This is a genomic window from Streptomyces sp. NPDC048417 (assembly GCF_040651615.1).
Taxonomy (GTDB): Bacteria; Actinomycetota; Actinomycetes; order Streptomycetales; family Streptomycetaceae; genus Streptomyces.
In genome coordinates this window covers 345209-402879 of sequence record NZ_JBEZKI010000004.1, presented here as the reverse complement: position 1 = coordinate 402879, position 57671 = coordinate 345209, and the positions used below count along the sequence as shown (strand labels likewise).

Here is a 57671-nt window from a genome sequence, read left to right as displayed (position 1 = left end):
GGCCCCGCACGCCCATGTCCCGCAGCGCGTGAACCGGTTGCTCACCGCCCCGGACCGCCTCCCCGCCCGGCACCGGCTGCGGCTGACCGCGACCGCCGCCCTGGTCCCCGTGATCCCGGTGCTGGTGGCGCTCGTGCCGGGACTGCGCGCGCTCGGGTAAAGCCGTATCCATCAGGGAATTGCCCTTCGGGCAATGATTCGGCAAAGATCACGTCATGCGCCCCCCGCCCAGCGACCGTCCTGCCCCGCTTCTCGCGACCGCCGTCCTCGCCCTCTCCTCGGCGCTGCTGCTCGCCCTCGTCGCCGGCGAGTGGCCTCCCCTGGTCGCCCTGGACAAGGACGTCGCCGACGCCACCCATCGCTGGGCCGTCGCGGACCACGGCACCACCCATGTGCTGCGCGTCCTGACGGACTGGGTCTGGGACCCGCTGACCATGCGGCTGGTGTGCGCGGGGGCCGCGGTCTGGCTGGTGTGGCGGCACTCGGCGTGGTGGACCGCCCTGTGGCTGGCCCTGACCTGCGCGCTCGGCACGGTCGCCCAGCAGTCGCTGAAGGCCGCCGTCGGCCGCCCGCGCCCACAGTGGGCCGACCCGGTCGACTCCGCCCACTACGCGGCCTTCCCCTCCGGGCACACCATGACGGCCACCGTGGTCTGCGGCCTGCTGCTGTGGCTGCTGCACCGCTGCGGCGCCGGCCGCGCACTGTGGCGTACGGCCCTGATCGCGGCCGGGGTCTCGGTCGTCGGCGTCGGCCTGACCCGGGTGTGGCTCGGCGTGCACTGGCCCTCGGACGTCCTGGGCGGCTGGCTGCTCGGGGCTCTGGTGGTGGCGCTCGCGGTGGTGGCGTACGAGTGGGAGCGCGAGGGCCGGGGACATCCTCACTAGTGGACGATCTCGTTCAGGACCGGACGTCGGGCCGCGGTGCCTACGATCACGTGGCGGCCTCGGGAGACGCCCGCGCAGCCGCCGAAGGAGGGGTACTTTGTCCAGCATTTCCAGACGATCCCTGCTCGGATACTCGGGAACGGCCGCCGCCGGCGCGGTGGTCGGCACAGCGGCACCGGCACAGCAGGCGGAGGCGGCGGACACCACGACCTCGCAGTTCGGTGAGGGGACACTCTTCAGCGGAACCACCAGCCTCGGTGACGCCGACTACTACCTGGAGATCAAGTTCAGCGTCAGCACGGCCGAGGCGCCGTCGGCGAACCAGATCAGTTCCCTGGAGATCGCCGATCTGCTCAACGAGTTCGCCGCCACGCGAGGCTGGCCGCCCGTCACGTTCTGGGGCACACCGCCGCCGGCCAAGCTGAACTGACCTGCCACGACGGCGGCCATACGCCGGACAGCACCCGGGATAGGGTCCTCCGTATGGCTGCCGTGCTCTTCGACTTCTCCGGGACCCTCTTCCGTATCGAGTCCACCGAATCCTGGCTGCGGGCGGTGCTCGCCGAGTCCGAAGCGGGGCTCTCCGAGGCGGAGTTGACCGCCGCCGCGCGGGCGCTCGAGGTGGCCGGAGCACAGCCCGGCGGGGCGAACCCGGTGGAACTGCCCGAGGAGCTGGCCGGGGTGTGGGCGGTACGCGACGAGAGCGCGGAGCAGCACCGGGCCGCCTACACCGGGCTGTCCCGCCGGGTGCCGCTGCCGGACCCGGCGCTGCACGACGCGCTGTACGAACGGCACATGACCCCGGACGCCTGGACGCCGTACCCGGACGCCGCCGAGGTGCTGCGGACGCTGCGCGCGCACGGGATCGGGGTCGGTGTGGTCAGCAACATCGGCTGGGACCTGCGCCCGGTCTTCCGCGCCCACGGGCTCGACGCGTATGTGGACGCGTACGTCCTGTCGTACGAGCACGGTGTCCAAAAGCCCGACCCACGGCTCTTCACGGTCGCCCTGGAGGCGCTCGGGGCCGCGCCCTCCGAGACGCTGATGGTCGGGGACAGCAGGCCCGCCGACGGCGGGGCGGCGGCACTGGGCTGTCGGGTGCACTTCGTGGACCATCTGCCGGTGACCCGACGGCCGGACGCGCTGCTGCCGGTGCTCGGCCTGGCAGGCCCGGCCACGCCCACGCAGGCCTGACCCGTTCGCGCCGTCCGTCCGAGACGCTCCCCCGTGTCGCCCCGGACGAACGGCAGCCCTGAACAGGCCCCGCACAGAGCGGTGCCCACTGCGTCGATTATAGTTGGCTGGCAGCCAGTCAACGCAGGAGTTCCAGGATGTCCCCTCGCAGCGCCTCGGTCAATGAAGAGTTGCGGAGGCGTTCTCGGGAGCGGCTTCTGCAGGCCGCGGTCGAGCTGGTCGACGAGCACGGTTTCGAGGCCACCACCCTCGGTGCCATCGCCGATCGGGCCGGGTCGGCGCGCGGACTGGTGTCGTACTACTTCCCCGGCAAGCGCCAGCTGGTCCAGTCCGCCGTGCACCGGCTGATGCACCGCACACTGGAGGAGGGGCTGGAGCGCGAGCCTCGCACGGACGACGGCCGGGAGCGGCTGGCCCGTGCCATCGACGCCATCCTGGGTCTCACGCGCGACCGGCCGGTGCTGATGCGCCAGCACATGGCCGGCCTGCTCCAGGCGGAGGGCTTCGTGCAGTGCCCGGAGCAGCGCCGGCTGTCGGAGCTGCTGGGCGACACCGTCGCCCGCTACGGCTCGCAGAACGTCCCGGCCGACTACCCGATGCTGCGCGCCCTGCTCATGGGGGCGGTGTACGCGGCGCTGGTGCCGGGGGTGCCGATGCCGATCCCGGTGCTGCGGGCGGAGCTGTTCGAGCGCTACGGGCTGGACTGGGAGCTGGGCGTGCCCCCGGAGTCCGCGCCCGCGGCGGAGCCGCAGGACCTGTCCCGGTTCTTCGCCACGGAGGACCGGACCGGGTCCGAGTGACCGGCCTGGTCAGCGGCGCGCATGCCGCGGTGTCAGAAAGCCCGCGTCGCGCGCCTGCGCGATGAGCCGGAGCGACCGCCGGCGGCCGTGCCCGGTCGCCCACATCACGGCGAGGACGGGGTCGACGCCTTTCTCCTGCGCGGCCCGGTACTCCTGGGCGACCAGCCACCGCCCCTCGATACCCCGCGGCCAGGCGGGCCGGGCGCGCCGCGGACCGACGGCGCCCGCCGCACCTTCCACGCCCACCGCGCCTTCCGCGACTTCCGCGCCGTCTTCGAGATCCTCCCCGGCGGGCCCCTCGTCCGCGTACGACTCCATCCCGCACGCCCTGAACAGCGGTTCCTCGATCCAGTCGGCGAGCACCGTCAGATCGGCCAGCGACAGTGCGGGCCGCGCCTTGACGTCCTCGATCGACACCCGCCCCCCGGCCACCACGGCGAGCGCGTCGACCTGGGCGCCGTCCCCGAAGGCCAGCCTGACCTGCAACCACGACGTGGCCCCCGTGTGCTCCTGCACCTCCCAGGCGGGCGACACCGACACCGTGCCGTCCTCCGCACGCCGATCAGACAGATTAAGAAAGGATGCTTCTAGCACACACGAAACGTAACCGCATGATCACACTCCATACGACCGGACACGCGTCCGCTTCACCCCAGCGGCCCCTGTCGAGGCGGCCACGCCGGTGGGATGCTGGAGGCACCAGCCCCTCGGGCAAGGAGTCCCCCGTGTTGCGTGTCGCCGTCGTCGGCTCCGGGCCGAGCGGGTGCTACACCGCCCAGAACCTGGTCCAGCTCGACCCCACGGTGGTCGTGGACGTCCTGGACCGGCTGCCGTGCCCGTACGGACTGGTGCGGTACGGAGTCGCCCCTGACCACGAGAAGATCAAGTCGCTGCAGGGCAATCTGCGCACGGTCCTCGAACACGAGCGGGTGCGGTTCCTCGGCGGGGTCCGGATCGGCGGCGGTCCGGGCGAACTCCCGGTGGCGCGGCTGCGCGAGCTGTACCACGCGGTGGTGTACTGCGTGGGCGCCGCCGGCGACCGGCGGCTCGGCATCCCGGGCGAGGAGTTGCCGGGCAGCTGGTCGGCGACCGAGTTCGTGTCCTGGTACAGCGCGCATCCGGACGCCATCGACGCCGGTTTCGTGCGCGACGCCCGCTCGGCGGTGGTCATCGGCGTCGGCAATGTCGCGGTGGACGTGGCCCGGATGCTGGCCCGGGGCATGGCGGAGCTGAGCCCGACCGACATGCCGCAGGCGGCGCTGACCGCACTGGCGGCGAGCCGGATAAGAGAGGTCCACGTGGTGGGCCGACGCGGCCCGTCGCAGGCCCGCTTCACCACCAAGGAACTGCGCGAGCTGGGCGCCCTGCCGGACACCGAAATCCGCGTCGATCCGCACGAGTTGGCACTCGACCCGGCCTACGCCGACCCGTCCGCGCTGCCCGCCGCGCAGCGCCGCAACGTGGAGGTGCTGCGGGGCTGGGACGCGGCCGGCACCCGGGGTGCGGAGCGCCGTATCTGGGTGCGGTTCTTCCTGCGCCCGGTCGAACTGCTCGCGGACGGCGGGCGGGTGAGCGCGGTGCGCTTCGAGCGGACGGAGCCGGACGAGCACGGCGGGGTGCGGGGCACTGGGCGGTACGAGACCGTCGACGCGCAGTTGGTGCTGCGTTCGGTGGGCTATCGCGGAGTACAGCTGGCCGGTCTCCCGTTCGACCCGGCCACCGGTACCGTGCCGCACGCGGCGGGCCGGGTCCTGCACGATCCGGCCGGCGCGCCGGGCACTTACGTGGCCGGCTGGATCAAACGCGGCCCGACCGGCGTCATCGGCACCAACCGGCCCGACGCCAAGGAGACGGTGACCTCTCTCCTGGCGGACGCGCCCGTGCTGCTCGGCAGGGCGGTGCCGGAGGATCCGGTCACGGCGCTGCGCGCGCTGGGCATCGAGCCGGTCGCGTGGTCGGGCTGGCAGGCGATCGAGCGGGCCGAGGCGGCGCTCGGCGCCCGGCTCGGCCGCGGCGTGGTCAAGCTGGCGGACTGGGACACGCTGCTGACGGCGGCGCGGTCGGGGGCGTAGCGGAGTCGACCGCGGCCAGGTGGGCAGGACACGTATCGGCAACACCGCGGAAATCAACAAACTGTTCAATCCGCTTACGGTCTGGTCCTGACCGGATGTCGTCCCCGCCGCCGCTCTGGAGTGCCCGTGTCCACCACCGCCGCCCCCGTCCCCTCCCCCGTCCATCCCGTCGACGAGGTCCCACCCGTACGGCAGCTGGCCGCCTTCGGCCTGCAGCATGTGCTCGCGATGTACGCGGGCGCCGTCGCCGTCCCGCTGATCGTGGGCGGTGCGATGAAGCTCTCGCCCTCCGACCTGGCATATCTGATCACCGCCGACCTGCTGGTGTGCGGGATCGCGACGCTCATCCAGTGCGTCGGCTTCTGGCGCTTCGGCGTCCGGCTGCCGATCATGCAGGGCTGCACGTTCGCGGCTGTGTCGCCGATGGTCCTCATCGGCACGACGGGCGGCGGACTGCCCGCGATCTACGGCTCGGTGATCGTCGCGGGTCTGGCGATCATGCTGCTGGCCCCGGTCTTCGGAAAGCTGCTGCGCTTCTTCCCGCCGCTGGTCACCGGTACGGTGATCCTGATCATCGGGGTCTCGCTGCTGCCGGTCGCGGGCAACTGGGCGGCGGGCGGCGCCGGTGCGAAGGACTTCGGGGAGCCGAAGAACCTGGCGCTGGCGGCCTTCGTGCTCGCGGTGGTGATAGGCGTGCAGCGGTTCGCCCCCGCCTACCTCGCCCGGATCTCGGTCCTCATCGGCATCGCGGTGGGCCTGGCCGTGGCGGTGCCCTTCGGGTTCACGGACTTCAGCGGGGTCGGCGACGCGAACTGGCTGGGCATCAGCACGCCGTTCCACTTCGGGACGCCGACGTTCAAGGCGTCCGCGATCGTCTCCATGCTGGTGGTGGCCCTGGTCACCATGACGGAGACGACGGGTGACCTGATCGCGGTGGGCGAGATGACCGGCCGCAAGGTCGAGCCGGGCTCCCTCTCCGACGGTCTGCGCGCCGACGGCCTCTCGACCGTCCTGGGCGGTGTCTTCAACACGTTCCCGTACACGGCGTTCGCCCAGAACGTGGGTCTGGTCGGCATGACCCGGGTGCGCAGCCGCTGGGTGGTCGCGGCGGCCGGCGGCATCCTGGTCCTGCTCGGCCTGCTGCCCAAGCTGGGCGCGGTGGTCGCGGCCGTACCGGCTCCGGTGCTCGGCGGCGCGGGCCTGGTGATGTTCGGGACAGTCGCGGCGAGCGGCCTGCGCACGCTCGCGACCATCGACTTCAAGGGCAACAACAACCTGACCGTGGTGGCCGTCTCGGTGGCGATCGGGGTGCTGCCGGTGGGGGTGCCGACGGTCTACGCGAAGTTCCCCGACTGGTTCCAGACGGTGATGAACAGCGGTATCAGCGCGGGCTGTCTGACGGCGATCGTCCTCAACCTGCTCTTCAACCACCTTCCGGTGAGGGCGGGTTCGGGCTCGCAGGCGGTGAAGGCGGCGTAAGGGATCGTCCGAGTCCGGGCCGATCGCTCACCGGCGCCGCGGACGGCCTCCCCGTCCGCGGCGCCGGTCGTGAGCGCCGCGCGGCCCGCGCCCGTCGATCCCTCGCGGGCCGCCGTACCTGTCGGGCTCGGTCAGCCCAGCTCGATCTTGGAGGCGTTCTCGGCCAGCCAGGCGTCGAAGCTCCTGAGCTCCGGGTTGATCTCGCGCAGCCTGTCCAGGTCCCGGGCTCCGGTGAACTCCCGGTCGAAGTCCCCGTAGTACTGGAACATGTTGGCGATCTCGTCGGCGGCCGGAACGTCGAGGGCGCGGAAGACGTCGTACGGCACGGACTGGAAGCGCACCGGCTCACCGATCACGGCCCCCAGTTTCTCCGCGTACTGCGCACCGGTCAGGTGGTCCCCGGCCAGGCTGACGGTCTTGCCGATGAACTGCTCGCCACCCTTGAGGAGAGCGTGTGCAGTGCGGCCGATGTCCGCCACATCCACCCCGGACAGGAGCTTGCCGTCCTCGAACGGCATGGTCACCGTGAGCACGCCGTCCTCACCGCGCTTGGGGAGGAAGACGTTCAGGAAGCCCTGGAAGAAGAAGGCGGTGTTCAGGAAGGTCACCGGGACGCCGGCCTCCGTGAACAGCCGATTGCCTTCACCCTTGGCGTCGAAGTGCGGCACGTTGTACTCGCCCTGGAGGACCGGCATCCGGTCGTCGTCCAGCGGCAGCAGCTCGCGGGTGTCCTCCAGGGTCGACCAGATCACATGCCGCAGGCCCGCCGCTTCGGCCGCCCGGACCAGGACACCGATCTCCTCCGTCTCCTTCGCCGCCAAGCCGTGCGCCCAGAAGTTCGTGACGAGGAAGGCGCCGTAGGCGCCCTCGAAGGCCTTGTGCACGGTCGGCTCGTCATGGAAGTCCGCCCGGACCACCTCGGCACCGAGCGCTGCGAGCTCCCGGGCGGCGGGCGAGGCGGGGTCCCGGGTGATCGCGCGCACCGCGAACTCCGCATCCTGGTCGGCGAGGATCGCCCGCGCGACACCGCCGCCCTGCGAGCCCGTGGCACCGGTCACGGCGATGATCTTCTGTGCACTCATGACATCAGTCCCTCTCCGAGAGGAAAGCATCTGGTTGATGCGTCAACGATCCGATTCTAGTCGAGGTACGGGTTGACGCATCAACTACATCGACGGGATTCGGCCACCTTCACTCGACGGCGGGACGCTCGATCAGGTCGGGTCCTCGTCCAGCTTCTCCACCACCCGGTCGGAGAGCTGAGCCAGCATCCGCAACTCCGCCGGCGTGACATGGTCGAGGAACAGTTCGCGCACCGCGTCCACATGCCGCGGCGCGGCCGCCTCGATCGCCGCGCGCCCCTCCTCCGTGATCACCACAAAGGCGCCGCGGCCGTCCTCGGCGCACTCGTCCCGAACCACCAGGCCGCGCTTCACCATGCGGGCGATGTGATGGGACATCCGGCTCTTCTCCCATTCCAGCGCCCGGGCGAGGTCCAGGATCCTCCGTCGCCCGTCCGGCGTGTCCGTCAGCTCGACCAGCACTCCGAAGTCCGCGGCCGACACATTCGACTCCGTCTGCATCAGGCGCGACAACTGGCCCCGCAGCCTGTCGTTCAGCCGGAGGAAGCTCCGCCACGCGTGCTGCTCGTCCGCCGTCAACCAACGCGTCCTCTCGCCCATGAGGCCGAGTGTAGGCGTGGTTGACATTTCATCGAAACCTTGCCCCGACGAGCTCGTCCCACGACTGACACCTCACATATGGTTGATTGGTCATCCAAATCGGGCAGGCATCGTCGCACTGCAAGCGGCATGGCGGGTTCCCACGCGCGGTGACGACGGTGTTCGGCAGGGCGGGGGCAGGAAGACGGCCGCCCGGGGGCAGCCCCCGACAGCCGTGCTTCCCCAGGCCAGGTGTCCACGTTGCTCACGGGGAAGCAACGCCCGCACACTTTGGTTGTCGTATCAACTACTATGCCATACGGACAGTCGGCGGGACATGCCGTGCGCCGTGCCACCGGCACGACACCCGCTGAACCGACCACTCACGAAGGAGTCCACTCATGTCTGATCTCGTCTTCGGCCTGGACACGTTCGGCGACGTGCCGGAAGACGACTCCGGGAAGCCGGTCTCCGACGCCCGCGCCATCCGGCAGGTCCTCGACGAGGCCGTACTCGCCGAGGAGACCGGCGTCGACGTCATCGCCCTCGGGGAACACCACCGCCCGGAGTTCGCGATCTCGACCCCGGAGACCGTCCTCGCCGGCATCGCGACCCGCACCAACCGCATCCGTCTGTCCTCCGGAGTGACCGTGCTGAGCTCCGACGACCCGGTCCGGGTGTTCCAGCGGTTCGCGACCGTGGACGCCCTCTCGAACGGCCGGGCCGAGGTCATCCTGGGCCGCGGCTCCTTCACCGAGTCGTTCCCGCTCTTCGGCTACGACCTCGCCGACTACGACGTGCTGTTCGAGGAGAAGATCGAGCTCTTCGCCAAGCTGCTGGAGGAGAAGCCGGTCACCTGGGGCGGCACCAAGCGGGCACCGCGCAAGGACGCCGACGTCTTCCCCAAGACCGAGTCCGGGCACCTGAGCACCTGGGTCGGTGTCGGAGGTTCGCCCCAGTCGGTCGTCCGCACCGCCCGCTACGGTTTCCCGCTGATGATCGCCATCATCGGCGGCGCCCCGGAACGCTTCGCGCCGTACATCGACCTCTACCAGCGCGCCACCGAGCAGTTCGGCACGACCGCTCACCCAGTCGGCATGCACTCGCCCGGCTTCATCGCCGACACGGACGAGGAGGCCAAAGAAGCGCACTGGCGGCACTACAAGGTCATCCGGGACCGTATCGGCAAACAGCGGGGCTGGCCGCCGGTCCGCAAGGAGGAGTACGAGGCCGAGATCGAGCGCGGCTCCCTCTACATCGGTTCGCCGGAGACGGTCGCCCGCAAGATGGCCCGCGCGATCGAAGCGCTCGGTGTCGGCCGTTTCGACCTCATCTACACCAACGGCGCGCAATCGATCAGCGCTCGCCTGCGCGCCGTCGAGTTGTACGGCACCAAGGTCATCCCCATGGTCCGCGACCTCCTCGCGGGCTGACACCAGGAACGGAGAAGAGATGTCCGCCACCGCCGTCCGCACCGTCGGCATCCTGGGTGCGGGAAAGGTCGGCACCGTGCTGGCCCGCCTGGCCCTGGCCGCCGGTTACCGCGTGTTCGTCGCGGGATCGGGCGACCCCGCCAAAATCGCCCTCACCGTCGAAGTCCTCACCCCCGGCGCGGTCCCGGTGACCGCGGCCGAGGCCGCGGCACAGGCGGATGTCGTCATCCTGGCCCTTCCGCTCGGCAAGTACCGCGGTGTGCCCGCCGACGCCCTGCGCGGCAAACTCGTCATCGACGCGATGAACTACTGGTGGGAGGTCGACGGCAGCCGCGAGGACCTCACCGACCCGCTCACCTCGTCGAGCGAGATCGTGCAGTTGTATCTGCCCGAAGCACGCGTGGTGAAGGCGTTCAACCACATGGGCTACCACGACCTGGAGGACGGGGCCCTGCCCGAGGGAACCCCGGGTCGCAAGGCGATCGCGATCGCCGGCGACGATCCGGACGGCCTCGCCACCGTGGCCGGCCTCGTCGACGCGTTCGGATTCACCCCCGTCATCGCAGGCCCGCTCGCCGAAGGAGTACGACTCGAACCGGGCACCGAGCCCTTCGGCGCCGACGTCGGCGCCGAAGAACTGCGCGCGATGCTCGACCGCTTCTCGGAGTCGGAGCGAGGACGGGCCGTGATCAGCGCGCGGACCGCGGCTTCGGCACGGGCTGAGGACGCGGCCTGACCACCGGCCGCGGTGACGAGGAGAGCACTGGTCGTCGGGGCTGGGCGGGCCCTGGTGGCGCGCCTCGGCAGCGGTGCCGGACGCCCGTGAATCGTCAGCCGCGGAGGAACAGTGCCGCCGGCACCGCCTCCGCCAGGACTCCGTACCCGGTCGGGTCGAGGTGCAGCCAGTCCCCCACCTGGAGATCGGCCCGCAGACGGCTCGGATCGGCCGGGTCCCGTACGACCCGGTCGAAGTCGATCACCGCGTCGAAGTGGCCGCGTCCGCGGATCCAGGCGTTGACCCGCTGCCGGGCCGCCTCGCGCACGCCCGCTCCGTCGTCGTACGCGTTGCCGCCGAAGGGCAGCAGGGTGGCGCCGTAGACCCGGATGCCCTGGGCGTGGGCGCGGACGACGATCTGCCGGTAGGCGGCGATCAGATCGTCGGCCACGGCGCGCTGTGCGTCCGGGGTGGCGGCGGCGGTGCCGATGTCGTTGACGCCCTCGAAGAGGATCAGCCAGGAGACTCCGCTGCGCGAGGACACGTCCCGGTCGAGGCGGGCCAGGACATTGAGGCCGAGACCGTCGTTGAGCACACGGTTGCCGCCGGCCGCCTGGTTGAGGACCGCGATGTCCGAGGTGGCGGAGCGGGCCTGGAGGCGGTCGAAGAACTGGTCGGGCCAGCGGTCGTTGGCGTTGGTCGTCGACCCCCGGCCGTCGGTGAGCGAGTCACCGAGCACCGCCACCGCCCGGGTCGCGGCCGGCGCCGCCACCTCGACGTCGCTCAGCAGATACCAGTGGTCGGCCGAGGCGGCGCCGCTCAGGTCCGTGTCCCGGGTGTGGTCGCCGTTGACGAGGTACGACGTGGTGCGCGAACCCGGGTGCGAGGTGAGCGCCAGATCGGGCTGGCCCTGCGCGGTGTAGGCGGTGACGGAGAGGTTGGATCCGGAGGCCAGCTCGAAGTCGACGGGATCGGATACGACCTGGGCGCCGACGGGGACGACGGTCGCGGTACGGCCCGAGAACGTCACCGGGTGGAGGCTGCCGGGCACGATCGCGCTGACCCCCGCCCGGCCGTCCCGCGGCAGCGCCACGGTCACCGAGGTGAGGGGGAGCCGGGTGTCGCCGTAGGCGTTGGAGAAGCGCAGCCGCAGCCGATGGCCACCGGTGGTGACGCGGACGGTCTGGCGCAGAGTGGTGTCGGCCAGCACCGACCTCTCCCCCGTGAACGGCGCGGGTGGCAGGTTGCCGGCCTCGGTGAGCTGGGGCATTCCGGTCCAGGTGTTCACCCAGTGGCTGCCCCGGTCCGTGTGCGCGGTGACCTGCCGGGGGCTGCGGACCAGCGCGGTGACGGCCGTGGCGGTCACGACCAGGGCGAGGGCGAGGACGCAGGCGCTGAGGAGCGTGGCGAGCGGCGTTCTGCCGGGCTGCGGCTTCACGGGGGCCTTCCTGACGAGGGGCGGCTGCGAGGCCGTCGTCAACTGACCGTGCAGGTGGTGCCGTTGAGGGTGTACGCGGTGGGAGCCGCGCTGTTGCCGGTGTGACCGGCCTGGTAGCCGATGCTCACGCTCGCGTTCGGCGCGATCGTGGCGTTGTACGACACGTTGGTCGCCGTCACCGCCCCGGACGCGGGGCTGTAGGTGGCGTTCCAGCCGTTGGTGATGGTCTGGCCGGTGGGGAGGGTGAAACCGAGCTGCCAGCCGTTGGCCGTCGTCGTACCGGTGTTGGTGAGGGTCACGGAGGCGGTGAGGCCGGTGTTCCAGGCGTTGGTGGTGACCGTCACCCGGCAGGCTCCGGCGGGCGGTTGGGGTGCGGTGCCGCCGCTGTCGAGTCCGAAGAAGGTGAGGGCGCGGGCGGCCATGCCGTAGGCGTAGAGGTTGTGGCCGACGCCCTGGAGGCTGATCGCCTCGACGGGGGCCTGGTCACCGGTGGCGCCGTAGCGGGTGCGGGTCCAGCCGCCGGCGGGACTGTCCGTGGCCGCCGGCGTCTGGCTCACGCCCAGGACGTTGGTCCACTGTTTGATCTCCTCGCCGAAGTTCGCGTAGGAGAGGGTGGTGTCCTCGGTGCCGTGCCAGAGCTGCATCCGTGGCCGGGGTCCGGTGTAGCCGGGGTACGCGGCGCGCACCAGGTCGCCCCATTCCTGCGGGGTGTGGCTGATGGTGCCGCCGGAGCAGGCGCTGTTCCACTCGGAGCCGTCGGTGGTCGCGAAGCAGGCGAACGGGACGCCGGAGAAGGCGGCGCCCGCCGCGAACACGTCCGGATAGTCTCCGAGCAGGATGTTGGTCATCATCGCGCCGGAGGAGATGCCGGTGGCGAAGACCTTGCCGGTGTCGGCGGCGTAGTGGGCGCTCACCCAGTCGACCATCGACCTGATGCCGACGGGATCGCTGCCGCCGCCGTGCTTCAGGGCCTGGGGCGAGGAGACGTCGAAGCACTTGCTGGCGCGGGTCACCGACGGGTACACGACGACGAAGCCGTAACTCTCGGCGAGTGAGGCCCATTCGGTCCCGGAGTACATGGCGGAGGCGGAACCGCCGCACCAGTGCACGGCGACCACGACGGCCGGGTACGCGGTCACGCTGTTCGGCACGTACACGTACATCTGCAGGTTGCTGGGGTTCTCGCCGAAGCCGGTGACCTCGGTGAGGGTGGCCGTGGGGACGGCGGCGGTGCGGGCCGAGGCGGCGGGCGCGAGGGCGGCCGTCAGCGCGAGCAGCGGCAGCACCAGCAGTGCGCTCAGCAGGGCGAGGAGGGCCGGACGCGGCCTGGTGCGCGGTGCGTCGAGGGTGGCGCCGGGGGTGGGGGGCACGTCGTTGTCCCTTTCTGATCGCGGCTCGGTGCGGCGTCGTGCGGGGATCCCCCGGCATCGTGGCATGGACATGGCCGCCATGGAAGCGCTCCCACGCGACTATGGGAGTCGAGGGCCGGTCAGGAACGGATATCGCGCGAAGCGTTGACTAGAAAGCGCTTGCATCCTACGTTCCGTTCAGCACCGTGACCATCGAGCCCGCGAGCGGGTTCATTCGGGCAGGTGTCTGTATTTGTAGTTCTGCCGGATGGACATCATTCATGTATACGTCCACCCGCCGAACCCCCAGGAAGACCCCCCACTCGACAGAAGGCATACGGGACATGACTTCACGAGCACGAACCAGTGCACGGGCACTGGCGGGCGGGCTGGCCGCTTTCGGACTCTCGCTTGGCATGATCATGACCGACGGAGCCCGAGCGAACGCGGCCACCTGGCCCACCGCGAGCGGCAGCCAGGCCGTCACCGCGACCATCAAGCTGTCGGGCACGAAGGACTACGGGATGCTGCGCCTGTACGGCAGCGGCGACCTGGGCAGCGGCGGCCAGAGCGAGGACCAGGACCCGATCCTCGACCTGGCGGCCGGCACGGTCCTGAAGAACGTCATCATCGGCGCGCCCGCCGCGGACGGTATCCACTGCGAGGGCGGTTGCACCCTGCAGAACGTGTGGTGGGAGGACGTCGGCGAGGACGCGGCGACCTTCCGCGGCTCCTCCTCGTCCAACGTCTACACCGTCTCCGGCGGCGGCGCGAAGGAGGCCAGCGACAAGGTCTTCCAGTTCAACGGTGCCGGGACGCTCAACGTGTCGGGCTTCGCCGTGCAGAACTTCGGCAAGCTGGTCCGCTCGTGCGGCAACTGCTCCACACAGTACAAGCGCACGATCAACCTCAACACCATCGAGGCGACGTACACGGGCAGCGCGCTCGTCGGGATCAACACCAACTACGGCGACAGCGCGACCCTGAAGAACATCACGATCGTCGGGGACAGCGGCAAGAAGATCGTGCCGTGCCAGAAGTACATCGGCAACAACACGGGCGCGGAGCCGCCCACGAACGGAAGCGGGCCGGACGGGACGTACTGCAGGTACGCGAGTTCGGACATCACCTACAAGTGAGCCCGAGCGGTGGGGTCGTCGCCCATTACCGGGCGGCGGCTCCACCGCACAGGGTTCGTGCCTGCTCCGGGGCGGAGACCCTCGCCGGCGCGCGGGCCGAACGAGGGGACCTGGAGAGGGACCGAGAGCGCCGATGTCCCGGGCGTCATCACACATCTGGACAACGCCGTGGAGCAGGCCGCCGCCCGGCAGAAGTCGGGGTGAGCCCCGGCGGGGCACACAGACGGGTCGGCCCCGCGCACCGGATCGACCCGACACGCTGCGCGCCCTGCCGGACGAAGAACCGTCAGCCGGCCGGCTCCCCCAGTTCCGCCCGGTAGGCCGCGTAGGCGGTGCGCAGTTCGTCGCCCGGCCAGTCGGCGGGCAGGAGTTCCGGCGGCAGGACCGGGTCGGTCAGCAGGTGGCGTACGGCCGCCGCGAAGAGCGTGAAGCGGTCGGGTGGGCGGGGGGATTCGGCCGCGTGGGCCAGCAGGGCGCGGGCGGTGGTGGCCCAGGTGGTCAACGGCCAGAGGTGGGCGGCCAGTTCGGGGGCGGGACGGGACGGGCGGGCCGTGCAGGGCTCGGCGATCTCCAGCACGTCGTCGGGGACGGGTCTGGCGAGGTTCGCCGGGCGGAGCCAGACGCCCTCGCGGAGTTCGGCCAGGCGCAGGGAGGTCAGGCGGGTGCGCAGGTCCGCGCGTTGGGCGGGGCCGCGGCCCGTGGTCGTGATGATCAGCATCTCCCAGTCGCCGTGCCACGCGCGCGTGCGGGGCCGTACCGCCTCGTCCTGGCGGCGCTGGCGGGCCAGGAGCCGGTCGCTGAGGCCGTAGACGGCGTCGTCGGTGCGGCGCAGGTCGCCGGCCGCCGTCATCCGGCTGAGCGCGGCCCGGAGCGCGGAGCCGCCGACCCCGAACGGCTCCACGAGGCGGATCAGGTCCTTCACCGGCAGCTGCGGCGGATGCGTGCCCAGCAACACGCTCAGCACGACCGACCGGGCGGACAGCGGCCGCAGGTCGACGTCGGCGGGCTCGGCGGACACGTTCATGCGCATGGTCACGTACTGTACGTGCGGCTTGGTATTGCAACATTGCTACAGCCGCACGAAGAGTGCAACATGAGGGTATGGACTCGACCGCCACGCTTTTGCAGCCGCAGTACGCCACTCACGACGTCACCAATCAAGCGCCGCCGCTCGCCCCGTACGACGCCTCCGACGACCCGGCCCTCCTCGAGGGGCTGCGCCGGGAGGGCGCCGAGTGGGCCGAGGAGGGGATCCTGCGGCTCGGAGCGCGGGCCGGGAGCGTGGAGGCGCAGGAGTGGGGCGAGCTGGCCAACCGGCACGAGCCGGAGCTGCGCAGCCACGACCGGTACGGCAACCGGATCGACGAGGTCGACTTCCACCCCAGCTGGCACCACCTGATGCGGACGGCGGTGGCCGAGGGGCTGGCGGGGGCGGCCTGGGCGGACGACCGGCCCGGCGCCCATGTCGCGCGGACGGCCGGCGGGCTGGTGTGGGGGCACACCGAATCCGGCCACGGCTGCCCCACCTCGATGACCTATGCGGCCGTCCCGGCGCTGCGCGCCACCCCGGAGCTGGCCAAGGTGTACGAACCGCTGCTGACCAGCCGGGAGTACGACCCGGAGCTGCGCGTGCCGACCGAGAAGCCGGGGCTGCTCGCCGGGATGGGGATGACCGAGAAGCAGGGCGGTTCGGACGTACGGACCAACACCACGGCGGCCACGCCCACCGCCGAGCCGGGCGTCTACACCCTGCGCGGGCACAAGTGGTTCACGTCGGCGCCGATGTGCGACGTCTTCCTGGTGCTGGCGCAGGCACCGGGCGGCCTTTCGTGCTTCCTCGTGCCGCGCGTGCTGCCGGACGGCAGCCGTAACGCGTTTCGCATCCAGCGGCTCAAGGACAAGCTCGGCAACCGGTCGAACGCGTCCTCCGAGCCGGAGTTCGACGGAACGGTGGCCTGGCTCGTCGGGGCCGAGGGGCGGGGTGTGAAGACCATCATCGAGATGGTCAACTGCACCCGGCTGGACTGTGTGATGAACTCGGCGACCCTGATGCGCAAGACGCTCGTGGAGGCCGGTCACCATGTGCGCCACCGCAGCGCGTTCGGCGCGCGGCTCGTCGACCAGCCGCTGATGCGCAACGTTCTGGCCGACCTGGCGCTGGAGTCGGAGGCCGCGACCACGCTCACGCTGCGGCTGGCCGGAGCCGCCGACCGCGCGGTGCGCGGGGACGAACAGGAGCGGGCCTTCCGGCGGATCGCGACCGCCGTCGGCAAGTACTGGGTCACCAAGCGCGGCCCGGCCTTCACGGCCGAGGCCCTGGAGTGCCTGGGCGGCAACGGCTACGTCGAGGACTCCGGTATGCCCCGCCACTACCGCGAGGCGCCTCTGCTGTCGATCTGGGAGGGCTCCGGCAACGTCAACGCGCTCGACGTACTGCGGGCGCTCGCCCGTGAACCCGGCGCCGCCGAGGCCCTGTTCGGGGAATTCGCCCACGCGCGCGGGGCGGACGCCCGGCTGGACGCCACCGTGACCCGCCTGAAGACCGAATGGGCGGAAACCGATCAGGTGGGTGCCCGTAGGCTGGTCGAGCGGATGGCGCTCGCCCTCCAGGCCTCCCTGCTGGTCCGGTACGCCCCGACCGCCGTCGCGGACGCCTTCTGCGCGACCCGGCTCGGCGGCGACTGGGGGCACGCGTTCGGCACGCTGCCCGCCGGGGCCGGGCTCGACGCGATCCTGGAACGGGCGCTGCCTGGCGGGAACTGATCCCTCCACGGGGCGTCGTCGGCCGGTGACCGTCGACGGTTCGCACACAGTCGTCGTCCGATTCCGCATTGTTGTCAGTGTCGTGGTGCAGACTCCTGATCAGGTGGTACTCGCCCGGGGAGGACAACGTGTTCACGGGGATCGACAAGGTCGACTGGACCTCGCTGCGGCACGCGTACGGCAGCGCGGAGGACGTGCCCGGTCTGCTGCGCGGACTGGCCTCGGCGGACGCGGCCGAACGGGAGGTCGCGCTCGACGGGATGTACGGCTCGGTGCACCACCAGGGGAACGTGTACGACTCGACGCTCGCCTGCGTCCCGTTCCTCTTCGCGCTCGCTTCCCGCGCGGAGGTACCGGACCGGGGCGCCATAGTCGAACTGCTGGTCAGCATCGGGGCGGAGAGCGCCGGTCCGCCCGCCCAGGCCGCGGTGCGCGCGGGTGCCGAGGCCTTCGTGCCGCTGGCCGACGACCCGTGCCCCGGGGTGCGGCGGGCGGCCACGGGGGCGCTGGTGCGTTTCCTCGACGAACCCGCGCGGGTGCTGGAGCTGCTGCGCCGGCGGCTCACGGTGGAGCGCGACGAGCAGGTGCTGCCGACCCTGGCCGCGGCCCTCGGCCTGTTCGTACGGCGCCATCCCGCCGACGCGGCCGGGGCGGTGGAGCTGCTGGCCGCGCAGAGCGGACCGCCGCACTCCCCGGGGATGCGGCTCGCCGCACTCGGTCAGCTGGCCCTCGGCGCGCCGGAGCGGCTGCCCGCCGACCTGGTGCCGGCGGCGGTCCGGTTGCTCCGGGAGCGGTCCGAGCGGCGCGCCATGGGTCCCGACCGGGTGGCCCCGGACACGCTCGTCGGCCGGATACGGCGGCTGCGGCCGTCGGACGAGGAGGGCGCGTATCTGCTGCGCACCCTCCACCGCGCGCTGGACGACCGGGTGGCCGACCGGATCGCCCTGCTCGTGGGCCAGTTGAGCAGTCCGGACGCGATGGACCGGTGCAACGCGGTGCGGATGTCGGCCGGGCTGTTCCGGGAGTGGCGGGCGGACTTCAGCGCGCCCGTCTCGCTGATCGGCGCCCAACTGGGGCAGCTGGAGGACCAGTTGCGCGACGCGGCCGTCTCGGTGCTCGCGGAGCTGTTCGGACTGGCCGCACCCGCCGCCGAGGAGATGCACGCGCTGGTGACCGCGCGGCCCGACCTGTGGGTGCACACCTGGGAGCGCGGCAGACCCTCGCTGGGCGGCCCGCTCAAGGGGCTGGCCAGAAGCGGTGACCCGCGCGCGGTCCAGCCCCTGGGGCAGTTGCTGGCGGGCCCGGTGATGCCCGCCGGCCTGGGCTTCGAGGTGGTCCATCTGGGCCCGGCTGCGGCTCCGCTCGCCCCCGCGCTGCGGCACCGGCTCGGCCAGGTCCCGCTGGACTCCCCCGGGGCCGCCGAGCTGGCCGCTCCGCTGCTGGCGGCGCTCACCGCCCTGAAGGACCCGGCGGCGGTGCCGGAGGTGCTGCGGCTGCTGCGCGGCGCACCGGACGGGCTCGGGGCGCGGGAGGCCCTCGTCGGGCAGGCGGTGCGGGCGCTCGACGCCCTGGGTACGGCGGCACGGGCGGCGGCGCCGGTCCTGCGCGGGCTCCTCGACACCCGGCACGCGGCGCCGGCGGCGGGGGCCCTGTGGGCGGCGGAGGGCGACGTGGATGCCGTACTCCCCACGCTGCTGAGGGAGTTGACGCACGGTCGCGGCCGCAGTGCCCGGACGGCGGCCGAGCGGCTGGGGCGGCTCGGGCCCGCCGCCCGGGACGCGCTGCCCGGGCTCCGCGCACTGGCCGGATCCGGCCGGGTGTGGGAACGGACCGCGGCGGCGCAGGCGTGCTGGCGGATCGACGGGGATCCGGATCCCGTGCTGCCGGTGCTGCGGGCCGCCTGGTCGGAGAATCCGTACGCCCGCGGCGCGATCGCCGAGTGCCTGGCCGCGATGGGCCCGGCGGCCGCACCGCTGCGCGACCTGCTCACGGCCGAACTCGCCACCGCCCGGCGGCACACGGCACGGCCGGGCGGGTACGGCAGCCACGACATCGCCCAGGACGAGCGGCTGCTCGCCAACTGCCGGAGGGCGCTGGCGAGTCAGTGACCTCGGGAAGCCGTGGTGCTGCGACCGGAGAGGTTCACCGGCTCGCGACGCCCGGCACGGCACTCCCCCGGCCTTCGGCCGGGAGGTGCCCCCACGCCGCGTTGTATCAGCACCCGAGGACATCCAGTACGCGGGCGATGCTCCGCCCTGCGATGCACCGCACCGGACGCCGCGAGCCTCCGGCAGACCTTTCCGGTCACAGCACTAGCCGGTCGTCCGGCCCCACTGCGGCCCGAGCCGCGACCACTCCGCGTCCCAGCGGTCCATACGGCGCCGCTCCAGCCGGCCGCGCACCACGAGCCCGGCGACGAAGGGGACGGCGGCGGTGCTCAGCCCGACCAGACCGCCGATCAGCGCGGAGCGGAAGTGGGCCTCGGACGCGGTGGCGGGTCGGGTGACGAGATGCCCCTGGGGGTCCGTCCAGACGGTGACCGGAGCGCCTGCCCTGCTGCCGGCCGCGACCCGGGCCTGGCCGGTGTGCGCGGAGCCGTCGGCGACGGTCCAGCCCACCCTCGCCCAGACCCGTTCGCGGCCGGCGGACTCGGACTTCGGCCCCGACTCTCCTGGGGCCTTGTCCATGACATGGGCCACGACCGGGTGCCATTCGGCGCGCTCGCGGGCCAGACCGTCCTCGACCGACCGGCCCGCCGCGAGCCCGCCGAGCACCCCGGCCAGCAAGGTGAACAGCCAGGCGCCGAGCAGCACCCAGGCCTCCACCGTGTCGGCGCGACGCTTCAGCGGGTTGCGCCGCCAGCGCCACAACCAGACCTTCGGACCACGGAACGCCTTCAAAGGCATCCTCCTCACGCGCGCACGGACAGCCCGGACCGCCCTCCCATACGGGAGAGGCCGCCCCGTTGCTCACGGCGAACCTCCAAGTCGACGGTCGCACGACTGACCCCGCTCGCGCAGGCGTCTTCCGGAACGAGTCCCGTCACCCTGTTCGACCGGGCCGACACCACCGCTCCGACCTGCGCACACGAACGGTCCACAGGCCGCTGTCAGTGGTGGGTTGCAGACTGGTCGATATCCGAGGGACGGCTGCACGGTCGCCGACCCGGATAACGTTGTCGGCCGGTCACGACGCGGCGTTGAGCAGGTCGAGGGCGCTCTGCTGACGGGCGGCGTCCACCTGGTCGAGCGGGCCGTACCAGCGCAGCCCGTACTGGTCGAGGGCGTTGCGGTCGCTCCCGTGGGCGCGGTCCGCCTGGCGTTTGAGGTAGGCGGTGTACGGGTGGTCCGGGAGCACGGAGTTGAGCTTGGCGAGGCCGCGGACGTGGGCGCCCTTGAAGGAAGGGCCGTCGCCTCCGCAGTCGCCGCTCTCGCACGGATCGCGCAGGATGCCGTCGGAGGTGTGGAGCGGGGAGGTCGTGGTGGCGGCGTCGGCGATCTGCCGTGCGCTGGTGAGCAGTCCGCCGTCGCCGGTGGCCTGGTACAGCTCGGCCAGGGCGCCGAGGAGGACGCCCTGGTTGTACGACCAGACGGCCTGGCCGTTGTTGCCGCAGGTGGACAGGTCGATGCCGTCGTTGACCAGGTGCGAGCCGTTGATCATGCCGCTGCCCTGGAACCAGGTCCAGCCGGCCCGGGCCCGGCCGAGGTACGTCGTGTCGCCCGGGACGCGGTTGTGCAGGGCGGCGTTGAGCTGGATGTAGAGGGAGTTGGCGATCGCGTTCTTGTAGGTCTTCGCCGTGCTCCACCACACTCCGCCGCCGCAGGTGCCGTCCCAGTAGGCGGCCATGTGGTCGGCGTCCGCGCGGGCGGTGTTCAGATAGCGGCTGTCGCCGGTCAGGTCGTACGCGGCCACCCAGGCCAGGCCCCACCAGCCGGTGTCATCGATGTAGTCGTTGCGAAACTGCCCGCCCTGCGCGTTGATGTTCAGGTCGTAGGTGCGGGCGACGGCGTACCGGTAACTGTCCATGCCCGTCACGCGGATGTTGTCGATGACCGCGGTCAGGGCGTTCGCGGAGTTCCACCAGCCGGTGGTGTCGAACAGGCCGGTTCCGTAGTCGTAGAAGGTCATCAGGCCGGTGGCCGCCGCGGTACGCGGCTCGCCCGCGTTCCAGGTGGTGCGGGCCCAGGGAGTGCAGGCGATCTCGGCACGGTCCCCGGCCTTGCCGCAGGCGCGCAGGGCGCCGACGCCGAGGTTGTTCCAGTCGTCGACGTTGTACATGAGGGTGCGCCAGCCGCGCCGGCCCGTGGGCACGCTGGTGTCGCCGAGTCTGCTGCCCGAACTCCAGGTGCGGCCGCCGTCGAAGGAGCGGTCGAGCCACACCTCGTCGCCCGGGCTGCCGTTGTCGATGGACGCCCAGCCCATGGCGTCGGCGTCGTCGAAGTGCAGGACGACGGACCGTGAGTAGATGCTCGCCGTGACCGGTGTGCGGTCGCCCGGGGAGAGGGCGGGGTCACGGGTGTCGCAGTACTTGTTGCAGATGTTGACGGCGGCGGACGCCGGGGGTGCGAGGGGGACGAGGACGGCGAGCAGTGCCGGGGCGAGTGCGGCCGCGGCTCGGGGAAGACGGCGGCTACTTGGTCTCTGTTGGGGGGTCATGGGACCTGCCTGCTCTGGCGATGGATGTGAGAGCGCTCTCAGAAGGTAGGAAAGAGCCGCGGGTCCGTCAACGTCGCGTGCGGGTGAGGACGTTGGATCCCCCCGGGCGCTAGCGGACCCCCGCCAGGACTTCCGCGGCGGCCACTCCGGAGGCGGCGGTGGCGCCGTGGGTGAAGATCTGGGCGGCCGCGGGGACAGGGGCGCCCGGCAGGCCCATCTCCACGACGATCGCGTCGGGACGAGCGGCGACGATCTCGGCGAGGGCGCGCGCCATCCACTCGTGCCGGGAGGCGTCCCTGACGACCACGACCAGTGGGCGGCCCGCGGCGGGTGTCAGGGCATGCGTCTTGAGGGTGGCGGTATGTGACCGCAGGTCCTCGTGGCGCACCCGGACGGACGTCGTTCCGGGCAGTCGCTCGAGCAGCGGGGCAGCCACGCCCCAGGGGGTCTCCTTGCCGATGGCCAGGTTGGTGGTGGGCACCAGCTCCACCACGTGCGGTGCGGCGGACAGGGGCACCGTGTCCTGCACGGCTCCGGTCAGCCGGATGGCCCGGCGGGCGGCCGCGAAGCCGATGCGGCTGCCGTTCGTGTCGGCGGGACCGGCCGGACTCAGGCCTGCCGACCAGGCCGCGAACTCCCGCACGCGACCGCTCGCCTCGGCGAGCCGCGCCTCGGTGAGGTCCCCGGAGGCGACGGCGTCGACCAGGGCGTCGGCGAGCAGGCCGGCGGTGGCCTCCTCGGCGTTCTCGCCGCCGACACAGACGGCGTCGGCTCCGGCGGCGACGGCTCGCACCGTGGCCCCGCCGATGCCGTAGCGGTCGGCGACGGCACCCATCTCGATGGCGTCGGTGACGACCATGCCGTCGAACCCGAGCTCCTGACGGAGCAGTCCGTCCAGGATGCGCCGACTGAGCGTGGCGGGCAGCTCGGTGTCGTAGGCGGGGACCAGCAGGTGACCGGTCATCACCGCGCGCACACCGGCGTCCAGGGCGGCGCGGAACGGCGGCAGGGCCTGGGCGGCGATCTGTTCGCGGTCGGCACCGTAGGTGGGCAGGCCGTGGTGGGAGTCGACGGCTACGTCGCCGTGGCCGGGGAAGTGCTTGGCGCAGGCGGCGACCCCGGCCGACTGGAGCCCCCGGATCCACGCGCCGGTGTGACGGGACACCACCTTCGGGTCGACGCCGAAGGACCGGACCCCGATGATCGGGTTGTCGGGGTTGGAGTTGACGTCGGCGCTGGGCGCGTAGTCGAGGCTGATGCCGGCGGCGCGCAGCTGACGGCCCAGGTCGGCGGCGACGGCCTCGGTGAGGTCGGTGTCGTCGACGGTGCCGAGGGCGAAGTTGCCGGGCCGGGTGGAGCCGGTCGCGGACTCGATCCGGGTGACGTCGCCGGCTTCCTCGTCGATCGCGATGACCAACTCGGGGTTCTCCGCGCGTAGCCGAGCGGTCAGCCGGGCGACCTGGTCGATCGAGACGATGTTCCGGGCGAAGAGCACGACCGAGGCCAGCCCGTCACCGATGTCGCGCAGCACCCAGTCCGGCGCGTCGGTGCCCACGAACCCCGGCTGCAGAACGGAGAGCGCAAGTCGTCGCAAGTCCTTGCCGTGTGTGCTGGAGACCATCGAGCGTGCCCTTCTGTTGGTACAGACCAATGAGTCTCCGCTCAGGCTAACCATCCGTGTCAAGGGGGTCCGATTTCCGCCTTCTTGACGAAAACACGCCCTCAACTGCCATGTTTGACATGACGAGTTGGTCTAGTCCAAGTTAGGGCTGCGCGAGTTCGAACCGGGGCTGGTGTGTCACGTGGGGCAGTGATCCTGCGGGAACGGCCACCGCCCTCGCGCCACGCATCTGGCGACCCGGTCGGGGTCGCCGCCACCTGAGATCGAGGTCTGGAGCACCGCATGCCCACGACTGACCGTTATCTCCATCGAGCCCCGTCGAACCTCCCCTACTTCAGTTCGGACGGCGAGACCTATCTCGCCCAGACACCCCTGCGGGACCTGCAGAAGACCCGCCCCCTCCGCGTCCTCTCCGAGGAGGACTTCGCCTTCTGGCAGACCTACGGATACGTCGTGGTGAAGGAGGCGATCCCCGCCTCGTCGGCCCGCCGACTGCTGGACTTCGCCTGGGAGTTCCAGGGTCTCGACCCCGATCGTCCGGAGACCTGGTACGAGGACCGCGCCTACCGCTCGGACCTGGACCGGGAACTGCACATCTACGGCTTCGTCGAGGCCTACCACCACCAGCTCCTGTGGGACAGCCGCCAGACGCAGCGCGTCTACGACGCGTTCGTCGACGTGTGGGACTGCGAAGAGCTGTGGGTCACGCTCGACCGGCTCAACCTGAACCCGCCGAACATCAAGAACCGCGACCGGGCGCTGATCCCGAGCACACAGGAGGGGTTCGACATCGAGCTCCACTGGGATGTCGACACCACCCTCGGCGTGCTGCCGCAGCGGGTCCAGGGGATCATCGCCCTCACCGACACCCGGCCGGAACTCGGCGGATTCCAGTGCTGCCCCGAACTGTTCAAGCGGTTCGACCAGTGGAAGGCGTTCCAGTCCGACGACCGCGACCCGATCCGGCCCAGGATCGACCGTACGGAGTTCCCCGTGGTCCGGCCGGAGCTCGGGGCCGGCGATCTGCTGATCTTCAACGGCCTGCTGGCGCACGGCGTGGCGCCCAACACCTCCGACGGCGCGGTGCGGGCGGCCCAGTACCTCTCGATGATGCCGGCGCTGGAGTCCCACCAGACGCTCAGGCGCTCCCGGGTCGAGTCATGGCGCACGCTCGGTACGCCGGACTGGAACGGGACACTCCTCGGCGACGCCACCCGACACGAGTCCCTGCGGTACGGCAGGGCCGACCTCACCGACCTGGGGTCGAAGTTGCTGGGCCGCACGTCCTGGAGCGGAGCGGACACCCACGAGCCGGTCGAGCCGGTCGCAGGAGAGATACCGGCCGGAGAAGAGACATGCGCCGAATCTGTCTGACCCTGCCCACCAACCGACCGTGCTCCGCGACGATCGCCGCCGTCGCCGAGGAAGCGGCCTACGCGGCCGAGCACTTCGACACCGAGGTGCACCTGCTGATCCTGGACTCCTGCACGGCACCGGTCCGTGCGGAACACGCCGAGGCCGTACGCCGCATCCCGGGCGATCCGCGGATCGTCGTACACCATCTCGACGAGGACCGGCAGCGGGACTTTCTCCGGCGGGTGATCGACCGGGCCGCGGTCATGAAACCCGATCTGCTGCTGGACCTGATGCTCCCGGCCGGCGTCTCCTACGGAGCCTGCACCAACCGCGCGTTCCTCATCGCCGCCGCGCTCGGCTGCGAGTCCGTCCACCGCAGGGACTCCGACAGCCGCTACCAGGCCGTGGACGGAGACAACGTTTTCCCGGTCCATCACGAACTCCTCTCGCTCGGCAGGCGCGCGGCCGACGCCGCGCCCGAAGTCACCGAGAACGCCCTGGCCGTCGACCACATGAGCAAGCGGGTCGCGATGGTGGGCAGCTCGTTCGTGGGCGAACTGTCCGTGGACATCGGCGAGATACTCCGGATCGACCCCGCCGTCTACCACGACGTGGTCGGTCTGTGGGCGCCTGCCCACTGGTCCGACGAGCAGCGGGGACAACTCGTCGACGAGTCCTTCCGAGGCGCGGGCTCGGACGCGTTCACCGCGGATCACTCCATGCTGGCCCTGGTCGATCCCATGCGCGTGGACATGTGCAACATCAGCTTCCACGGAGTACACGAGCGTGTGCCGTTGCCGCCCGCGACCGACACGATCGGCAGCGACTACTTCCTGATCCACCTGGTGCACGACGCCGCGCTGCCGGGCGTCCTGCACAACCGGAACATCGTCAACTTCTACACCGGTGAGCGCAGGACCGACTCCGGCCTGATCGCGTACCAGCTGCGCTTCGTCAAGTTCCTGCTGTCCATGCTCTACTTCAACTTCATCTACGACGAGATGGCCCGCGCAGGTGGGCGGCTGCTCGACGACCAGGGGCAGGTGCGCGCGTCCGTCGTGGCCCGGCTGGCGCGGGAGAGCGCCCGGCTCGACCCGGGCGAGAACGTCCGGAGGCTGGACGTCCTCGACTCGGCCTACCGGAAACTGGGCGGTCGATACGCCGAGTTCGCCGACCTCCTGTGGCAGCGTCGCGAACGGCTCCTCGACGAAGCCCGCGGCGACATCGAGGACTTCGCCCTGCTGACGGAGGCGTGGGACCCGCTGGTGCGTGCGGCGAGGCTCACCTCCGTACCTGCGACGCCCGGGCAGCAGCGGTGAGACCACCCGTGATCACCGTACTGGAGGGCTCCACCGAGGACCGCATCGTCTTCGACCTGACCGGCATCGAGGACGGCTACGACCGGCTGCGGCGTGAACTGCCCGGCGTCGACCTCCGTTTCGCCATGAAGGCCTGCCCGGTGGACGAGGTGCTCGGGTGCCTCGCCGGGAAGGGCGCCGGAATCGACGCGGCAAGCCCCCGCGAACTGGAGCAGGCGCTGCGCGTGGGCGTGCCGGTCGGCCGGATGCACTACGGCAACACCGTCAAGTCGGACCGGGACATCGCCGACGCCCACCGGCTCGGGGTCCGGGACTTCGCCACCGACAGCCTGGAGGACATGGCGGCGATCGCGGTCCACGCTCCGGAAGCCCGGGTGTTCGCCAGGCTCGCGACCGGCGGCGAAGGGGCGCTGTGGGGACTCAGCGACAAGTTCGGCTGCACACCCGCGGACGCGGTGCGGATCCTGGCGGCGGCACGGGAGAAGGGGCTGACCCCTTCCGGGCTGTCCGTGCACGTCGGCTCCCAGCAGATGACGGCCGACGCCTGGCACAGTGCCGTCGAGCGCCTGGCGGACGTCCTGACCGCCCTCGGCCGGCGCGGGATCCTGCTGGACCATGTCAACCTCGGCGGCGGTCTGCCGGCCCTCGGATACCTCGACCGGTACGGCACTCCGCTGGACCCCCCGCTGGACAAGATCTTCGCTGTGATCCGCGAGGGCATGCGCCACCTCAGGAAAGTCCACGGCGAACACCTCGCGTTCGTCATGGAGCCGGGCCGCCACCTCGTCGCCGACCACGGGGTCATCCGGGCCCACGTGGCCAGGCTGTCCAAGCGGCGGCGGCCCGACGGCGAGCCCCAGTACTGGCTCTACCTGAGCTGCGGCAAGTTCAACGGCCTGTACGAGATGGACGCGTTGCAGTACCGGCTCGTCTTCCCCACGCATCGTGACGCCGAGTCCGTCCCGGCCGTCGTCGCGGGTCCCACCTGCGACAGCGACGACGCCTACCCCCATGAGCACGGTCTCGTGCAGGTCCCCGCGGATCTGAAGTCGGGCGATCCGGTCTGGGTGCTGTCCAGCGGCGCCTACGCGATCAGCTACACGACCCAGGGGTTCAACGGCTTCGACCCGCTCCCCTACGTCTGTACGGGCGGGGGGCGACCATGACCGGCGACCACGTACACATACGCCCCATCACCGACGCCGACTGGGACACCATCGTCGCGCTGGAGTCCCGCGCCTACACGGCCCTCGGCCTGTCGGAGGGGCGGGCGGCGCTGCGGTCCCGGGCGGAGGCCTCGCCGGACACCTGTTTCGTCCTGGACGTCGGCTCACGGTCGGCCGGATACCTGCTGGCACTGCCGTATCCGTCCTTCGGATATCCCGACCTCGCACGGACGGAGGCGCCTGCTCTCCCCGCGCGCTCCGCGCGCAATCTGCACCTGCACGACCTCGTGGTCACCGAGCGTCTGCGCGGCAGGGGACTGGGCCAGCGTCTCCTGAACCACCTGACCCTGACCGCCCGTTCGCGCGGGTTCGAGCGGATCTCGCTGATCGCCGTCGGCCGCAGCGAGCCGTTCTGGTCGGCGCGCGGATTCACCCCGCACCCGGGGATCTCCCCGGGCGGTTACGGCGCGAACGCCGTCTACATGTCCCGTCTCCATGCCCGAGGCGACGGCCGAGTCGACCAAGCGAGTTGATCTCCGTGTTCCGTGTCCATGATCCATTCCATCGCGCCCAGTTGGCCATCGCCGCGCTGTTCTGTTCGCTCGGTTTCCAGTACGCGACCTGGGCCTCGCGGATCCCCGCCCTCAAGGCGGACCTCGGTCTGACCGCGGCCGAGGTGGGGGTGCTGCTGATGGCCGCGGGCATAGGTGCCGTGGCGTCGTTCCCGCTGGTGCCGGTGCTCACGAGAAGGCTGGGCTCGGCGCGGCTGGCGCTGCTGTCGGCCCTCTGTCTGACCGTGCTGCTCCTCGCGCTGGCCGCGGCGCCGGACTATCCCGTCGCCCTGCTGGTGATGGTGGCCGACGGGGTGTTCGTGGGCTGCCTGAACGTGGCCATGAACGCGCAGGGAGCGGCCCTGGAGACCCGGTACGAGCGCAACGCCATGGCCAGACTGCACGCGACGTTCAGCGCCGGCTCCCTGCTCGCGGCCCTCCTGGCCTCCGGCATGAACGCGGCGACCTCGTCGGTGGCGGTGCACTTCGGTGTGGCCGCCGTGCTGCTCGTGCTGCTGGCCGCCGTGGCGCGCCCCGGTCTGCTCGACGAAGACGCGTCCGCCGCGTCCGCCTCCGACGCGTCCGCCTCAGACGCCTCAGCCGCCTCCGCCCACGAGAAGGCCGCCAAGGAGAGGAAGCGCGGCGGCACCTGGAGCCTGCCGTCCCGCATGACGCTCTGGATGTGCTGCGCCATGGCGTTCGGCACCGTGACCGAGGGCGCCATGAACGACTGGTCCGCCCTCTACCTGAGGGAAATCGCCCACGCCTCCGCGGAGTTGGCACCGGCGGGCATCGCCGTGGTGTCGGGCATGATGGTGGTGGCCCGCCTCTTCGCCGACGGCTGGCGCACCCGCTGGGGCGACGGGCGGGTCGTCCTGTCGGGCAGCGCGCTGGCCGCCGCCGGGCTGGTCTTCGCCCTGGTGGGCGGGGGCGTGACGGCGGCCCTCATCGGGTTCGCCTGCGTGGGGCTGGGCTGTGCGGCCGTGACCCCGTGTGTCTATGTGGCCGCGGCGAAACAGGGCTCGGAGGCGCTGGCCCTGGTCGCCGCGACGGGAACGACGGGCCTGCTGGCCGGGCCACCGCTCATCGGGTTCGTGGCGAACTCGAGCAGCCTGGTGTGGGGACTGGCGGTCGTCGCGGCAGCGGCGCTCGTGGTCACGCTGGCCAGTACGCAGATCCGCTGGACGCCGGCCGTCGGCCTGCCGGCAGCAGCTGACCAGGGGCTGACCGGCGGCAGCTGACCGGCGACAGCTGACCGGCGACAGCGTCATCGGGCACCGTCTTCCGGGCCTGCTCGGCTGCCCCGTCCACGGGCACCACGAGCCGGTCGCCCGCGTGGCGAGGTTCGGCATGCACGCGCACCGGCAGAGGGAGTGGGCGACATCGGCGGCCGGGGCGGCCCCGGGGACCACCGGCAACAGCCGTGGGCGGGGTTTCCCCGCTCGGTCACTGGGCCACTGCGGGCCGCAGGCCCGCCCGGTGCTTTCGGGCCGCGCTCATCAGCATGTCGAGTGTGTCCCGGGTACGTACGAGGTCGGTGATGTGCTCGGAGAGCCGGTCCCGTTCCCGTGCCATCCGCTCCAGCGCGGCATCGGAGTTCTCCTCGCTGGGCGAGTCCACGCACGGCAGCAGGTCGGCGATGGTACGGCTGGACAGACCCGCGGCGTACAACCGCTGGATGAACGCCACCCGCTCGACCTCCTCCTCCCGGTAGTGCCGCTGCCCACTGGCACTGCGGGAACTGGTGAGCAGCCCCTGGTCCTCGTAGTAACGCAGGGATCTGATGCTGACTCCCGTGCGCGACGCGAGTTCCCCGATGCGCATACCGCCCCCTCCGTGACCTGTGACACAGGCCTTGCCTCTGACATCGATGTGAGGTTTTAGCGTAACTGCCGTGCCCGAGAGCCGGGCACGGTGGATCGCGATGGAGTCCTGACGTGACGACCCTTTTCGACAGCTATCGGCTCGGCGACATGGCGCTGCCCAACCGGGTGGTGATGGCCCCGATGACGCGGGTCCGGGCCGCCGCCGGCGGACTGGCCACGCCGTCGATGGCGACGTACTACGCCCAGCGGGCGACGGCCGGGCTGATCGTGACCGAGGGGGTGCAGCCGAGTGTGGTCGGGCAGTCGAATCCGGGTACGCCAGGACTGCACAGCGAGGCGCACGTCGCCTCGTGGCGCCCCGTGACGGCCGCCGTACACGCCAACGGTGGCCGGATCTTCGCCCAGATCATGCACAGCGGCCGGGTCTCACATCCCGACACGACGGGAACGCGGCCGGTCGGTCCCTCGGCGGTCCCCGCCGTCGGCGAGGTGTTCACCCCGACGGGGCCCCGGCCCGCGCCGACGCCCCGCGCCCTGGACACCGCCGAAGTGCCCTCGCACGCCCGGTCGTACGCCGAGGCGGCCCGGTACGCCGTCGACGCCGGATTCGACGGCGTGGAACTGCACGGCGCCAACGGCTACCTGATCTCGCAGTTCCTCTCCTCCAACGCCAACCTCCGCACGGACCGTTACGGCGGTTCGGTGGCCAACCGGATCCGGTTCGCCGTCGAAGCCGTGGCCGCCACCGTCGAGGCGGTCGGCGGGGCCAGGACCGGCATCCGTCTCTCCCCGGGCGGAACCTTCTGGGGCGTGGCGGAAGCCGATGTCCCCGAGCTCTACACCGCGCTCCTGACCGAGCTGGCCCGCCTCGACGTGGCCTACGTCCACCTGACGGCCACCGCCCCCGAAGACGTACTCGTCGGCCTGCGCCGTACCTGGCCGGGCACTCTCGTCATGAACCCGGTGCTTCCCATGGGCCCCAAGCAGGCCGGCCGGGCCGACGCCGACCACTGGCTCGGGCTGGGCGCCGAACTCATCAGCTTCGGCCGCGGCTTCATCGCCAACCCCGACCTGGTCGAGCGCCTGCGCACCGGTGTCCCGATCGCTCCCGTCGACGAGACCACGTACTACCAGGGGGGTGACGCCGGATACCTGACCTACCCGGCGTATCAGGTCACGGCCTGATGTCTCCCGCTCGTCGGCGGGCGCCGTGCCCGTCGGCAGCACGCACGTCATCGGCCTGCCGGCCGTCAGAACGAACGCGGGGCAGGCGTCGGGACATCACCCGCGACGCGCGTACCGCAACCGCCCTCCGAGCCGTCGCACGCGCCACGGCTCACGGCAGACGCCACTCCACGGGCTGACCCCCTTGCCGCACCAGCAGGTCGTTGGCCCGGCTGAAGGGGCGCGAGCCGAAGAACCCGCGGTCCGCCGACATCGGCGAGGGATGAGCGGACTCGATCGCCGGCAGGTCCCCGAGCAACGGCCGCAGATTGCGCGCGTCACGTCCCCAGAGGATGGACACCAGCGGCTTGCCACGCGCCGCCAGCGCCCGGATGGCCTGCTCGGTGACCTCCTCCCAGCCCTTGCCTCGGTGCGCCGCCGGACTGCGCGGGGCGGTGGTGAGCGCCCTGTTCAGCAGGAGCACCCCCTGCTGGGTCCAAGGGGTGAGGTCGCCGTTGGACGGCCTGGGCAGCCCCAGGTCGGTGTTCAGCTCCCGGAAGATGTTCTCCAGGCTGCCCGGCAACGAACGCACCTCGGGTGAGACCGCGAAACTCAGTCCGATGGCCATTCCCGGCGTGGGATACGGATCCTGGCCGACGATCAGGACACGAACGTCGTCGAAGGGCTGCTGGAAGGCCCGCAGGACATTCGCTCCGGACGGCAGGTAGGTCCGTCCGGCCGCTATCTCGGCCCGCAGGAAGTCCCCCATCGCGGCGATACGTTCGGCCGCAGGTTCAAGAGCCTTCGCCCAGCCTGCTTCAACAAGTTCATGCAAGGGTCGTGGTGCCACAGCGCGTCACCCTACTGGCACACACCGGGGTTCCGCACAGTCAGGGAAGCCCGCACGCACGGACGCCGCCCGCGGCGCTACTCTTCGTCCTCGTCAAGGTCATCGAGCCGGTCCAGCGGACCGCGCCGTCGGTCAGCGGGGAGGAGGGGAGCCCGTTGCGTCCAGCGACCGAACCGCCGCGCCATGGTCGTCGCGCCTTACCGGCCGCTCGTCGCCGACGTCCGGATCCGGAGACTCCCGCACCCGACATCCTCCGGGAGCCGAACATCGACCAAGGCCTGCCCCGGCCCTCCGACGGCGGCCTCACCCCCCGGACCCGGCAGAGCTTCCTGCGTCCGCGACGCCCGCAACCTCCGTCCGTTCCGCGGCCGGTTGCCGACGGTGACGTCCGCGCGGCCCTCGCCCATGCCTGCGGACCGGCGTCCGCCATGAGGTGTCCGCGATGAGCGGACGGGGCGGCGAGTCGCACGGCCTGGAGGATCTCGCCGCCGACCCCCGCGACTCCGGGGGCTCCAGGGGCCTCGGGTCCGGGTTTCTCGCCGTCGACTCCGGTGGCTCCGGGCTGCGGGCCGTCGTAGGCGTGCCGGGGCGGGAGCCGTCGGTGCCGCGGGAGTCCCGGGAGCCGGTGCGCACAGGGGCGCGGGGCATCGACCCCGGGCATCTGCTGGAGCAACTCCTGCCCATGGCACGGGCGCTGATCGGCGAATACGGGCTGGCCGGGGTGCCGACGGTCGTCGTCGGCGCCGCCGGGCTGGCCAGCCTCGGCGACGCCCTGCGGGCCGAACTGCCGGACGCGCTGGCCCGCGAGCTCGGCGTGCGGACGGTCGCCCTGGCCGCCGACGCCGTGACGGCATACGTCGGCGCCCTGGGCCCGCGCCCGGGCGCGGTGATCGCCGCCGGTACGGGGCTGATCGCGATCGGCACCGATCTGACGGGGTGGCGGCGGGCGGACGGCTGGGGGCATCTGCTGGGTGACTGCGGCGGTGGCGCCTGGATCGGCCGGGCGGGCCTGGAGGCGGCACTGCGCGCCTTCGACGGACGCGACGGCGGCTCGGCCGCGCTGCTGGCGTGCGCCGAGGAGCGGTTCGGGCCGCCGGCCGGGCTGCCCGGGCAGCTCTATCCACGCGCCGACCGGCCCGCCGTACTGGCCTCCTTCGCCCCGCAGGTCGCGGACTGCGCCGCACACGACCCGGTCGCGGCCGGGATCCTGCGCGCGGCGGCCCGGCACATGGCCGAGTCGGCCGTCGCCGTCTGCCCCACGGCCGGTGAGCCCCGAGTCGCCCTCACCGGCGGCCTGTCCAAGCTGGGCGACCCGCTTCTGGGACCGCTGGCCGAGGAGTTGTCCACTCGGCTGCCGCGGGCACGGCAGGTCCCGGCGGAGGGCGATCCGCTGCACGGAGCGGTACGCGTCGCGAGTGACCTGGCCGTCGGGCGGCTCACTCTGCCGAGTGATGAAAAGCTGCTCTCCGTAGTACATACAAAAGGCGATTGATCCCATTGGGACACAAAGTGTCCGACAGGTGACGGGATCACCTCCGAATCATGTGTAACTCATCAGACAAAACCGGACGGATACCGCTCACCTGCACCCTCCCCGAACAGGGGAGCCCAATAAGCCAGTAACATGCGTCGCCATGAGCTCCCCCACTGGGCCCGCGTCCGGCCTGCCAGTACGAATGCCGCGACCTCGCCAGCCCGGGCGGCACCGCCGACCCGAGCCGCTGGTGGCTCCCGAGGACGCGCCCGCGCTCGTCCTCGCCGTGCCGGGTACGCCCAGCGCGGCCACGCGCGGCCTCGCCGAGGAGGTCGTGAGCATCGCCCGCTCCGAGCTGCCCGGCCTGGACGCCCGGATCGGGTACCTCGACGGGGACGACGCGGAGTTCCCCACCCTCCAGTCGGTCCTCGCCCGTGCCGCCGAGGAGCGCGCCGTCCGCTACGAGCAGGCCGTCGCCGCCGGCGTCGAGGGCGTCAAGATGCCCGACGGCCCGGTCGCGGTCGTCGTGCCGCTGCTGGCCGGCCCGGACAGCGCGCTGCTGCGCCAGGTCCGCCAGGCCGTCATGGAGAGCCGGGTCGCCGCCGACCTGACCGACGTCCTCGGCCCGCACCCGCTGCTCGCCGAGGCGCTGCACGTGCGTCTCTCGGAGGCCGGTCTGGCCCGCGCCGACCGTGCCCGTCTGTTCACCGTGGCGACCGCCGCCGACGGCATCATCCTCGCCTCCGTGGGCGGCGAGGAGGCCGTGCAGGCCGCCGGGATCACCGGCATGCTGCTCGCCGCGCGCCTGGCCGTGCCGGTGATGGCCGCGGCGCTGGACCAGGAGGGTTCGATCTCCTCCGTCGCGGAGCAGCTGCGGGGCTCGGGGTCGCAGCAGCTGGCGCTGGCGCCGTATCTGATCGGTCCCGAGATCGACGGGGGCCTGCTGACGGCGGCCGCCGAGGAGGCGGGGTGCGCCACGGCCGATCCGCTGGGGCCGTATCCGGCGATCGGCAAGCTGGCGCTGGCCAAGTACACGACCGCGCTCGGGATCGCTCCCCAGCAGGCCCAGGGTGCGCCGGTCCGCTGAGGTCGGCGTGTGTGCCTTGACGGGTCCCTTCTCGGAAGGGGCCCGTCGGCCGTTTTCGGGGTGGTGCGGAGGTTCTTCGACCGGCCGTCCGGTGGGGGCCAGGCGCGCCCCCGCGGCGGAGCCGCACATTGGCACAGCCCCGCGCCCCGCACGGGACGCTTCCGTACGGGGCGCCGCCTGGTCGGGCTCAGTCGAAGACGACGCAGGACGCTGCCGGGATCTCCACCGAGCCGTCGTAGCGCGGTACGCCCGTCTCCTGGTCGACGGTGAACCAGGTGATGTCCCCGGAGCGTTCGTTCGCCGAGTACAGGAAGCCCTCGGACTCCGCGAGGGCCCGGGGCCAGTGGCCTCCGCACGGGACGGTGGCCGTCAGGTGCAGTTGGTCCCCGTCGACCGCGAACGTCGTCAGGACGTCCTCGCCCCGGGTCGCCGTCCAGACGAAGCGGCCGTCGGGTGACACGACGATGCCGGACGGGTAGGCGTCGCCGGCCGGGGCGCCGGGCAGTACCGGGGTCTCGGCCAGTGGCTTCAGGGCGCCGGTGTCGGCGTCCCAGCGGCAGACCGTGACGGTCGGGGTGAGTTCGTTGACCACGTAGGCGTACCGGCCGCCGGGGTGGAAGGCCAGGTGGCGGGGGCCGGAGCCGGGGCGCAGCGCGAACTCGCGGCGGACGGCGAGGGTGCCCTCGTTCAGCGTGCAGACCCGTACCGAGTCGGTGCCGAGGTCGACGCTGACCGCCCAGCGGCCGGTGGGGTCCGGCTGCACCTGGTGGGCGTGCGGGCCGCGCTGACGACGCTCGTGCGGGCCCGAGCCGCTGTGCCGCAGCACCCCGGAGGCGGTGCCGGCGAGGGTGCCGTCGGGGCGGACGGGGACGGCGCTGATGCTGCCGGAGCCGTAGTTGGCGGTCAGGACGTGACCGTCGAAGACGCTGAGGTGGGTGGGGCCACTGGCGTCGACCGGGACCGGAGGTCCGGCGAGGCGCGGCTTGTCGTCGTGAACGTGGTAGGCGGCCACCGCGCCGTCGGCGGTCTCGCTGACCGCGTACAGGGTGCGCCCGCCGGGGGCGAGCGCGAGATACGACGGGTCGGGTACGCCGTCGACGCTCTCCAGAAGGGCGAGGGCGCCGCTGTGCGGCTGGACCGCCGCCGTGACGACCCCGGGTCCGCCCGCCGCCGTGAACGACCCGATGAACGCCCTCCGTCGCCTGCCGCCGTCTGTCACCGGTGTCCCCTCTCGATACGAGCCGGTACGAGTCAGGCCAGCACGAGTCAGTGCGAGTCAGTACGAGCCGGTCCGGGGCCGACGGTAGCAGTTTGCGGTCTAGACCAAGACGTCCGGGGCGGCGCGTCTCAGGCGCCGACCAGGGGTGAGCCCGAGGGGGTGCGCAGCGGTTCGGCGAGTTCGGCGAGGGCGCGCTCCAGCCCGTGCAGATGGGCGAGGGCGGGCTCGGCGGGCGGTTCGGCGGGGCCGGCGATGTGTACGGAGCCCCGGGTGAGCGCCTCCACGGCCGCCTCGACGCGCCAGCAGGCGGCGGCCAGCCGGGCGTCGTGGGAGGCCTCGGGGTCGGCTGCGACGGCGACCAGGCCGCGGATCTCCCGGGCGCAGTCGTCCAGCAGGGCGAGGACCCGGCGGGCGCGGCGCTTGCGGCCGGGCATCGGGGTGAGCGGGTGGACGAGGGGGGCGACCGAGAGCCGTACCCGGCCGATCAGCTGCTCCAGTTCGGCCACCCGGGGTGCCGGGTCGGCGGTGGTGGATCCGGCGAGCCGGGCGGCGGCCTCGGCCGTGCAGGCGTGGACGCCGCGCAGGGCGCGCTGGATCCAGGCGTCGGTGGTGAGGTGGGTGGTGACCGGCAGCACGAACAGCACGGCGAGTCCGGCGCCGAGCGCGCCCACCGCGGTCTCGGTGAGCCGGAGCGCCAGCAGGCCGGGGGTGAGGACGCCGAGGAGGCCGTAGAGCAGTTCCGCGAGCAGGGTCACCCAGAGCATCATCCAGGTGTAGGAGACGGCTGCCGAGTAGAAGATGCCGAAGACGGCGGCCGCGACCAGGACGGCGGTGGGGACGGGAGCGCCGTGCACGGGGACGGCGACGAGCAGGCCGAGCGCGATGCCGATGACCGTGCCGAGGACCCGGCGGAAGCCCCGGACCAGGGTCTCGCCGCGCGAGGCGGTGTTGACGAAGACCCACCAGGTGGCGCCGACCGCCCAGTACCAGCGCTGGCCCGACACTGCCTGGCCGACGACGAGCGCGAAACCCCCGCCCGCGGTCGCCTGGACCGCCTGCCGGGTGGTCACCCGGGCCAGGCCGGTGCCGGCGGCGGGGGCGGGTACCGGCGCCGGGGGCAGATGGCGCTCGTAGCACCACAGGCCGAAGCGGACGGCGGCCGCGCCGAGCACGGAGAGCAGTACGGCCGCGTACAGCTCGGGCAGCTGTCCGGGCGTGGCGTGCAGGAACTGGGCGACGAAGTAGGTCATGAAGGCGAACACGCCGAGGCTGTGGCCGCGCGGCCCCCAGCGGCGCGCGTAGACGCCCGCGCCGACCACGGCCAGGAAGACCAGGTCCCGTGCGACGGGTATGTCGTGCAGCTCGGCCGCGGCGGCGAGGACGGGAAGGCCCGCGGCGGGCAGCAGCGCGGTGGTGACGGCCTGCCCGCGTACGGTGGCGTCGGCGACGGTGAACAGGGCGAGCAGCGCGGTGAGCCCGCCGGTGACGGCGCCCGCGAGGGAGTGCCCGGCCAGCCCGCAGAGTACGACGGCGAGGCCGATGCCCAGCACGGCCCGCGCGGCGAAGCGCAGCCGCACCCGCCCCGGGTCCGGAGCCGTGAACACCCTCTTCAGCACTGCTTCCCCTCCCATGGGACGGCACAGACGGACGGCCCGGACGGACCGGCCGGACGGACGGCCCAGTTGGACGACACAGAAATGGCGCCGCGGGGATCCGCAGCGCCATCGACACCCCCATGAGACCATCGCCGTGCGACTGGCTCAAGTCCCTGCGATTTCACTGAGCCATTGGCCCACTCCTCCCGCTCGGCGCTGTCCGCGGGGAACGCCAATGGCCCAGCTCGGCGGGGAACGGCCGTGAGCCATTGGTACAGTCGCCCACCATGACCGTGGACGAACTCGACACCCGCATCCTGCGGCTGCTGCTGGAGCAGCCGCGCACCAGCGTGCGGGAGTACGCCCGGATCCTCGGTGTCGCCCGGGGCACCCTGCAGGCCCGCCTGGACCGGCTGGAGCGGGACGGCGTGATCACCGGCGGCGGCCCCTCCCTCTCCCCCGCCGCACTCGGCCACCCGGTGCTGGCCTTCGTGCACATCGAGGTCACTCAGGGCCATCTCGACGACGTGGGGGACGCCCTCGCCGCCGTGCCGGAGATCGTGGAGGCGTTCTCGATCACGGGCGGCGGGGATCTGCTGACCCGGGTGGTGGCGCGGGACAACGCGCACCTGGAGGACGTGATCCAGAAGCTGATCAGCCTGCCGGGCGTGGTACGCACCCGCACGGAGGTGGCCCTGCGCGAACGCGTCCCGCACCGACTGCTGCCACTGGTGGAGTCGATCGGCCGGACCGCACGCGCGTAACGGCATCCGCGGCCCGAACTCCTCATACCTGTCAGTACCGTTGACGCTTCCGCGCCTCTTCTCTATCTTCTGGAATCTTCTGGACGGATTTCCGAACATCGTTCGAAATATCAAACATCCTATGAGGTGCACATGGCGCAGCCCCTCTCCCGAAGGACCCTCCTCCAGGTGACGGCTCTGGTCGCCGCGGCCGGCGGGACCGGCGTCGCGGTCGGTGGTCGGGCGGCCGCGGCGCAAGCGACCTGGACGGTACGGCCGTTCGGGCTGGCGGATGTGGCGCTGGAGCCCGGGCTGTTCGCAAAGAAGCGGGCGTTGATGCTCGATCACGCGCGGGGCTATGACGTGAACCGGCTGGTGCAGGTGTTCCGGGCCAACGCGGGGCTGGACACGGGCGGTGCGGTCGCCCCCGGTGGCTGGGAGGGGCTGGACGGGGAGGCCAACGGCAATCTGCGCGGGCACTACACCGGCCATTTCCTGACCATGCTGGCCCAGGCGTACGCGAGCACCGGTGAGGAGGTGTTCGGGACGAAGATCCGCACCATGGTGGGGGCGTTGGGCGAGGTGCGCGAGGCCCTGCGGCACGAGCCCTCCGCGCTGAGCGTGGCCGGGGTGCTCGGTGGGACCGCCGTGGCCAACCAGCGCGGGTCCTACCAGTACGTCGAGTTGCCGGCCGGTGCGCTCGGGAACGCCTCCGCCGTCACCCTGTCCGCCTGGGTGAGACCCGCCCACGAGGACGCCTGGGCCCGGGTGCTGGACTTCGGCAACGACACCACCCGGTACCTCTACCTCGCCGCCCGCAACGCGAACGGGCTGCCCCGGTTCGCGATCACCACCGGCGGGGCGGGCGCCGAGCAGGGGATCGACGGCACCGCCGCGCTGCCTCTCGACCGGTGGAGCCACCTCGCGGTGACGATCGCCGACGGCACCGGCACGCTGTACGTCAACGGCACGGCCGTGGCCCGCAACACGGCCATGTCCCTCACCCCGGCCGCCCTCGGCACCCTCGCCGACCACTGGCTCGGCCGCTCCCACTACCCCGCCGACCCCGTCTTCGCGGGTGCCTTCGGCGGCTTCGACGTGTGGTCACGGGCGTTGAGCGCCGACGAGATAGCCGGGTTGCAGAGCGCACGGACGAGCGGTGACCTGGTCTCGTACGCCTTCGGCGAGACGTCGGGTGCGGTGTTCGCGGACGCCTCGGGACGCGGCCTCGACGCCGCCCTGCGCCGGACCTGGGGCGGGCCCAGCCACCCCGGGTTCCTCGCGGCCTACCCGGAGACGCAGTTCATCCTGCTGGAGTCGATGACCGGCAGCGACTACACGAAGGTGTGGGCGCCGTACTACACCGCGCACAAGATCCTGCGCGGCCTGCTGGAGGCGTACACCGCGACCGGTGACGACCAGGCGCTCGATCTCGCGTCCGGCATGGGCGACTGGATGTACGCACGGCTGTCCGTGCTGCCCGCCGCCACGCTCCAGCGGATGTGGGGGATCTTCTCCAGCGGCGAGTTCGGCGGGATCGTCGAGGCGATCTGTGACCTGCACGAGTTCACCGGCAGGGCCGAACACCTCGCGCTGGCCCGGCTGTTCGACCTGGACAGCCTCATCGACGCCTGCGCCGCGAACACCGACACGCTGAACGGCCTGCACGCCAACCAGCACATCCCGATCTTCACCGGCCTGGTCCGGCTGTACGACGCCACCGGCGAGGAGCGTTACCTGGCCGCCGCGAAGAACTTCTGGGGCATGGTCGTACCGCACCGCATGTACGGCATCGGCGGTACCAGTACGAGCGAGTTCTGGAAGGCGCGGGACGTCATCGCGGGGACCCTCGGCGCGACCACCGCCGAGACCTGCTGCGCGTACAACATGCTGAAGCTCAGCCGGGCGCTGTTCTTCCACGAGCAGGATCCGGCGTACCTGGACTACTACGAACGGGCCCTGTACAACCAGGTGCTCGGCTCGAAACAGGACCGGGCCGATGCCGGGAAACCGCTGGTCACGTACTTCATCGGGCTGACGCCCGGGCAGGTGCGGGACTACACGCCCAAGCAGGGCACGACCTGCTGCGAGGGCACGGGCATGGAGTCCGCCACCAAGTACCAGGACTCGGTGTACTTCGCGGCGGCCGACGGCAGCGCCCTGTACGTCAACCTCTACAGCCCGTCGACACTGACCTGGGCCGAGAAGGGAATCACCGTCGGCCAGACCACCCGCTACCCGCGGGAGCAGGGCAGCACGCTCACCGTCGGCGGGAGCGGGCGGGCCTCCTTCGAACTGCGGCTGCGGGTGCCGGTGTGGGCGACGGCCGGGTTCCGGGTGACGGTCAACGGGCGTGCGGTGCCGGGCACTGTGGTACCGGGCAGCTACTTCGCGGTGCCCCGGCGGACCTGGCGGGCCGGGGACACCGTGCGGGTGTCGGTCCCGTTCCGGCTGCGGGTGGAGAAGGCCCTCGACGACCCGTCGTTGCAGACCCTGTTCTACGGTCCCGTCAACCTGGTCGGCCGCAACGCGGCCAAGGAGTACCTGGAGTTGGGGCTGTACCGGAACGCGGGGCTCTCCGGGGACCTGCTGCCGTCCCTGACCCCGGTGGCCGGCGCTCCGCTCCACTTCGCCCTGGACGGGACCGCCGGTACCGAGTTCGCCCCCTTCTACGAGGGCACCGAGGACCCCACCCACGCCTACTTCCGGCGCTCGGAGCCCACAGTGGTGTTCGGCGGCCTCGACTCGGGGGTCGCCAACCCGGCGCGGCCGGACGGCGGCTCGCTGCTGGACGAGGTCTGGGCCGGGGCGCCGTTCCACGGCAAGGAGGCGCTGGTGGCGCGGGTGCGGTCGGTCGTGACCGGGTGGGTGGCGGCCGGGCTGCTGGCCGGGGCGGACGGGGACCGGGTCGTGGCTACGGCACGGGCGGCGTCGTACGCGCACTGAACCTCACCCGGAAGGACCAGCACCGCCAGCCGTTCGCTCCGCCGGTCGTGCGACATCCGTGATGACTGCATAGCGTGGCGGCATGACCACGACCTGGGCAAAGCCGCAGCGACCGGCCACCGAGGACCGGCGGTGGCGGGCGCTCGGGGTGTGTCTGGCGGCCGGCTTCATCTCGCTGCTCGACACCTCCATCGTGAACGTGGCACTGCCCTCGATCGAGCACGGGCTCGGCGCGTCGGAGGCAGCCCAGTCCTGGGTGGTCTCCGGCTACGCACTGACCTTCGGACTGGCCCTCGTGCCGGCCGGCCGGCTCGGTGACATGCGCGGCCGGCGTCAGGCCTTCCTCTTCGGGCTGGCCGCGTTCACAGTGGCGTCGGCGGCCTGCGGGCTCGCCGCGAGCCCCGACTGGCTGGTGGTGTTCCGGCTGATCCAGGGCACGGCGGCAGGCATGGTCGCCCCGCAGACCTCGGGACTGATCCAGCAGATGTTCCAGGGCGCCGAGCGGGCCAAGGCCTTCGGTCTGCTCGGCAGTGTCATCGGCGTCTCGACGGCGGTGGGCCCGCTGGCGGGTGGTCTGATCATCGACGCGGTCGGCACCGGCGACGGCTGGCGCTGGGTGTTCTTCGTCAACCTGCCCATCGGAGTGGCCGCGTTCGCCGCGGGGCTGCGGCTGCTGCCCCGGTTCCCCGCGTCGCCGGGCCGGCGGGAGGAGTTCGACCCCGTGGGGGTGGTGCTCCTCGGTGCCGGGGTACTCGCACTGATGCTGCCGCTGGTGCAGGAGCAGCAGTGGACCGGGCGGCTGAAGTGGGCGTTGCTGCCGGTGGGCGGAGTGCTGCTGGGCCTGTTCTGGGTGTGGGAGCGGCGGCAGGGACGGCTCGGACGCGCACCCCTGGTGGATCTGGACCTGTTCTCACTGCGGTCCTTCACCCTCGGCGCGCTGATCAGCCTGACCTACTTCGCGGGCTTCACCACGGTCTTCTTCGTCCTCGCCCTGTTCCTGCAGAATGCGGCCGGATACAGCGCGCTGGCCTCCGGTCTCACGGTGCTGCCGTTCGCGATCGCCTCGGCGGTCGGTGCCGCCCTCGGGGGCCGGCTGGTGGTGCGCCACGGGCGCAAGCTGGTCGTCATCGGCCTCAGCGGGGTGGCGCTGGGGCTGCTCGGGATCGCCGCGGTGGTGTGGCTGGTGCCGTTGGAGAGCCTGGGGTGGGCCGCGGCGGTACCGATGATCATCGGCGGGATCGGCTCCGGTCTCGCGGTTTCCCCCAACACGACGCTCACCCTCACCCGCGTCCCGGTGAAACGGGCCGGCGCGGCGGGCGGGGTGCTGCAGACCGGCCAGCGCGTCGGCTCGGCGGCCGGGATCGCCGTGGTGGGCTCCGTCTACTTCGCCCACCTCGCGAACGGCGGCCCGGCCACCGAGGCGCTCCAGCTGGGCCTGCTCACCTCCGTCGGGTTGATCCTGGTGGCGCTGTGCCTGGCGGTCGCCGACATGCGCGAGCGGTCGAGGGCACCGGAGAGCGACTGAGCCCAGGACGCCGCAGGTCAGGATCGCCTAGGCGGCCACCGCCTCCATCACCGAGAGCACGGTCGAGGTCGGCACGACCCTCGACAGCTTCAGGCCCGCGGACTCGAACAGCGTGGCGAACTCCGGCTCGGTGCGCTCCCGGCCCACCAGCGCCGCCATCAGCAGTAGATCGAGCGCCTTGGCCTGGTGGGGTGCGTTGCCCGGCGGAACCACCGCGTCGACGGCCAGGATCCGCCCGCCCGGCGCCAGGGCGGTGCGGCAGCGGTCGAGGAGGGCCACGCACCGTTCGTCCTCCCAGTCGTGCAGGATCCGCTTGAGCACGACGACGTCGCCCTTCGGTACGGTGACGAAGAAGTCGCCGGCCTCGGTGCTCCAGCGTCCCGCGGTCCCGGGTGTGTCCAGCCGGTGCCCGGCCAGGACGTGCGGCCGGTCGTACAGGACGCCGTGCAGACCGGGGTGGCGGTCGAGGACCGTCAGCAGGAACCCGCCGTGACCGCCGCCCACGTCCACGACCGTCCCGCTGGGCGGGAAGTCGCAGGCGACGGCGATGGGCTCGTTCTCGGCGTCGGACATCGCGGCCATACCGCAGTGGAAGATGTCCGCGGTGTCCTCGTCCTGCGCGAAGTAGTCCCAGAACGGCAGCCCGAAGAGGTGCTCGAACGCGGACGTGCCCTCGCTGACGCAGCGGCTCAGGTCGGCGGTCGGCAGCCACATGCTGCGGTCGGTGTTCATCAGGACGGCCGAGCGCGCCGAGCAGGGGGCGTCGCTGCGCAGGGCGTCACCGGCGGACGTGAGCCGGAAGCGGCCGCTCGCGTCCTCCTCGAAGACGCCGCGCGTGGCGAGCAGCCGGAGCACCCGGTAGAGGCTCCGTGCGTCGGTGCGGGTGGCCGCGGCCAGTTCGGCCGGCGTGCGGGGGCCGTCGGCCAGATGATCGGCGACACCGACGACCGCGGCGGCACGCAGGGCCGCCGGGAAGAGGTAGCCGAGCGATTCGTTGACGAGGAACGCGGACGAGGTACGGGGGTCGACGGGCTCGTCCGGGGCTACTTCGGGGCTCACGGGCGCCTCCAGCGCTGATCTCCGGGATGTCCGCAGGCATCGTGACATCGCGAGGGCCCAGGTTCGGGGAGGGTGATCGGGGCGCGCGGAAGCAGACCGGGAGCGGGCACGAGGCCCGGCCTCGGCGGATCCCTTACGGCGTACGACCCGAGCCCGATGACCCGCGCCTCATGACCGACTGACTGGCGACTCGTGGCCCACCGACTCGCGGCTCGTGGGCCCACCGACTCGCGGCTCATGGCGTACGACCCGAGCCCGATCACCCGTGGCTGATGCCCGGCTGACCGGCGACTCGTGGCCCGCCGACTCACGGCTCATGACCGGCTGACCCACGGCTCGTAGCCCGGCCACCTCATGGCTGATGCCCGGCTGACTGGCGGCTCATGGCCCGCCGAATCGCCGCTCGTGGGCCCACCGACTCGCGGCTCATGGCCGGCTGACCCACGGCCTGCCGCCCGCCGGGCCGTGGGTCAGGACCGGCGGCGGGGCTTTCCGCGCTTCGCGGGCTTGGCGGACTGGGTGCGTCTGGCTCCGCCGGCCCGGCCCTGTGCGCCACGGCCCGCCGCGGTCGCCTTCTGCGGCCGTTTCGGCTGCGCCCGCGCCCCCTGGGAGTCCTGGGGCGTCTGCTCGGCCTGGCGGCCGCGTGTGCTGTTGACCGTGCGGCCGCGGACGATGCCGATGAAGTCCTCGACCAGGTCCGTGGTGGCCTCCTCGGGCCAGGACAGGGCGACGGTCGACTGGGGAGCGTCGGTGAGCGGCCGGTAGGTGAGGTCCCGGCGGTGGTGGAGACGGGCCAGCGACTGCGGGACGACGAGGAGGCCGACGCCGGCGGCGACCAGTTCGACGGCGTCCTCGGTGGTGGCCGGGCGCTCGAAGGCGGGCTCGCCGGGCGGTGCGTCCCAGTCGAAGACGTCGTCCAGAGGGTGGAAGAGGACCTCGTCGGCGAGGTCGGCGAGGGTGACCTCCTCGGCCGCCGTGATCACGTGATCCTTGGGCACGACGACCACCGTGTCCTCGGTGTAGAGGGGGATCGCGCTGAAGAACGTACGGTCCACCGGGAGCCGTACGAAGCCGGCGTCCGCGGCACCCGCGCGCAGCATGTCGGACGCCTCGGCCGCCGTGACCTGGTGCAGGCTGAGGGGGATGTCGGGCAGGCGCTCGTTCCAGATGCGTACCCATTTGGCGGGCGTCACGCCGGGGACGTACGCGAGCCGGAACGACGGTTTTTCCTCCGAGCCTGTCACCTGGCCAGGTTAACCGGCCGGGAGCGGCGGCCCACCATCGGCCGGAAGCGGTGGCTGGCCGTCGACTGGGAGCGGTGACCCCCGTCGGCCGGAGAAGGCGGCCTCGCATCGGCCCTGGTCGGCGCTTACGCACCCGGCCGATACCCTTGGCCTCATGAGTTCGCACCAGACCACCCAGACGATGAAGCCCGCGACCGCGGCGAAGAAGCTGGGTGTGTACCTGCCCGCCACGCCCGCCGCCTTCCAGGAGGGTGCCGTCTCGCGCGCCGAGCTGACCGAGCTCCAGACCAACCCGCCCGAGTGGCTGCGCGAGCTGCGGGCCAACGGACCGCACCCACGTCCGGTGGTCGCCGAGCGGCTGGGCGTGTCCATCGCGGGGCTGGCGCGCGGCGGAGTGACCGAGCCGCTCACCACCGAGCAGATCGAGGAGCTCAGGCGCGAGCGGCCCGAGTGGCTGGAGAAGGAGCGGGCCACGCAGGCCGAGGTCCGCAAGGAGGGCGCACGGCTGAAGAACCTGAAGCGGGAGAAGGAGGCGGGGCAGGGCTGACGTCCTCGCCCGCGTCGCTCTCCCACGGCCCCGGTCCAGGCGTCTCTGCCTGCGGACCGGGGCCGTTCCCATAGCTTCCGGCACACCTCTTGTCGCCCTTCTCACCCCCGCTGAGCTGATGTTTCCTCCGCCGTCGGGGACCGCGGAGGGCGTTGTCAGTGCTCTCCCCTACAGTCGCCATCACTTGATCACTGCGGTGCGGGGAGGCACGCATGGGGTGGGTGGCGGCCGGGGACTACGAAGTGGCCCTGGACGACGGGAAGGTGGTCTGCCGCAACGCGGCGGGACGGCGGCTAAAATCCGTGCCCGCGAAGCTGGCGGACGATCCGGCGGTGGTGGGACTGCGGCAGCTCGCCGAGTGGCTGGAGCGGCACGAACGGCAGTGCCTGACGGATGTGGAGCGGTGGTTGACCCGTTCGCTGCCCGTGCCGCTGGAGGTCCTCGCCCGCGTCTGGCCGGACCCCGCCTGGCAGGCGGCGCTGCGCGACCTGGTGGTCACCGGCGCCGACGGCGAGGTCGCCGGGTTCCTGCGGGACGCCGACGCCGAGCGCGGGCTCGGCCTGGTCGACCTCGACGGCGACACCGTGCGCATCGCCCCCGACCTGGTCAGGCTGCCGCACCCGGTGCTCCTCGAAGACCTGGAGGAGCTGCGGGAGTTCGCTGTCGAGCTGGGCGTCGAGCAGAAGGCCCAGCAGCTCTTCCGCGAGGTCTGGCACCGCCCGGCCGCGCTGGACGCCGAGGGCACGCAGGTCGAGGAGTACGCGGGCGGGGTGTTCAAGGAGCTGCGGTTCCTGCACGGCAGGGCCGCGCAGCTGGGGTACCGGGTGCGCGGCGGCCACGCGGTGTGCTCCGTGCTGGAGGAGGGCCGCGCGGTCGAGGCCCGGGTCTGGGTCGGCGACTTCGACGCCTACTACGAGACCGAGACCGGCCCGCTCGTGTGGACCGATCCGGCGGGCCGGACGCTGAAGCTGGGTCAGGTCGGCCCGGTCGCCTGGTCGGAGGGCATGCGGATGGCGGCGGCGCTGTACGCCGGGCGGGACATCGAGGACGAGGAGCGGGCGGCATGAGCACGTACGACGACACCACCACGGCCGCGCTGCTGGACGCCGGCGCGATCCTGCCGTCGGGCACGACCCGGCGCGAGGACGCCGACGTCCTGACCGCCCGCACCTACACCCACCCCGCCCTGGACGACCGCCTTGTGGTGCGCCTGGTACCGGGCACCCTCGGCGAGGCCGAGGACCTGGCCCTGGAGTTCCTCGGCCTCGCCCGGGAGCCCGAGGCGCCCGAGGTCGGTCAGGTGCGCCGGGAGACCCTGGGCTTCCCCGCCTGGGCGCTGGTCCACGACCCGGCCAACGGCCATCACGCGCTCGCCCTGGTCAAGGACGTCGAGCGGCTGGCCCGGCAGGCCAAGTCCAAGCCGGGCAACGCGAAGGAGGGCTTCGAGGCGCTCGGCGAGCGGCTGGGCCGCGCGGTCCCGCACTTTCTGCCGACCTTCTACGAGCAGGCCGCGCGGGTCTTCCTCCAGCACGAGAACACCACCTACGCGGCCGCTTTCTTCGGCAAGGCCCGTGAGGCCGAGCGGGTGCACGCCCTGGCCGTGGACGAGGAGCGGCAGCGGGCGGTGTTCCTGGAGTTCGCCTTCGCCGGGGCGCTCACGGTCAAGGCGCTCAAGGAGTACGTGAAGGACCTTGCCAGGCGGCTCGAACCGGCCACCGCCTGGGCGCAGTTCCGGCAGCTGACGGTGGAGCGCTGCGCGGCCGGGATGCCGCCGTACGCCTCGCTGCCGCAGGACGCCCGCGGGCTGATCAAGGCGGCGGGTCTTGACCGGGTCGCCGAGGAGTGCGCCCTGGTCGCCGACCTGCTGGCCTCCCCGGCCGCCGTACGGGCACCGGCCTCCTTCTGGAACGCCTACCGCGGCGTGCTGCCGGCCCTCGCCGAGCAGCGGCCCGAGGTCCGGGTGCGGCTGCTGGAGATCATGCCGGCGGGGCTGGGACGGGAGGTGGCGGACGACGAGTTCTGGCTGGCGCTGCTGGCCGGGTGCGGAGCGGATCTGCTGCTCACCGACGGGAGCGGCGACGTGGACGCGGCGGACTGGCTGAGCCGCTGGGCCCAGCACCGCAAGCACGGGTCGGCGTACTCGCACCGCTCCCCCGCGACGCTGGCGCTGGTGGAGAGGATGGCGTCCAGGTTGCGGGCGGCCGGACGGCCCGTGGACCTCTTCACCGGGCGCTGGCAGGCGGGGGCCGACCTCGATCTGCTGGACCTGTGCGTGGCGGAGGGCGTCGCGCTGGCCGTTCCGGACGCGGACACACGTGTCCATCTGCCGCTGGGCAACTGGCTGCGCGACGAGCGGCCCGGGCAGCGGGATCTGAAGGCGCTCGCGGCCGAATCCCGTTACCGGCCCCTGCTGTTCGAGGCCGTCGAAGAGCTGGGCCGTGGCCAGGGGCCCGCGGTTCTGCCCCAGGTGGCCGCGCATCCGGTCCTCGGCGACGTCCTGCGCGAGTGGCTGCAGGAGGCGACCGCGGAGTTCGCCGCCGCGACCGGGCTGCCCGGCATCGACTCGAAGCTGGAGCGGCTGCGCCCCTTCAGGGCGGTGGTGCAGGACAGCCCGCTCGCCGTCCGACGGCTCACCGGGTACGACGTCGTCCCGGTCCTCGGCCGTACGCTCCGCGCCGGAATCCTGGACGAACTGGGCTGGCCCGCGCTGGAGGAGGCGCTGGAGCTGCTCGACTCCGAGGTGCGCAAGGACCGGGACAACGCGCTGTCGGTGACCGAGGCATGGCCCGCGCTGATCCTGGCGCGCGGTCACAAGGCGATCGTGGTCGGCCCCGAGGGAGTGCTGCTCACGCACGACCTGCGGCTGCCGACGGACCTGGATCGCTGGCAGCGGCCCCGGTTCCGTTACGTGGACGGCGAGTTGCTGGTGGTGTGGCGGGACGGTTCGAAGCAGCACGGCTACTGGTCGAACCGCCCGTCCGAGGTGTTCCCGCTCGGCGGTGAGCAGGTACCCGGCTGGTGGTCCGGCATGGACGCGGCCAACGCCTCGGTGCCGCTGCCCGGTGGCGGCCGGGCCACGGGTGGCCGCACCCTGCACGCCGGGGACACGGTCCTGCCGCCGAGCCGTCCGGTGCTGGGTGACGGCACCACGTACTGGCGTCAGGGCAGGCAGGGGCGGCAGTCGGTGTGGCTGGAGTACGACCCGGCGACCGGCGAGCACGGACGGGCCTCGCTGCCGGCGCTGCTGGCCTCGGCCGTCCGCGAGGACGCCTCGCTGCTGCACGGCTCCTGCGAGGTGCTGCCGTTGCAACCCGGTCTGGAGCACAGCCCGTTCGGTACCGACGGCACGGTCCTGGGGCGCTGGGTGCGCACGGAGGGCGAGGGCGCCGAGGCGCGGACCGTCGCCGGCACGCCGGACGGCCGGACGGCGACCCTGCGGGCGGCCCGCAACGGCCGGGTTCCGGGAGTGCCGCTGGGCACGCTGCGGCTGCCGGGCGGAGCCGAGCCGATCGCCGCGCAGATGTACCAGAGCATCGCCCTGCACACGGGCGACGGCACCGAGCTCGGGCGGATGCCCTTCGGCGAGTCCGGCGGGGCGTACGCGGCCGGTACCCGGCTCGTACCGCCGGTCGCGTTCTGGCACGCGCTGCGCCCCCGTGACGAGCAGGGCTCGGGCGTGCTGCGCGCCCTGACCGACGAGGCCGCCGGTGCGCTGATGCGGGCGACGGCGACAGCGCTGGACGAGCGCCGGCAGGCGCTGGCCCGGGCCGGGCAGGACGACAGGGCGAGGGCCGCGGTGCCGGCCGCCGACGAGGTCGCCGTGGCCGCGGTGGCGCAGTCGCTGCCCGGACTGGCCGACCGGCGGCTGCTGACCGGTGTCACCTCCCTCGTCCGTGCGGCACTGCGGGTCGCCGAGTCGGCCGCGTCCCTGGCCACGCCCGCGAAGGAGCGGCCGCGACAGCCCCGGCAGCGGACCGAGGGCATGTTCGCCGACTACTCCCCGGAGCACGGCGGGGACCGGACGCTGCACGACGCCGTCGCCGGAGTCGTGCCCCTGCAGAACGCATGGCAGAGCGGCTGGGCCGCGCTGCGCCAGATCCGCTCGGTGAACCACGTGCTGTCCGGCAGGCCCGCCGACGGCAAGCCGCTGCCGGGACCCGAGCGGCTCGCCGCCGTCGGCGACGGCTGGCTGAGCGAAGAACACACCGTCCCCGGCATCGCCGCGATCTGGCCGGCCGTCCTGGGCGTGCTGCGGCCGCTCGCCTACCGCGCCGCCTCACCGGCCCTCACCGACGTCCAGCGTGAACCGCTGCTCCTGCTGTTCGAGGCGCTGACCGAGGGTCCGCTCCCCGGGCTCGGGACCACGCTGCGCGAGGTGGTGCTCAGCGAACCGCACGACAAGCAGCAGCGGATGGGTCAGGTGCTGCGCCGGGACGGCCGTACGGTGGTGATACTCGGCTGCCAGAGCGTGGACGCCCGACTGGGCCAGGTCGAGTGGCTGGCCCTGGACCACGATCCGTCCGGGGCGTTCGGTGCCGTCGGGCACTTCACGCTGGTTGGGGAGACCCGGCATGCCACCGGGATTACGGCGGACCGGCTCGCGGCCCTGACCCGGCTGATCCGGGAGAAGGGCGCCGCGCCCTGGCGGCCCGAGGCTCCCGAGGCGCTGGTGGCCGCGACACACGGCGGGCTCGGTCCGCTCCAGGCCACCGTGCTGCTGGCCGGCCATCCGAAGGCACCCGATGCCGAGGGCCTTGCCACCATCGGTCTCAAGCCTCGTCAGCGCGGTTTCGGTGCCGAGCTGTTGAACTCGCTGGGCCTGGACGAGCAGCGGGCGCTGCTCGGCGCGCTGCTGCCGGACAACCCGGCCGAGCTGTGGACGACCGGCCCCGACACGGCCGCCGCCGCCCGGCTCTGGGCCGAGCGCCTCGGCGGCCTGGTGCGCCTGCCGGAGGACCTCAGCACCGATCTCGCCGGCATGGGCGTCGGTCACGCCGAGGCGGTGCTCAACCCCGGGCGGACCCCCTGGCTCACCCGCACCACGGTGTTCCGGCCCGACATGGACGGCGACCTGACGGCCACCGACCCGTCGGCGGTGCCCGGTTCGTACGCGCTGGCAGGGGCCGTGGAGAGCCTGGCGGCGCTCGCGTATCTGCTGCCGTACGGGCATCCGCTGCGGGCCGGGCTGACGGATGGGCTCACCGCGCTGCGCCGTCGGCTGGCCGACCCCGAACTGCTGCTCGACCTGGGCCTGGACTGGACGGAGAAGGGCGGTCCGACCTCCGTCCAGCTGCGCAAGGTCTTCGGCCTGCCCGAGTCCGGCGGAGCGGACGCCGACGGACTGACCCGGGCCGGTGACACGCTGGTGCTGCGCCCCTGGTACTCGGACACGGAGCACGTCATGGTCCGGCCGGCCGCGCTGAGCGGACCGGACGACTCCGTCTTCGGGCTCCTGGAGGGCCTGCTCGGCGAGGGGCGTACGACCTGGCTGCGCGCCGTCCGGACGATCCTCGGCGACGACCTGGCCCGCGCCCTCGCAGCCGAGGGGCCCGCGGGGAACGCCCAGGACCCCACGGTCAGCGTGCCCGCGCTGGTCGCCGAGGTCGCTTCGGCCCACGGTCTCGGCGCGGACGCGGCGGCGCTCTACCTCCAGTTGCTGGCCCTGCCCGATCCGACCGACCGCAACTGCGCGCGCTGGACCGGCTGGAAGCCCGCCCGGACCAAGCGGGCGCGCGCCGAACTGGCGGCGAGCGGACTGGTCGTCGAGGCCAAGCGCCCGCGCGCCGGCCGCACCCTCTTCCTGCCCGGCGGCTGGCGGGACCTCAAGGCCCCGGCCCTGCCGGTGGAGACCTGGAAGGAAGCCCTCTACCCGGTCGCCGACGGCGACCGCACCCTGCCGCTGGTCCCGGTGCCGGAGCTGTTCGCCCGTGCCTGGGAGCGCGTCCGGGCCGGGGACGCGCCCGCGTACGAGCAGCTGACCACGCGGGCCACCCGCGCCGGCCGCCGCCGATGACCACGATCCGTACCACCGCGAAGGACGACCACCGATGACCGCCAGTGCCGCTCCGCCCCGCCAGGTCGTGCCGCCCGAGGACCGGTACGCCACCGAACTGGCCTTCCTCGCCGCGTACGACGCCGGGCCGCGCCCGCCCGCCTGGCGGCTCACGCCCCGGGCCGTCGTCACCTTCGTCATGGGCAGCGGCGGCCAGGCGCTGCGGCTGCCCGACGGCGCCGAGGCGCCGGCGGGGGTGCCGCGCCGGCTGGTCGTCGAGGGCAAGTTCGTCGGCGACCGGGCTCTCGTGGAGCGCTGCGTGGTGACGCTCGCGGGAGAGCGGGGTCTGCTGCTGGTCGGCGAGCCCGGTACCGCCAAGTCGATGCTCTCCGAACTGTTGTCGGCCGCCGTGTGCGGCACCAGCGGACTGGTCGTCCAGGGCACGGCGGGCACGACCGAGGACCAGCTCAAGTACGGCTGGAACTACGCCCTGTTGCTCGCCCAGGGCCCCAGCAGGCAGGCACTCGTCCCCTCCCCGGTGCTCACCGCGATGTCCCGGGGCGCCGTCGCCCGTGTGGAGGAGGTGACCCGCTGTCTGCCCGAGGTCCAGGACTCCCTGGTGTCGTTGCTGTCCGAGCGGCGCATCGCGGTGCCCGAACTGGCGGGCTCGGACGACGCGTTGGCGCACGCGGCGCCCGGCTTCACCCTCATCGCCACGGCCAACCTGCGGGACAGGGGCGTCTCGGAGATGTCCGCCGCGCTCAAGCGCCGCTTCAACTTCGAGACCGTGGGCCCGATTCCGGACCTGGACGCCGAGACCGCGCTGGTGCGCGGCCAGGCCCGGGCGTCGGTGGAGCGGGCCGGGGCGCCCTTCCAGGTCGACGACGCGGTGCTCGAGGCCCTGGTCACCGCGTTCCGGGATCTGCGCGAGGGACGGTCGGCGGAGGGCTGGGAGGTGGAGCGTCCGTCCACGGTGATGAGCACGGCGGAGGCCGTTTCGGTGGCGGGCGCGCTGGCCCTGGCCGCGGCCTACTTCCCCGGGGACCGAGATGTCCTCGGCCTGCTCCCGGGTCATCTCCTGGGCGTCGTACGCAAGGACGATCCCGCCGACGCGGCCCGGCTGCGCGGCTACTGGGACGGTCCGGTACGACGGCGCGCCGAACAGGGCTCGGCGACCTGGCGCACCCTGTGGGACCTGCGCACGGTCCTGGAGGCGTGACGTCGTGACCGACTCCCCCGAGGCGGCCCTCACGGCGCTCACCGACCCTGCCGGGCCGTACCTGATCGGCGTACGGCACCACGCGCCCTCCCTGGCGGCGGCGGTGCCGGCGCTGCTGGAGGCGGCGAAGCCGGACGTGCTGCTCGTCGAACTGCCGGCCGAACTGCAGGACTGGCTGCCGTGGCTGGCCCACGAGGAGACCCACGCCCCGGTGGCCCTCGCGGCGGCGCCGGGCGACGGCAGCGCCGGCCCGGCGTTCTATCCGTTCGCCGACTTCTCCCCCGAGCTGGCGGCGGTGCGGTGGGCCGCGCGGGGAGGGGTGCCGGTCGTGGCCTGCGATCTGCCGCTGGCGGACCGGGGGTGGCGGGAGACCAAGGCCGCGGCGCAGGGTCCGGGCCGGCTTTCGGGAGCCTTGCGTTCCCGGCTGACGGGCCGCCCGGGGGACGACCTCTGGGACCGGCTGGTGGAGGCGGCGGCGCCCGGTTCTACACCGGAGGCACTGCGGCGGGCGGCGCTGCTCACGGGGTGGGCGCTGCGGGGGGAGTCGACGGTCTCGGAGGTGGATCTGCGGCGGGAGGAGTGGATGCGTGTCCGGCTCGACGCGGCGACAGCGAACGGCGAGCACGCGGCTGTCGTGGTCGGCGCCTTCCACGCCCTGGCGCTGTCGGGCCCCCTCAGGGGCGCGGAGCCGCGTTCGATCGACGGCCACCACCACATGGGCGCGACCGACCCCCACACACCCGCAGCCGAATGGACCACCTCCCTCATCCCGTACACCTACGCCCTCCTCGACGAGCGCTCCGGCTACCCGGCCGGCATCCGCGATCCCGAATGGCAGCACCTGGTCCTCGAAGCGGCCGGTGAACCGGCTGCCCTGGAGGACGCGTTGACCGGATCGGCGGTCCGGATATGTGCCGAACTCCGCGGACTGGGCCACCCGTCGGGCCCCGCCGACGCCCGGGAGATCACCCGCCTCGCCGGAGACCTCGCCCGGCTGCGCGGCCTGCCGGCCGCCGGACGCGGGGAGCTGGTCGAGGCGGTCCAGACCGTGCTGACGCAGGGCGAACCGTACGGGCGTGGCCGAGCGGTGGCGCGGGCGATGGAGAGGGTGCTGGTGGGTACCCGTACCGGCTCCCCCGCGCCCGGCGCCCCGCGAAGCGGCCTCGCCCCCGCCGTGGAGGCGGAGTCGACCGCCCTCGGACTGCCCGGCCCGGCCGACGGAGGCTCCCGGGACCTCCGGCTCGACCCCCTGCGCTCGGACCTCGACCGCCGCCGTGAACTGCTGCTGCGCCGACTGACGTTGTGCTCGGTGCCCTACGCCGAGCACAGGCCGGTGACCGGCACCGGCGGCGCCGACGCCCTCACCTCGCGCTGGGAGGTGCGCTGGACCCCGGCCACCGCCGCGATGCTGACGGCGGCCGGGGTCCGCGGGGTCACCCTCGTCCAGGCGGCCGAAGGCCTGCTGCGCGAGCGGAGCCGCAAGGAGCGGGAAGCAGGGGGCCCCACGGCGGCGCAGGTGCTCGACGGCCTGGAGCAGGCGGCCCACTGCGGTCTGCCCGGCCTGGTGGACGAGCGGCTCGGCGACACCGCCGCCGTGCTCCCGGACGCCGGCACCCTGCCGGAACTCCTCACCGGGCTGGCCCTGCTGGACCGGCTGCGGGCCGGTCATGTCGCCGGTCTCGACGCGGACGAGGACCGTACGGCGAGGGCGGTCGCCGTGGCCGAGCTGCTGATCGCCGCCGCGGTGCGCCAGGTGGCCGGCCTCACCGGTTCCGAGGACCCGGCCGACGCCCATGCCCTGCTCGAACTCGCCCATCGTGCCGATCTGCTGGGCGGCATCCGGCTGGCCGACGCGCTGGCCCGGCTGGCCGCCGACGGCTCACCGTTGATGCGGGGTGCCGCCGGAGCCGTTCGGGTCCTGCTCGGTCAGGAGGACCCGGGGGCCTTCGGGGACAGGGTCGCCTCCTGGGTGGACGGGGCTGTCGACGCCGCGTCGCGGACCGCGCTCACCGCCCGGCTGACGGGGCTGCTGACGGCCGCCGGGCGGCTGCTGGAGGCGGCCGCGCCGGCGCTGGAGCCCCTGATCGGCCGGGTGTCGGAGCTGTCCGACCGGGACTTCCTCGACCGGCTGCCGGCCCTGCGCGGCGGTTTCGACGCGCTGAGCCCGGCCGACCGCGGCCGTCTGCTGGTCGGTGTCGAGGAGCGTCTCGGCACCGACCGGGTGGCCGACACCGGCACCGTCGACCCGGTCGCGCTGGCCACCTGGGCCCGCGCGGACCTCGCCGCCCGCGAGACCCTGCGTACGCTGGGCCTGTTGCCGCCGCCCCGGGAACAGACGGAGCCCGGGCCGGCCATCGCCGCGGCGCTCCCGGAGGACCACCGGCTGGCCCCCGCCGACCGCTGGCGCCTGCTGCTCGGCCGCCGCACCGATCAACTCTCCGGGCAGGCGCGCGCCTTGGCCACCGCACTGGACGAGTTGTACGGCAGCGGGCGCGGCGAGGGCAGCCGGGGCGATCTCGACGGCGGGGGCGGGCGTGAGGCGCCGTATCCCGGGGTGCGGGAGTGGTCGGAGGAACTGGCGGCGCTGTTCGGGCCGGGGGTCCGGGAGGAGGTGCTGGCGGCGGCCGCCGCGACGGGCCGTCAGGATGTGCTGGCCGAGCTGGATCCGGACGGCGTGCGCCCCTCCGTGGACCTGCTGCGCTCGGTGCTGCGGCACGCGGGCGGCCTGCCGGAGGCCCGGCTGGCCGCGCTGCGCCCGCTGGTACGGCGCCTGGTCGACGCGCTGACCCGGGAGCTGGCGACCCGGCTGCGGCCCGCGCTGCACGGCACGGCGCTGCCACGCCCCAGCAGGCGTCCGGGTGGCGGCTTCGACCTGCCCCGTACGCTGCGGGCCAACCTGGCCACCGCCCGCCGGGCGGCCGACGGCAGGGTCCAGGTGATCCCGGAGCACCCGGTCTTCCGGACCCGGGCCCGGCGCGCCGCCGACTGGCGGCTGATCCTGGTCACCGATGTGTCCGGGTCCATGGAGGCGTCGACTGTCTGGGCCGCGCTCACGGCCTCGGTGCTGGCCGGTGTGCCCACCCTGTCCACCCATTTCCTGGCCTTCTCCACCCGGGTCATCGACCTCACCGATCATGTCGAGGATCCGCTGTCGCTGCTGCTGGAGGTCAGTGTGGGCGGTGGCACCCATATCGCGGCCGGGCTGCGGCATGCGCGTGAGCTGGTGACGGTGCCGTCCCGGACGCTCGTCGTCGTGATCAGCGACTTCGAGGAGGGCTATCCGGTCGGCGGGCTGCTCGCCGAGGTCAGGGCGTTGGTCGGCGCGGGCTGTCAGGTGCTGGGCTGCGCGAGCCTCGACGACTCGGGGCGCCCCCGGTACTCCACCGGGATCGCCGGACAGCTGGTGGCCGCCGGGATGCCGGTCGCCGCCCTCAGCCCCCTCGAACTCGCGCGCTGGGTAGGGGAGAAGATCGCATGAGCGTCGAACTGCCCGCGGTCGCCCCCACGGTGACCGCCGAACTGGTCGCGGCCCTCTCTCCCCGGCTGCGCAAACGGCTGGACGCGGGCATCGCCAAGCTGGCTGACCGCCCGATCGTCCGGGACGGCGACACCGTGCGCATCACCGTCGACGACGAGGGCTCGGAGCTCGAACTGCGCACCCCCGAGGGCGTCGTGACCGACGCGAGGGCCATCCGCTGCGGCTGCCTGCTGGCCCCGGACTGCCTGCACCGCGCGGCAGCGGCTTCGGCGGCACCGGTGGCCGACGTCTCCGAGACCACCGGGAAGCCGGCGCCCGGCTCAAGCGCCCCCGAAGCCCCCGCTGCCGCTTCCGGGGAATCCGCGGCGTCCGCTCAACATGTCGCGGCCCAAGCGCTGTTCGCCGCCGCGGCCGCCGTGCTCGACGCCGGTACGGACGGTTCCGGCGCCGTGCTCCAGGCGGAGCTGCTGCGGGCCGCGCACGCCGCGCGCCTCGCGGGGCTCCCCCGGGCGGCCACCGCGGCGGTCTCCGTGGTCACCGCGTTGCGCGCGGCCCGCGCGGCCGACCCGGCGTTCCGGCTCACCGGCCTCGTCGCCGCCCTGGCGGAGACCCTGTACGTGGGTTACCGCGTTCCGTTCGCGACGGGCCCGGAACTGACAGGACTGCGCGGTACCGTACGGCAGCCGTACGCCCCGGACGGTTCGCTGCGGCTGTACGGCCTGTTCTCCGAGCCCGTGCTGACCGCGAGCGGCTACGCAGGTGCCGTCACCTGGACCGCCGACGCCGACGGCCGTCTGTACACGGTGTCGGACGTGGCCCCGGGCGGCGCGGGCCGGGCGGTGGGCGCCGCCGACCGTGCCGTACGCATCGGTGACACGGCGCTGACGCATCGCGAGTTGGCGCGGGCGGGCCTCGCGGTGTCCGGGGCGACGGTGTCGCCGACCGGACGGCTCGGGGCGGGCGCGGGGGTACGGGCCGTGCGCGCGTCCGGTGCGGACTGGCGGGCAGAGCCGCTGGACCGGCTGTGGGCGGTGCCGGTGGCCGAGCAAGCCGGCCGCGCCCTGCGCGGCGGTCACGATCTGCTGTTCCTGGAGGTCACGCCGGCCGGCGTGGTGCGTGAGGCGGCGGGCGACGGGCTGCTGGCCGACTGTGGCGGCGTGCCGCTGCGGCTGACGGCGGCGCACGACCATCCGGCGCTCCCGCACCGCGACAACCTGCGGCTGCTGTCCGCCGCCCGGGGCAGCCGGCTGCGCGTGATCGCGCGTCTGGTGCCGGCCCCGCACGCCCGCGCGCAGCTGCTCGCGGCCGAGCACCCGACGATCGCGGGGAGCCGTGTCGACCTGGGCCTGGACCGGCTCCAGCACGCGGATCTGCCGGCTCCGGCGCCGGCCATCGCCGTGCCCACGTCGGAGGAGGCGCCGGTGCACCTGTTGCGTCGACGGGTCGAGCAGGCGGCTTCGGGCGGCCGGCGTGTGCTGGCCTTCCCGGGCAACGCGACCGTGGACACCCGCCGTCTGCACGGGCACGGTCTCGCCACGGCCGGCGATATCCTCGACGAGTTGCTCGCCGCGGCGGCGGACCGTTCACGCGACGCCTTCGGCCGCCTGCTTCCGGCGGACACGGGCCGGTTCGCGCGGGCCTGGCTGTCCGCGGCGCGCTACGCGGACGAGGTAGACCGTGCGCTGTGCGCCGCGGCCTGGGACGGGTGACCGGGCCGACGACCGGATGCGGGCCGCCACTCCCCCGTGCCGGCGGCCCGCACGACCGGAGTCGTCGGACCCGATCTCAGTGCCCGGTTGAAGCATGCGACAGCGGGCTGTCGCGTGGGTATGCGTATAACTGCGTAGGGGCAGGGGCAGAGAGGAACACGTGTTACACGGGCTGGACAGGGCCTACGAACGCCTTACCGGGCTGGCCGTGGCCGCGTTGCACGAGCGCGAGCCGGAACGGCTGTGGCCGCTGCTCGCCGACGCGCTGACCGACCTGTGCGGCGGCGAGACACTGATCTACAAGCTGGACGACTGGAACGAGGGCAACGGCACGCTCGGTATGTCGGCCGCTGCCGCCGCCGAGTTGGGCCGGCTCGGCGGCGAGGCGCTGGGCGTGC

The 57671-nt window shown here is 72.8% G+C and carries 44 protein-coding genes and 1 pseudogene (2 of these 45 running past the window's edge); 30 read left to right on the top strand and 15 right to left on the bottom strand.

The annotated features are described in order from the left end of the window. The 5 genes from AB0D59_RS08880 to AB0D59_RS08860 all read left to right on the top strand — a co-directional run. Nucleotides 1-160, top strand: the 3' portion of a protein-coding gene (locus tag AB0D59_RS08880) for a M56 family metallopeptidase (protein WP_362562568.1). It extends 776 nt beyond the left edge of the window; 160 of the gene's 936 nt are visible here — the last part of the coding sequence; the start codon falls outside the window, past its left edge; the stop codon is at nt 158-160. Nucleotides 161-215: 55 nt separating this feature from the next. Continuing rightward, nucleotides 216-884: a phosphatase PAP2 family protein gene (locus AB0D59_RS08875; protein WP_362562566.1), complete on the top strand. Its 669-nt coding sequence runs from the start codon at nt 216-218 to the stop codon at nt 882-884. A gap of 97 nt (nt 885-981) precedes the next feature. Next, on the top strand, nt 982-1314 hold the full coding sequence (locus AB0D59_RS08870; RefSeq protein ID WP_362562563.1) for a twin-arginine translocation signal domain-containing protein: 333 nt from the start codon (nt 982-984) through the stop codon (nt 1312-1314). A 53-nt stretch (nt 1315-1367) separates the two neighbouring features. Then, a complete protein-coding gene (locus AB0D59_RS08865; RefSeq protein WP_362562561.1) occupies nt 1368-2078 on the top strand; it encodes an HAD-IA family hydrolase in 711 nt (236 codons plus the stop codon). Nucleotides 2079-2215: 137 nt separating this feature from the next. Beyond that, nucleotides 2216-2878, top strand: coding sequence for a helix-turn-helix domain-containing protein (locus AB0D59_RS08860; protein WP_362562559.1), 663 nt, complete (start codon nt 2216-2218; stop codon nt 2876-2878). A 9-nt stretch (nt 2879-2887) separates the two neighbouring features. Here AB0D59_RS08860 and AB0D59_RS08855 read toward each other — a convergent pair whose 3' ends face one another. After that, nucleotides 2888-3418, bottom strand: a complete 531-nt coding sequence (locus tag AB0D59_RS08855; RefSeq protein ID WP_362562557.1) for a DUF6214 family protein — start codon at nt 3416-3418, stop codon at nt 2888-2890. Between the two features lie 185 nt (nt 3419-3603). On the opposite strand from AB0D59_RS08855, the gene AB0D59_RS08850 reads away from it, so the two are divergent. Next, nucleotides 3604-4950, top strand: a complete 1347-nt coding sequence (locus AB0D59_RS08850; RefSeq protein WP_362562555.1) for an FAD-dependent oxidoreductase — start codon at nt 3604-3606, stop codon at nt 4948-4950. A gap of 126 nt (nt 4951-5076) precedes the next feature. Continuing rightward, nucleotides 5077-6429 (top strand): nucleobase:cation symporter-2 family protein, encoded by a 1353-nt coding sequence (locus tag AB0D59_RS08845; protein WP_362562553.1) that lies wholly within the window; start codon nt 5077-5079, stop codon nt 6427-6429. Between the two features lie 131 nt (nt 6430-6560). On the opposite strand, the gene AB0D59_RS08840 is transcribed toward AB0D59_RS08845, so the two are convergent. Together AB0D59_RS08840 and AB0D59_RS08835 are read right to left on the bottom strand one after the other, a co-directional pair. Continuing rightward, the gene (locus tag AB0D59_RS08840) at nt 6561-7511 is read right to left on the bottom strand and encodes an NmrA/HSCARG family protein (RefSeq protein ID WP_362562551.1); all 951 of its coding nucleotides are present in this window, start codon (nt 7509-7511) and stop codon (nt 6561-6563) included. 132 nt (nt 7512-7643) lie between these two features. Then, the gene (locus AB0D59_RS08835) at nt 7644-8111 is read right to left on the bottom strand and encodes a MarR family transcriptional regulator (RefSeq protein WP_362562548.1); all 468 of its coding nucleotides are present in this window, start codon (nt 8109-8111) and stop codon (nt 7644-7646) included. Nucleotides 8112-8491: 380 nt separating this feature from the next. On the opposite strand from AB0D59_RS08835, the gene AB0D59_RS08830 reads away from it, so the two are divergent. Both AB0D59_RS08830 and AB0D59_RS08825 read left to right on the top strand, forming a co-directional pair. Continuing rightward, nucleotides 8492-9523, top strand: a complete 1032-nt coding sequence (locus AB0D59_RS08830; RefSeq protein WP_362562545.1) for an LLM class flavin-dependent oxidoreductase — start codon at nt 8492-8494, stop codon at nt 9521-9523. Between the two features lie 16 nt (nt 9524-9539). Beyond that, a pseudogene (locus AB0D59_RS08825) lies at nt 9540-10259 on the top strand (NADPH-dependent F420 reductase); the annotation flags it as partial. A 94-nt stretch (nt 10260-10353) separates the two neighbouring features. On the opposite strand, the gene AB0D59_RS08820 reads toward AB0D59_RS08825, so the two are convergent. Continuing rightward, nucleotides 10354-11676: an SGNH/GDSL hydrolase family protein gene (locus AB0D59_RS08820; protein WP_362562542.1), complete on the bottom strand. Its 1323-nt coding sequence runs from the start codon at nt 11674-11676 to the stop codon at nt 10354-10356. 38 nt (nt 11677-11714) lie between these two features. After that, the gene (locus AB0D59_RS08815) at nt 11715-12980 is read right to left on the bottom strand and encodes a PHB depolymerase family esterase (RefSeq protein ID WP_362562694.1); all 1266 of its coding nucleotides are present in this window, start codon (nt 12978-12980) and stop codon (nt 11715-11717) included. A gap of 389 nt (nt 12981-13369) precedes the next feature. Here AB0D59_RS08815 and AB0D59_RS08810 point away from each other — a divergent pair, with 389 nt between their 5' ends. Next, nucleotides 13370-14164: a pectate lyase gene (locus AB0D59_RS08810; RefSeq protein ID WP_362562540.1), complete on the top strand. Its 795-nt coding sequence runs from the start codon at nt 13370-13372 to the stop codon at nt 14162-14164. Nucleotides 14165-14450: 286 nt separating this feature from the next. Here AB0D59_RS08810 and AB0D59_RS08805 read toward each other — a convergent pair whose 3' ends face one another. Then, nucleotides 14451-15194, bottom strand: a complete 744-nt coding sequence (locus AB0D59_RS08805; protein ID WP_362562537.1) for a PaaX family transcriptional regulator C-terminal domain-containing protein — start codon at nt 15192-15194, stop codon at nt 14451-14453. A gap of 71 nt (nt 15195-15265) precedes the next feature. Between AB0D59_RS08805 and AB0D59_RS08800 the strand changes: the two genes are divergently transcribed. Further along, on the top strand, nt 15266-16927 hold the full coding sequence (locus AB0D59_RS08800) for an acyl-CoA dehydrogenase family protein (protein WP_362562535.1): 1662 nt from the start codon (nt 15266-15268) through the stop codon (nt 16925-16927). Nucleotides 16928-17055: 128 nt separating this feature from the next. Further along, the gene (locus AB0D59_RS08795) at nt 17056-19035 is read left to right on the top strand and encodes a HEAT repeat domain-containing protein (protein WP_362562532.1); all 1980 of its coding nucleotides are present in this window, start codon (nt 17056-17058) and stop codon (nt 19033-19035) included. Nucleotides 19036-19239: 204 nt separating this feature from the next. On the opposite strand, the gene AB0D59_RS08790 is transcribed toward AB0D59_RS08795, so the two are convergent. From AB0D59_RS08790 to AB0D59_RS08780, 3 genes are all read right to left on the bottom strand, one after another. Next, a complete protein-coding gene (locus AB0D59_RS08790; protein ID WP_362562529.1) occupies nt 19240-19833 on the bottom strand; it encodes a hypothetical protein in 594 nt (197 codons plus the stop codon). Nucleotides 19834-20113: 280 nt separating this feature from the next. Continuing rightward, a complete protein-coding gene (locus tag AB0D59_RS08785; RefSeq protein ID WP_362562526.1) occupies nt 20114-21583 on the bottom strand; it encodes a glycoside hydrolase family 76 protein in 1470 nt (489 codons plus the stop codon). Between the two features lie 109 nt (nt 21584-21692). Next, complete coding sequence (locus AB0D59_RS08780; RefSeq protein WP_362562524.1) at nt 21693-23204, bottom strand: glycoside hydrolase family 3 N-terminal domain-containing protein; 1512 nt, start codon at nt 23202-23204, stop codon at nt 21693-21695. Between the two features lie 282 nt (nt 23205-23486). On the opposite strand from AB0D59_RS08780, the gene AB0D59_RS08775 reads away from it, so the two are divergent. Genes AB0D59_RS08775 through AB0D59_RS08755 form a run of 5 tightly spaced genes read left to right on the top strand, consistent with a single transcriptional unit; the run spans nt 23487 to nt 28837 of the window. Next, on the top strand, nt 23487-24578 hold the full coding sequence (locus AB0D59_RS08775; protein WP_362562522.1) for a phytanoyl-CoA dioxygenase family protein: 1092 nt from the start codon (nt 23487-23489) through the stop codon (nt 24576-24578). Then, nucleotides 24560-25879: a DUF6271 family protein gene (locus AB0D59_RS08770; RefSeq protein ID WP_362562519.1), complete on the top strand. Its 1320-nt coding sequence runs from the start codon at nt 24560-24562 to the stop codon at nt 25877-25879. The genes AB0D59_RS08775 and AB0D59_RS08770 overlap by 19 nt, the downstream gene beginning before the upstream one ends. An 8-nt stretch (nt 25880-25887) precedes the next feature. Then, entirely contained in the window at nt 25888-27045 is a 1158-nt protein-coding gene (locus AB0D59_RS08765; protein ID WP_362562517.1) for a type III PLP-dependent enzyme, read from the top strand. Then, nucleotides 27042-27578 carry a GNAT family N-acetyltransferase gene (locus AB0D59_RS08760; RefSeq protein WP_362562514.1) on the top strand — a complete coding sequence of 179 codons (537 nt, stop codon included), beginning with the start codon at nt 27042-27044 and terminating at the stop codon, nt 27576-27578. Before AB0D59_RS08765 ends, AB0D59_RS08760 begins: the two co-directional genes overlap by 4 nt. A 5-nt stretch (nt 27579-27583) precedes the next feature. Then, the gene (locus AB0D59_RS08755) at nt 27584-28837 is read left to right on the top strand and encodes an MFS transporter (RefSeq protein WP_362562513.1); all 1254 of its coding nucleotides are present in this window, start codon (nt 27584-27586) and stop codon (nt 28835-28837) included. Between the two features lie 205 nt (nt 28838-29042). Here the strand turns inward: AB0D59_RS08755 and AB0D59_RS08750 are convergent, their stop codons facing one another. After that, nucleotides 29043-29420 (bottom strand): MerR family transcriptional regulator, encoded by a 378-nt coding sequence (locus AB0D59_RS08750; protein ID WP_362562510.1) that lies wholly within the window; start codon nt 29418-29420, stop codon nt 29043-29045. A 113-nt stretch (nt 29421-29533) separates the two neighbouring features. Here AB0D59_RS08750 and AB0D59_RS08745 point away from each other — a divergent pair, with 113 nt between their 5' ends. Beyond that, on the top strand, nt 29534-30607 hold the full coding sequence (locus tag AB0D59_RS08745; protein ID WP_362562507.1) for an alkene reductase: 1074 nt from the start codon (nt 29534-29536) through the stop codon (nt 30605-30607). A 151-nt stretch (nt 30608-30758) separates the two neighbouring features. Here AB0D59_RS08745 and AB0D59_RS08740 read toward each other — a convergent pair whose 3' ends face one another. Then, on the bottom strand, nt 30759-31436 hold the full coding sequence (locus tag AB0D59_RS08740; RefSeq protein WP_362562504.1) for a uracil-DNA glycosylase: 678 nt from the start codon (nt 31434-31436) through the stop codon (nt 30759-30761). Nucleotides 31437-31878: 442 nt separating this feature from the next. Here AB0D59_RS08740 and AB0D59_RS08735 point away from each other — a divergent pair, with 442 nt between their 5' ends. Together AB0D59_RS08735 and AB0D59_RS08730 are read left to right on the top strand one after the other, a co-directional pair. Next, the gene (locus AB0D59_RS08735) at nt 31879-32928 is read left to right on the top strand and encodes a BadF/BadG/BcrA/BcrD ATPase family protein (RefSeq protein ID WP_362562503.1); all 1050 of its coding nucleotides are present in this window, start codon (nt 31879-31881) and stop codon (nt 32926-32928) included. A gap of 142 nt (nt 32929-33070) precedes the next feature. After that, complete coding sequence (locus tag AB0D59_RS08730; protein ID WP_362562500.1) at nt 33071-33997, top strand: hypothetical protein; 927 nt, start codon at nt 33071-33073, stop codon at nt 33995-33997. Nucleotides 33998-34184: 187 nt separating this feature from the next. Here the strand turns inward: AB0D59_RS08730 and AB0D59_RS08725 are convergent, their stop codons facing one another. Next, a complete protein-coding gene (locus tag AB0D59_RS08725; protein WP_362562498.1) occupies nt 34185-35216 on the bottom strand; it encodes a lactonase family protein in 1032 nt (343 codons plus the stop codon). Between the two features lie 128 nt (nt 35217-35344). Beyond that, on the bottom strand, nt 35345-36832 hold the full coding sequence (locus AB0D59_RS08720) for an FUSC family protein (RefSeq protein WP_362562496.1): 1488 nt from the start codon (nt 36830-36832) through the stop codon (nt 35345-35347). A gap of 266 nt (nt 36833-37098) precedes the next feature. Between AB0D59_RS08720 and AB0D59_RS08715 the strand changes: the two genes are divergently transcribed. The 3 genes from AB0D59_RS08715 (at nt 37099) to AB0D59_RS08705 (ending at nt 42025) form a co-directional block, all read left to right on the top strand. Then, nucleotides 37099-37575, top strand: a complete 477-nt coding sequence (locus tag AB0D59_RS08715; protein ID WP_362562494.1) for an Lrp/AsnC family transcriptional regulator — start codon at nt 37099-37101, stop codon at nt 37573-37575. Between the two features lie 132 nt (nt 37576-37707). Beyond that, nucleotides 37708-40500: a beta-L-arabinofuranosidase domain-containing protein gene (locus AB0D59_RS08710; protein WP_362562493.1), complete on the top strand. Its 2793-nt coding sequence runs from the start codon at nt 37708-37710 to the stop codon at nt 40498-40500. An 82-nt stretch (nt 40501-40582) separates the two neighbouring features. Further along, entirely contained in the window at nt 40583-42025 is a 1443-nt protein-coding gene (locus tag AB0D59_RS08705) for an MFS transporter (RefSeq protein WP_362562490.1), read from the top strand. 27 nt (nt 42026-42052) lie between these two features. Here the strand turns inward: AB0D59_RS08705 and AB0D59_RS08700 are convergent, their stop codons facing one another. Continuing rightward, nucleotides 42053-43084, bottom strand: coding sequence for a methyltransferase (locus tag AB0D59_RS08700; protein WP_362562488.1), 1032 nt, complete (start codon nt 43082-43084; stop codon nt 42053-42055). A gap of 470 nt (nt 43085-43554) precedes the next feature. Continuing rightward, a complete protein-coding gene (locus AB0D59_RS08695; protein ID WP_362562485.1) occupies nt 43555-44328 on the bottom strand; it encodes a LysR family substrate-binding domain-containing protein in 774 nt (257 codons plus the stop codon). A 154-nt stretch (nt 44329-44482) separates the two neighbouring features. On the opposite strand from AB0D59_RS08695, the gene AB0D59_RS08690 reads away from it, so the two are divergent. From AB0D59_RS08690 to AB0D59_RS08660, 7 genes are all read left to right on the top strand, one after another. Then, on the top strand, nt 44483-44875 hold the full coding sequence (locus tag AB0D59_RS08690) for a DUF5997 family protein (protein ID WP_362562482.1): 393 nt from the start codon (nt 44483-44485) through the stop codon (nt 44873-44875). Nucleotides 44876-45087: 212 nt separating this feature from the next. Further along, the gene (locus AB0D59_RS08685) at nt 45088-45942 is read left to right on the top strand and encodes a DUF4132 domain-containing protein (RefSeq protein ID WP_362562480.1); all 855 of its coding nucleotides are present in this window, start codon (nt 45088-45090) and stop codon (nt 45940-45942) included. Continuing rightward, a complete protein-coding gene (locus AB0D59_RS08680; RefSeq protein WP_362562479.1) occupies nt 45939-50888 on the top strand; it encodes a hypothetical protein in 4950 nt (1649 codons plus the stop codon). The genes AB0D59_RS08685 and AB0D59_RS08680 overlap by 4 nt, the downstream gene beginning before the upstream one ends. A gap of 34 nt (nt 50889-50922) precedes the next feature. Continuing rightward, complete coding sequence (locus tag AB0D59_RS08675; protein WP_362562476.1) at nt 50923-52086, top strand: AAA family ATPase; 1164 nt, start codon at nt 50923-50925, stop codon at nt 52084-52086. 4 nt (nt 52087-52090) lie between these two features. Further along, entirely contained in the window at nt 52091-55564 is a 3474-nt protein-coding gene (locus tag AB0D59_RS08670; RefSeq protein ID WP_362562474.1) for a DUF5682 family protein, read from the top strand. Further along, nucleotides 55561-57273 (top strand): hypothetical protein, encoded by a 1713-nt coding sequence (locus tag AB0D59_RS08665; RefSeq protein ID WP_362562472.1) that lies wholly within the window; start codon nt 55561-55563, stop codon nt 57271-57273. The genes AB0D59_RS08670 and AB0D59_RS08665 overlap by 4 nt, the downstream gene beginning before the upstream one ends. A 160-nt stretch (nt 57274-57433) precedes the next feature. Continuing rightward, nucleotides 57434-57671 carry the 5' portion of a LuxR C-terminal-related transcriptional regulator gene (locus AB0D59_RS08660; RefSeq protein ID WP_362562471.1) on the top strand. Its footprint extends 686 nt past the window's final position, so only the first 238 of its 924 coding nucleotides appear in the window; it begins with the start codon at nt 57434-57436; its stop codon lies off the right edge, out of view.

Excerpts from the sequence above, each read along its gene's own strand:
- AB0D59_RS08865 (WP_362562561.1), top strand. The coding sequence starts at position 1,368 with ATGGCTGCCGTGCTCTTCGACTTCTCCGGGACCCTCTTCCGTATCGAG.
- AB0D59_RS08730 (WP_362562500.1), top strand. The coding sequence starts at position 33,071 with ATGAGCTCCCCCACTGGGCCCGCGTCCGGCCTGCCAGTACGAATGCCG.
- AB0D59_RS08680 (WP_362562479.1), top strand. The coding sequence starts at position 45,939 with ATGAGCACGTACGACGACACCACCACGGCCGCGCTGCTGGACGCCGGC.
- AB0D59_RS08810 (WP_362562540.1), top strand. The coding sequence starts at position 13,370 with ATGACTTCACGAGCACGAACCAGTGCACGGGCACTGGCGGGCGGGCTG.
- AB0D59_RS08710 (WP_362562493.1), top strand. The coding sequence starts at position 37,708 with ATGGCGCAGCCCCTCTCCCGAAGGACCCTCCTCCAGGTGACGGCTCTG.
- AB0D59_RS08685 (WP_362562480.1), top strand. The coding sequence starts at position 45,088 with ATGGGGTGGGTGGCGGCCGGGGACTACGAAGTGGCCCTGGACGACGGG.
- AB0D59_RS08860 (WP_362562559.1), top strand. The coding sequence starts at position 2,216 with ATGTCCCCTCGCAGCGCCTCGGTCAATGAAGAGTTGCGGAGGCGTTCT.
- AB0D59_RS08805 (WP_362562537.1), bottom strand. The coding sequence starts at position 15,194 with ATGCGCATGAACGTGTCCGCCGAGCCCGCCGACGTCGACCTGCGGCCG.
- AB0D59_RS08790 (WP_362562529.1), bottom strand. The coding sequence starts at position 19,833 with ATGCCTTTGAAGGCGTTCCGTGGTCCGAAGGTCTGGTTGTGGCGCTGG.
- AB0D59_RS08770 (WP_362562519.1), top strand. The coding sequence starts at position 24,560 with ATGCGCCGAATCTGTCTGACCCTGCCCACCAACCGACCGTGCTCCGCG.
- AB0D59_RS08830 (WP_362562545.1), top strand. The coding sequence starts at position 8,492 with ATGTCTGATCTCGTCTTCGGCCTGGACACGTTCGGCGACGTGCCGGAA.
- AB0D59_RS08785 (WP_362562526.1), bottom strand. The coding sequence starts at position 21,583 with ATGACCCCCCAACAGAGACCAAGTAGCCGCCGTCTTCCCCGAGCCGCG.
- AB0D59_RS08835 (WP_362562548.1), bottom strand. The coding sequence starts at position 8,111 with ATGGGCGAGAGGACGCGTTGGTTGACGGCGGACGAGCAGCACGCGTGG.
- AB0D59_RS08735 (WP_362562503.1), top strand. The coding sequence starts at position 31,879 with ATGAGCGGACGGGGCGGCGAGTCGCACGGCCTGGAGGATCTCGCCGCC.
- AB0D59_RS08760 (WP_362562514.1), top strand. The coding sequence starts at position 27,042 with ATGACCGGCGACCACGTACACATACGCCCCATCACCGACGCCGACTGG.
- AB0D59_RS08775 (WP_362562522.1), top strand. The coding sequence starts at position 23,487 with ATGCCCACGACTGACCGTTATCTCCATCGAGCCCCGTCGAACCTCCCC.
- AB0D59_RS08705 (WP_362562490.1), top strand. The coding sequence starts at position 40,583 with ATGACCACGACCTGGGCAAAGCCGCAGCGACCGGCCACCGAGGACCGG.
- AB0D59_RS08715 (WP_362562494.1), top strand. The coding sequence starts at position 37,099 with ATGACCGTGGACGAACTCGACACCCGCATCCTGCGGCTGCTGCTGGAG.
- AB0D59_RS08840 (WP_362562551.1), bottom strand. The coding sequence starts at position 7,511 with ATGAGTGCACAGAAGATCATCGCCGTGACCGGTGCCACGGGCTCGCAG.
- AB0D59_RS08665 (WP_362562472.1), top strand. The coding sequence starts at position 55,561 with ATGAGCGTCGAACTGCCCGCGGTCGCCCCCACGGTGACCGCCGAACTG.
- AB0D59_RS08800 (WP_362562535.1), top strand. The coding sequence starts at position 15,266 with ATGGACTCGACCGCCACGCTTTTGCAGCCGCAGTACGCCACTCACGAC.
- AB0D59_RS08750 (WP_362562510.1), bottom strand. The coding sequence starts at position 29,420 with ATGCGCATCGGGGAACTCGCGTCGCGCACGGGAGTCAGCATCAGATCC.
- AB0D59_RS08875 (WP_362562566.1), top strand. The coding sequence starts at position 216 with ATGCGCCCCCCGCCCAGCGACCGTCCTGCCCCGCTTCTCGCGACCGCC.
- AB0D59_RS08690 (WP_362562482.1), top strand. The coding sequence starts at position 44,483 with ATGAGTTCGCACCAGACCACCCAGACGATGAAGCCCGCGACCGCGGCG.
- AB0D59_RS08780 (WP_362562524.1), bottom strand. The coding sequence starts at position 23,204 with ATGGTCTCCAGCACACACGGCAAGGACTTGCGACGACTTGCGCTCTCC.
- AB0D59_RS08675 (WP_362562476.1), top strand. The coding sequence starts at position 50,923 with ATGACCGCCAGTGCCGCTCCGCCCCGCCAGGTCGTGCCGCCCGAGGAC.